Consider the following 54,876-nt stretch of genomic DNA (forward strand, 5'->3'; position numbering starts at 1 on the left):
GCCGTCGCCGCCATCGGCGCCTACGCGCTGGCGCTGACCGCGTGGATCTCCACGACCCAGGAGCTGTGGACCACGACCGTGGAGACGCGGCGGCTGCTGCTCATCACCGGCGTCACCGTGCTCTGCGTCGCCCTGGCGCGCAGCCGGCAGGTCGCGGAGCGGCAGGCGGCCAAGGAACGGGCGAGGCTGGAGGAGATCGTCCGGTCGTCCGGCGACGCGATCATCACCTGCTTCCTGGACGGCAGCATCACCGCATGGAATCCGGCCGCGGAACGCATCTACGGATACACGGCCCAGGAGGCGATCGGATCCAGCATCACGATCATCGGCGTCACGCAGGATGAAATCGCCGTGATGGCGCGGCTGGTTCACCAGCACAGGATCGAGGACTTCGAGGTCGAGCGGAGACGCAAGGACGGCAGCCCAGTGCCCGTGTCCGCCAGTGTCGCGGGCCTGCGCGACAGCGACAATGGCGTCTTCGAGGTCTGCGTCACCCATCGGGATCTCACCGCGCAGCGGTCCATGGAGGCCCGCGAACGGCTGATGAGTGAGCGCTCGGCCCAGGGTGAACGCCTCGAGAGCCTGGGCCGGCTCGCCGGTGGCGTGGCACACGACTTCAACAACCTGCTCGCGATCATCCTCAACTACACCGACTTCGCCATCGAACAGGGCGCCGGCGAGGGCAGCGCCCAGGACGACCTCAACCGGGTACGCGGCGCCGCCGACCGCGCCCGGATGCTCTGCCGCCAGCTGCTGATCTTCGCCCGGTGCGAGCCGACCGACGCCGAACCGATCGATCTGAACCGGATCCTCGCCGACTCCCGCGACCTGCTCGCCCCGATGCTCGGCGAACACATCGAGCTGACCGTGCACCGGGCGAAGGAGCCCCTGATGGTCGAGGCCGAACGGACCCAACTGGACCAGGTCCTGCTCAACCTCATCATCAACGCGCGCGACGCCATGCCGCACGGTGGCGCCATCGCCGCGCAGGCCGGCATCACCGAGGTCGACCAGGATCAGCCGGGCATTCACCCGGGAATACGACCCGGTTCCTACGTCGAGCTGCTGGTCCGCGACACCGGCGAGGGCATCGCGCCGGAGGTGGCCGCACACATCTTCGAGCCGTTCTTCACCACCAAACCAAAAGACCGCGGCACGGGCCTGGGCCTGGCCACGGTCTACGGCATCGTCACCGAGGCCGGCGGTGGCATCGGCGTCGACTCCGAACTCGGCGTGGGCACCACGTTCCGGCTCCTGTTCCCGGTCGCCGCCGAGTCCGCGACCCAGATCGACGCGCCGGTGCGGGCCCGCCCGCCCGTCGCACACGGCACGCACGTGCTCGTCGTCGAGGACCAGGAGGGCGTTCGGGACCTCGTCGTGCGCATTCTCAAGGAGCACGGCTACACCGTCACCGCGGCCGCCGACGGTTCGAGCGCACTGCAGGAGGTCGAGCACAAGCGCTTCGACCTCCTGCTCACCGACGTCGTCCTGCCCACCATGCCCGGCCCGACACTGGCCGAGCTCATCCAGGAGAGCCAACCCCGGCTACCCGCGCTCTTCATGTCCGGCTACGCTGCGGGCCTGCTGAGCGCCGAGCACGGCGTCGATCGCGAGATCGAGCTGATCCAGAAGCCGTTCACCGCCGACGAGCTGCTGGACCGGGTACACCACGTGCTGACCGCCGCCGCGCCCGAGACCGACCGCGCGCTGTCCGACCTCGACGGCGGCGCCATCCGCCGACGATGAGCGGATGCGGAGCTAACCGCTCTCGGGCAGCGGGCCGGTGGGCAGCAGCCGGCGCACCACCTTGCCGGTGGCGTTGCGCGGCAACTCGTCGAGGAAGACGACGTCGCGAGGCACCTTGTAGCGGGCCAGGTTCGCGCGTACGAAATCCTTGATCTCCTGCGGGTCTCGCGCCGCCTCGCCGGTCGGCACGACGAACGCGCGCAGGCGCGTCCCGAACTCGGCGTCGTCGACGCCGATGACGGCGGCCTCGACCACGTCGTCGCGCCCGGCGAGCAGGTTCTCCACCTCGAGCGGGTAGACGTTCTCGCCACCGGAGATGATCATGTCGTCGTCCCGGCCGTCGATGAAGAGCAGGCCCTCGGCGTCGAAGTGGCCGAGGTCGCCGGTGGCCATGAAGCCGTCGATGACCCGCTTGCGCTGGCCGTCGGTGTAGCCCTCGAACGGGATGCCGGTGCGCACGAACACCCGGCCGATCTCACCGGGCTTCGCGACGCGCCGGTCCGCGTCGTCGAAGAGCGCGACGTGGACGGTGACCGGGGGCCGGCCGACGGTACCGGGGGCCCGCCGCGACTCGTCGGGCCTCGCCACCGAGGCGACGGCGACCTCCGTCGAGCCGTACACGTTGTGCACTACGTCGCCGAAGATGTCCTGGAAGCGGGTGGTCAGCTCGGGTGCCAGCGGGGATCCGGCGACGAAGACGGTCTTCAGCGAGGTGGTGTCGTACCTGCCGATCACGTCCGGGCCCAGCGACAGGATCCGGGTGAGCATGGTGGGCACGGCGACAAGCATCTGTGCGCGGTGCTCGGCGATGAGCCGCAGGATGTGTTCGGCGTCGAAGCGGCGCATCAGCACGGCGTGGTTGGCCAGCGAGAGCCCGACGGTCCAGGCGCCGAACCCGGTGCTGTGGAACAAGGGCGACGCGATCACCGCGGCGCCCTGCCGGGGGAACGGGATCCGGTCCGCGATCAGCGCGCTGGCCAGCGGCGACACCTTGGTACGCGGAGCGCCCTTCGGAAGTCCCGTGGTGCCGCTGGTGAGGATGATGAACCCGCCGGGCTTCTCGGGCCGGGGCAGCGGTGTCGTGGGGTGCGCGGCGATCAGCTCGTCGATCGACGTGCCGGGAGAACCCCAGGTGAGGTACCGGGTGATGTCGGCCGGCAGCCCGTCGACGACGTCGGCGAACTCGCTGTCGTGCAGCACGACCCGGACCTTCTCTCGGGCGGCGACCTCGATCAGCTGCTGCTTGGCGAGTCCGGTGTTCATCAGCGCGAGGCGCAGCCGGGCCCGGGCGGTGGCACTGACGGCGAGCAGCAGGCCGCGGTGGTCGCGGGCCAGCACCCCGACGACCGAGCGTTCCGGCAGGCCGAGCCGGTCCAGGGCGTGTGCGAGGGCGTTGGACTGCTCGTCGAGCTGCCGGTACGTGAGGGTTCCGCGTTCGTCGGTGACGGCGGGGGAGTCCGGGTGCTCGGCAGCGGCCTTCATGATCAGCGCGGCGTGCGGGCCGAGCCGGGCGTTGTTCACGGCGGCCCGCAGCAGCCGGTCGGGACGCAGGAGGTTGACGATGCCGATCTGGTGCATGCGACCGACGGCGTGCAGGTGTTCGAGCGTGTTCCTGATCATGGTCGGCACCTTCGTTCGAGGGGGAGTCGCTAGCGGCCTTTCCATACGGGAGCGCGCTTCTCGGCGTACGCACGGACGCCCTCGGCGGCGTCCGCCGAGCCGATCACCTCGGCGGCGATGCCGGAGAGCCGGTCGAACGCCTCCGCGGTGCTCCAGTCGCGGTGCTCGTCGACGATGCGTTTGGACAGGAGCACGGCGAGCGGCGCGTTGGCGGCGATGCGGTGTGCCAGTTCGAGTGCGGTCGCCAAAGCCTCGCCGGGCGCGGTGATGCGGTTGACGAGCCCGAGTTCGTGCAGCCGGCGGGCCGGCATCGGCTCGCCGGTGAGCGCGAGTTCCAGGACGGTGGCGCGGGGCAGGCTCTGCGCGAGCCGCAGCACCCCGCCGGCCGCGGCGACCAGGCCGCGCCGGACCTCGGGAATGCCGAAGGCGGCGTCCTCGGCGGCCACGATCAGGTCGGCGGCGAGCGCGAGTTCGCAGCCACCGGCCAGGGCGGCGCCCTCGACGGCGGCGATCAGCGGTTTGCGGGGCGGCCGGGCGGTGAGGCCGAGCAGGCCGCGGCCCTCGGTGACCGGGTACTCGCCGCGCGCCGCGGCCTTGAGGTCCATGCCCGCACAGAACACGGGGCCGCTGCCGGTCAGCACGGCGACCAGGGCGTCCGGGTCGACCTCGAACGCGTCCACGGCGCGTTCCAGGGCTCGGGCGGTCGCCGCGTCGACGGCGTTGCGGACGGCGGGCCGGTTGAGCCGGATCACGGTGACCGGGCCCTGCCACTCGACCAGCACGGGTGGAACGCCGGCCGGTGGCAGCGGCGCGGGCGTGGTGTCGGCGACGGTGAACCCGTCCCCGGTGACGTCGATGCGCCAGCCGAGCGGATCCTCGGCGCGCAGCCGGTCGATCAGCGCGCGGTCGCGGGTGCGGCGGATCACCCGCTCGCCGTCCGGGGTGAGGGCGGTGACGACGCCCGCCTCGGGCTCGCCGTCACGGCCGTACGGCACGGTGCAGGCCTCGAGGACGGCCGTGCCGGTGCGGATCGGGCCGACCTTGCGGGCGGCGGGGCGGGGCAGTCGCAGGTCGGCGTCGATGTCGCGGTACCCGCGCCCCGGAGGGCGGGCGGAGAACACCCCGATCGCGTGTTTGGTCAGATACCACCCGACGGCGGTGACCAGGCCGTATCCGTCCGGGTCGGCGCGCAGCAGAGGCACAAGGTTCGCGACGGCGTGACTCGCATAGTTGTTGCCGGGACCGCCGGCGAAGGTGAGTCCCCCGGTGACGGTGAGCGGGCGGTCCGGGTCGTCGATCGGCAGCCCGAGTTCGGCGGCGGCGATCTGCACCGCCGAGGGAAAGCATGCATACAAGTCTATGTGCAGGATGTCGTCGATGGACAGTCCGGTGTGTTCGAGCACTGCCCGCCCCGCGGCGTCGATCGCGGGCGATGCGGCCAGGTCGGCGCGTTCGGTGACGTACCACTCCTCGGTGGCGTGCGCGCCGGCGTGCGCGAAGACCCACCGGTCCTGGCCGATGCCGGCGCGCTGCGCGGCCTCGGCGCTGCACACGATGATGCCGGAGGCCTGGTTGACCTGCAGGTGGGCGGTGAGCAGTTTCGGGTACGGACCGGAGATCGGGCGGTTGACGCCGTCCGGTGCGCCCAGTTCGGCGGCGGTGCGCCGGCCGGGCAGCCACGCGTACGGATTGGTCGCGGCCACGTCGGAGAACCGGGACCAGAGCCCGGTGATCCGGGCGCGGTGCTGGTCCCGGGACAATCCGAGGCGGCCGCGGATCGCGGACTCGATGAGCGCGTACAGGTGGACGGGCGCGACCAGGCCCGCCGCGGTCTCGGCATCGTTGTTCGGTGCGGCATCGACGCCGACGGTGCGTGTCGGCGCCGTACCCTCCGGCTGCCGGGGCCAGGCCAGTTCGCGGCCCGCGCGCTCGGCGGCGTCGGCGGTGGCGGCGGCCTCGGCGCCGCCGAGCAGCGCGATCGAGACGCGCCCGGCGGCGATCGCGGCGGCCACGTCGTTGAGCAGCCGCAGCGGGCCGTCCCCGCCGAGGAGGCCGGTCTGCACGGTCTCGGCCGGCCGGGCATCGACCGCCTCGGCGATCAGGGCGGCGCCGTCCGGGTACTGCCAGGAGACGCTGGCGACGTAGCCGACCGAGTCGGCGCCGGCCAGCAGTTCGGCTCCCGCGCCGGCGTCCTTCGCGGCCAGCCGCAACGCGCGCACGGCGAGCGACACCGGGTCTGCGCCCCGCGGTTCGGTGGAGCGTTCGGATACCTGCCCGACGCCGACGACGACCGGGGTCCACGGGTCGATGTCCCGGCCGGTGCGCTCGTGGCGAATCGGGGCGGGTCTGGTGCGTGGGGTCCGCTTCGCGGCGGCGGCTCTCGCGGTGTGGCGGTTCGCCGGCGGGGCCTGAACAGCGGCCGCGGCGGCTGTCGCGGTGGGGCGGTTCGCCGGCGGTGCCGGGACGGCGACCGCGGCGGCCAGCTTCTCCAGGGACTTCTGCACGGCTTCGGCGAGATTGCGGGCCAGCATCGAGCCGAGTGGTCCGTCCGCCGTGCCGCCCTCGACGCCGCCGTCGCAGCGCACCAGCGCGCCGCCCGCGGTGGGCGCGACGGACAGGTACAGGCCGACGGCGATGCCCATCGGGCCGGTGCCGTCCAGCCAGACCGTCCGCGGTGCCTCTATGCCGGTGACCGTCCAGCGCACGTCGCTGGGCACGCCCATCAGCCTGATCCGCTGCGCCAGGCGCGCGCCGGGTTCGAGTTCGGCCGGCGGTGGCGCAGGCCAGCCGGCGTGCGGCACCAGCCAGTCGCCCATCCGGGCGGGGTCGGCGAGGACCGCGAAGATCCGGTCCGGGTCCGCGGCGATCTCGGTCGAGGCGACATAGGGGTACGCGAAGACGCGTGGTTGCTCGACGGGGTACGGTGCGGGCATCGACGTCTCCCTAACAGTCTGGCGTGACGGTATGTTAGTGACCTGGCTCACGGCAACCGTTGGGAAACCTTGTTGTGGACCCAACTAACCGTCAAGGCGTACGGTATGTGGCGTGGCGGTGGAACCGAGTCGACGAACCCAGGCGCAGCGCCGTGAGACGACCCGGTCGAAGATCCTCGACGCCACGGTGCAGTCCCTGGTCGAGCGCGGATACGCGGAGACCACCACGGCGGAGGTCCTGGCCCTGGCCGACGTGCCCCGCGGCACGCTGCTGCACCACTTCCCCACGAAGGTCGACCTCCTCGTCGCGGCGGTGGAGCACCTCGCCCGGCGGCGGCTGGACATGCTGTCCGCCGAGATCGCCGCCGTCCGGACCGCCGCACCCGACGGCACCGACCGGTTCGACGCCCTGATCGACATCATGTGGCGGCACTTCTCCTCGCCGCTGTTCTGGGCCGCGCTCGAGCTGTGGACCGCCGCCCGCACCGACGCCGAGCTGCGCGCGGCACTGATGCCGGTGGAGAAGGAGGTGTTCGGGGTGCTGCACGAGCGCGCCCGGCAACTGCTCGAGGGCCCCCCGCCCGGCGACCCGCGGCTGGCGACCGTGGTGCAGCTCAGCTTCGAGGTGCTGACCGGCCTGGCCATGACCGGCATCGTCAGCGGCGACCTGGCACACCGCGAGGTGCTCATCCGGCGCTGGAAACGCGCCGGCGCCATCCTGCTCGGCCTGCGCGACCCGGACACCCTCGTCGAACGCGGCGCAAAGGAGATCTGACCATGTACGACGATCCTTTCGAGACGACCGAGCGGACGGCGCTGCGCCAGGCGACCGCACAGTTCGTACGCCGTGAGATCACCCCGCACCTCGACGACTGGGAACGGGCCGGCGAGATCCCGCGCGACCTGCATCGCCGCACCGCCAAGGCCGGGCTGTACGGCGTCGGCTTCGCCGAGGAGCACGGCGGCGACGGCGGCGACACCGTCGACACGGTCGTCACCACCGAGGCCTTCCTGGAGGCGGGCGGATCTTCCGGCTGTCACGCCGCGCTGTTCACGCACGGCATCGCACTGCCGCACATCATCGCGGCCGGCGACACCACGCTGATCGACCGGTTCGCCCGGCCCGCCCTGGCCGGCGACGTGGTGTGCTCGCTCGGCATCACCGAGCCCGACGCCGGTTCGGACGTCGCCGCACTGCGCACCACCGCGGTCCGCGACGGCGACGACTACATCGTCAACGGCGCCAAGATGTTCATCACCTCGGGTACCCGCGCCGACTTCGTCACCACCGCGGTGCGCACCGGCGGTCCCGGCGCGTCCGGCATCAGCCTGCTCGTCATCGAGAAGGACACACCCGGTTTCGCGGTGTCCCGCCGGCTCGACAAGATGGGCTGGCTCTGCTCGGACACCGCGGAACTGTCGTTCACCGACTGCCGGGTGCCGGCCCGCAACCTGATCGGCGCCGAGAACGGCGGATTCGCGCTGATCGCCCAGGTGTTCGTGCCCGAACGGATCATCGCGGCGGTGCACGCGTACTCGGTGGCGCAGCGGTGCCTGGACCTCACCCTGGCCCACGCGCGCGCCCGCGAGACGTTCGGAAGGCCGCTGATCGCCCGGCAGGTGGTGCGCCACAAGCTCGTACAGATGCGGCAGCGCATCGAACTGGCCCGCGCATACACCCGGCTGGTGGCGGCCCGGCACGCGGCCGGCGCCCCGGTCGCCGGCGAGGCGTGCCTGGCGAAGAACGCCGCGGTCGACGCCTGCAAGTACGTGGTCGACGAGGCGGTCCAGCTCCACGGTGGAATGGGGTACATGCGCGAGACGGAGGTGGAGCGGCACTACCGCGACACCCGGATCCTCGGCATCGGTGGCGGCGCCAGCGAGGTGATGACCGACCTGGCCGCGAAGATCTTCGGCTACGACCACTGACCCCCTGCGGCGGGGCACCGATCAGCGGGACACCTTCGGTTCGGCGGCGTCCGCGGCGAACGCGGTATCGGTGTCGGCGGCCCCTGCGGCGGCCGCGGAGACGGGCGTCCGGTCCTCACCGACCGTCGGTTCGGCCTTGAGGCCTCCGCGGTGGGTGTCCCAGATGTCGCGGGCGAGGATCTGCAGGATGCCGGCGACCGGGATCGCCATCAGCGCGCCGAGGATCCCCGCCAACTCCACCGCGATGAGGATCGCGACGAGCACGGTGAGCGGATTCAGCTTCACCGTGCGGGCGAAGATCAGCGGTTGGAGCAGGTGGTTCTCCAACTGCTGGTAGAGCACGAAGAAGACGAGGACCACGATGCCGGCGGTGGTCGACTCGAAGAACGCGGTACCGGTCGCGACGATCGCGCCGAGCGTGGCGCCGACCAGCGGGATGAGGTCGACGAGCCCGACGAAGAGCGCGATCAGGCCCGCGAACGGAACGTTCATCACCAGCAGCACCACGAACGTGAACGTCCCGCAGATGACGCTGATCAGGAGATTGCCGGTGATGTAGCCGGTGATCGTCCCGGTGCAGTCCTGGCCGACGCGCCGGATGTGCTCGGCGCGCCGCGGCGCGAACAGGCCGAGGAACCCGTCGACGATCTTCGGCGCCTCCAGGACCATCAGGTAGGAGAGCACGAAGATGGTCACGATCCCCGCGACGCCGGTGGCCACGGAGCCCAGGAACGCCAGCGTCGGTGCGCCAAGGCCGGACGCGTACTCACGGATCCGGCTCTCGTTGTTCTGCGCGTACTCCAGCAGGTTGAACCGTTCGATCAGGTGTCCGGCCGGCCCCCGGCCGTTGCGAAGATCCTCGACGAACCTCGGGAGGTCCGCGACCACCTGGCTGCCCTCGCGCACCAGCGGCACGACGAACAGCGTGACCAGCCCACCCAGCAGCGCGAACGTCGCCAGAAAGACCAGCAGCGTCGCCAGCCAGCGCCTGCAGAACGGCACCTTGCGGGTCATCCAGTTCACGGCCGGATGCAACGCCACCGCGAAGAAGCCCGCTATCGCGATCCAGGTCAGTACCCGGCGGGTCTCGTACCCGATGAACAGCACGGCGATCGTGGCGAGCAGCAGGCCGAGAACGACCAGCGTGCGGCGCGCGACCCTGCCGTTGTCGGATTCCCCCATGACGCTGGGTTACCCCCTGCGTGAGCAGGAAAACGTCGCGCCCGTGTCGGCACGCACCGGCGCCGAGAACCCCGTTCGGGTTCCGGCACCGGATGCGCGCGGTACTACTGAACGGTGTCGCCGGCTCCCGTCCGCCGCTGCGCCTCGTCGACGCCCTTGGCGACGTGTTCGTCGTACTTGCCGCCGGTCCGTGCATCGATCTGATCGCCGGCCTTCTCCAGGCCCTGGTCGACCTTGTCGTCGTGCTTGGCGGCCAGTTCCTTGGCCTTGTCGAGGAGACCCATGGTCAGCGCCTTTCGTCGGTTACCGCATTGCTGCCCGCCAAGTGCTGTGTCAAACCGGTGGTGACCATGCTTAGCGGCGTGGGCCGCGGGGCATTACAGGACCATGATTTTCTACTGGATCCGACGTTTCGTCCTGATGGCGGTCGCCCTACCCGTCGCGGTTGCCGGTGCCCGCAAGCTGAGCGACGTGGTCGAGGCCCGGCGCGGTCCGAGCCGCGGTACCCGCCTGCTGCGCCGGGGTGCGGACGCCGTGCAGCGACGCTTCGGCCGGCAGCCGAAGCGTCGCAGGTTCAGCCTCGGTCGGTGACGGCGGGAACACCCGGCTCAGACCTTTGTCGGCGGTGTTTGGGCAGGTCCGCTGCGGGAACGTCAGTGACATGGGTACTTCCGGGCGTGAACCTGCCGCGGGCGCCGGCCTCGAGCCGCTCGGCGACCCCGACGAGCAGGGCGGCGACTTCGCCGAGGAACACCAGCAGTTCGTCGTCGAGAAGGCTGACGACGAGGGCGACGGTAGCGAGGGGGAGCAGGAGAGCCCTGGCCGCTACGGCGGCGGCCTCGATCAAGAGGGCCCGCCGTAGGCGCATCAGGCAGGGCTGGGGCAGCGTCCGTTATCGGACGTTGCCCCATTTTGGGGTTTCGGGCGCTTGTGCCGGGGCACATTCCGATCATGACTAAGCGCGAGGCTCCCGGTGAGAAAGACGAAGGGAAGCGTGGCGCGACCGTCGTGTTCTACGAGAACGGCCCATTGCTGCTGCGCGGCGACTTCACGCTGCGCACGCCGGACGGCGCGGTGATCGATCCGGGCCGGGGCACGGTGGCGCTGTGCCGCTGCGGCAAATCGGCGCGCAAGCCGTTCTGCGACGGCACCCACAAGGCCGTCAACTTCCGGGCGAGCGCGGGCCGCGACGTGGCAGCGCCGCGCGACGCCGCCTGACCGGGCTACCTCAGACGAAGCCCAGCAGTGAGCTCTCGCCCCGGTCCCAGTGCGCGAGCACCGAGGTCGCCCACAGAGCGCCGACAGCGAGCGCACACCGCGCGCCGAACAGCACGTCCGCGGCAAGCTCCGGCTCGGCGACACAGAACGAGCCGCACATGTCGTACGCCGCGATCTGCTCGTGCACCGCGTCCGCCTCGACGTGCTCATCGTAGAAGCGGGTCGCACCGGCGTCCCCGCCGAGGCGGCGCAGCCCGTCGCCGTACGCCCGGTTGGGCGCCGTCGACGTCATCTCGTACGCGGCCAGGTGCCCGAGCAGGGCGCCCCGGCGGCGACGGTGCAGACCGAACAGGGACATCAGGTTGTTGGTGGCGAGCGTCAGCGCCGGAGCCGCCTCGACGTAGGCGCCGTAGGTGGTGTCCAGCCCGAGCGCCGTCATGGTGTGGCGGAACAGCTCCTGGTGCATGCGGTTCACCCGCCCGCCGCCGTACTCGTCGATCTGGATCTCGATGAGCGCGGCCTTCGGCCGCCCGCTCAGCCGGGGGATCGCGAAGGTGTGCGGATCCGCCTCGCGCAGGTGGTAGACGGACCGGTGGGCGGCGAACTCCCGGAACTGCTGCCAGGTGGCCCGGCGCCGCAGATGTTCGGACAGCGAGGGGCCGCCGTCCTCCCCGGTCATCGCGACCAGCCGGCGCGCGATCGAGGCGGCGCTCAGCTCTTCGAGCACGGTGTCCCGATGAGGCGCGGTCAGCACCCGTAGCGCCGCCTCGAAGCGGTCTTCGGCGGCGTTACGCAGCCGGATCAGTTCGGGCTGCCATTCCCAGCGGTCGTCCACGCCGTCCCAGCCCCGATAAGCCAGCTCGTAGAGGACGAACAGGGTCAGCTGCAGGTCGTCGTCCGTCAGCCCGGACGCGGCCGCCGTAGGAAGCTCCTCGACGCCGGCCGGGTCGAGTTCGTGTGGAGCGCGTCCGAGCGCGGAGATCAGCGCCGTCGAGACGGGCCCGCGGGGCGTCGGCAGCTTCATGACGCGGTGTCCTGTCGGTTGGAGGGGCCCGGAATGGATGCCCGAACCGTCGTCGATCAAACCCGCCGGCTGCGACAACGTCAGGCCACCCGGGCCGCGATTCGTTTATTTGTCATGGAGCAAAGATGTGTGGCTCGAATTGCCGGGGGTAATCCGAGAGCACCGATACCTCAACCTCCGGAGACTCATGATGAGTGACGTATCAGCCGGTGCCCGTGCACCGGATCTGCCCTACCAGCCGCCGGTGACGGCGCGGCCGCAGCCGAGTCGGGAGGACGACCAGTCGTCCGCCACGCAGGTGGCGAACGAGGGTGCGCAGGCCGCCGGACAGGCCGCGACCGAGGTCAAGGACACCGCCAAGGAGCAGGCGCTGCGCGTCGGCACGGAGGCGAAGACCCAGGTCCGCAACGTGGCCTCGGAGGTGCGCGACCGCGTATCGCAGCAGGCCCGTACCCAGAACGACAATCTCGTCGGCACCATCCGCCAGACCGCCGACCAGCTCGACGAGATGCGCGGCGACCGGGCCGGCTCGCCGGCCGCCACGGTGGTCTCGCGGGTCGCCGACGGCGGCCGTCAGCTCGCCGACTACCTGGATCGCAACGGCCCCGAGGGCGTGTTGCGGGAGGTGCAGGACTTCGCCCGCCGCAGGCCGGGTGCGTTTCTGGCCACCGCTCTGGCCGCGGGCTTCGTGGTCGGCCGGCTCGGCAAGGGTGTCGCGAACGCGAACCCCGAGCCCGGGCAGGGCAAGCCGAGCAGCGACTCGTTCGTGTCGACCACCCCGTGGGCCGATCGTCAGCCGGGCGCGCCGGTGACCACCGAGTACGCGGCGACCGGCACGGGCACCCCGTCGGTTGTCGAGGAATACCCCGGCGAGGAGTTCGCCCTTGACAATCCGGGCGGTCGTCGGTGACCGCGCCGCATCCCGCGCAGCGCGCGGAGGAGACGTCGATCGGCGAGTTGATCGGGAACATCAGCGACGATCTCTCACAGCTGTTCCGCCAGGAGGTGGAGCTGGCCAAGGCCGAGCTGAAAGAGGAGGCGGCCAAGGCCGGTAAGGCCGCGGGGATGCTCGGCGGCGCCGGCTTCGCCGGCTACCTGGCCGTGGTGCTGCTCAGCTTCGCCCTGGTGTTCGGGCTCAGCAACGTCATGGACGCCGGCTGGGCCGCGCTGATCGTGGCCGTGCTCTGGCTGATCATCGGCGCCGTTCTGTACACGACCGGCCGTAAGAAGCTCAAGACCGTCGACCCGATGCCGCGGCGCACCGTCGACACGATCAAGGAGGATGCGCAATGGCTGAAGCACCCGACCGGCTGAGGCACGACATCGAAGAGACCCGCACGTCACTCACCCGCGACGTGGACCGCCTCGCCGAGAAGACGAGCCCCAAACGGGTCGCACAACGACGCTGGAACTCGGTCAAGGAGAAGGTCATGGGCACCTCGGAGCACGCCGCGCAACACGCCGCATCGGCCGCCGACACCATGCAGGGCAAGGCATCGCAGCTCGGCGACGCCGCGAGCGAGAAGGCCCATGACGTCGCCGGCACCGTCAAGCATGCGCCGCGGGCCGTCGCACAGCAGACCCAGGGCAACCCCCTCGCCGCCGGCATCATCGCGTTCGGCGTCGGCATGCTCGCCGCCACCCTGATCCCGGTCACCGACGCGGAACGCCGGGCCGGTCAGCAGCTCAAGGACCACTCCGACGACCTCACCGACCGGGTGAAGGACGTGGCCGCCGAGATGAAGGACGATCTCTCCGGCAGTGTCCAGCACGCGGTCGAACAGGTGAAGGAGACGACCACCGACGCCGCACGGACCACCAGGGACCAGGCACAGACCTCGGCACAGGACGCCAAGGACCACACGAGGCAGGCAGCGCAGAACGCATCCTGACCGGCACCACCGCTGGGCCCGGCCGATGACGGCCGGGCCCACGGTCGGCATCGGTGACTTCGCCGTCAGGGCTTGAGGACGACCTTGATGCAGCCGTCCTGCTTCTTCTCGAAGATCTCGTAGCCGCGCGGGGCGTCCTCCAGCGGCATCCGGTGTGTGACCAGGTCGTCCACGCCGAGCGGGTCGTCGTCGCCGGTGAGCAGCGGCATGATGTCGTCGACCCAGCGCTTGACGTGTGCCTGGCCCATCCGCAGGGTGACGCCCTTGTCGAAGAGGTCCATCATCGGGAACGGGTCGGCGTTGCCGCCGTACACGCCGATGATGGAGACGGTGCCGGCGCGGCGGACGCCGGCGAACGCGGTGCGCAGGGCCGCCATCCGGTCGATGCCCATCGTCTCGGTGGCCTTGCGGGCCAGCGGATCGGGCAGCAGACCGGCGGCCTTGACGGCCGCGCCCTGCCATGGGGAGCCGTGTGCCTCCATGCCGACGGCCTCGATGACGCTGTCGGCGCCGCGGCCGGCGGTCATGTCGAGGATCGCGGCCGGTACGTCGTCGACCGCGCCGTCGTCGATCACCTCGATGCCGTTGCGGCGGGCCATCGCCAGGCGCTCGGGGACGCTGTCGACCGCGATCACCCGCTCCGCGCCGAGGTGGCGGGCGATCCGGGCGCTCATCTGGCCGATCGGGCCGAGGCCGGTCACCGCGACCGTGCTGCCGGGTGCGATGTCGGCGAACTTCGCCGCCTGCCAGGACGTGGTGAGCACGTCGGAGAGGAAGAGGTAGCGCTCATCGGGGTGGCCGTCCGGGACCTTGATCGGGCCGAATTGCGCCTGCGGGACCCGCAGATACTCGGCCTGGCCGCCGGGGACCTGGCCGTAGAGCTTGGTGAAGCCGAACAGGGACGCACCCTTGTGCTGGTCGGTGACCTGGGTGGTCTCGCACTGGGCGAAGTAGCCGCGGGTACACATCCAGCAGTGACCACAGGAGATGTTGAACGGGATCACCACCCGGTCGCCGGGTCTGATGTGGGTGACCTCGGCGCCGACCTCCTCGACGATGCCCATCGGCTCGTGCCCGAGCACGTCGCCCTTGTCGATGTACATGCCGAGCACGTTGTACAGGTGCAGGTCGGATCCGCAGATGGCGGTGGAGGTCATCCGTACGATGGCATCGGTCGGCTCTTGGATCTTGGGGTCTGGCACGGTCTCGACGGACACCTTCGCGGTGCCCTGCCAGGTGAGTGCTCGCATGGCCCTTGCCTCTCTTCGGCTACGGGTTGTCATTGCGAACAGTGCCCCGAGATCCTCCCGCTATCCCTGCGGTCCGGTATTCGGGCGCATTTGTGACAACGGAGGCGTCAGAGCAGTAACGGCATCTCTGGGTCGGCAGTTCGCCATGGACGCCGGCGACGAGCGGTTCGACGCAAGACGACGGTGCTCATCGAGAACGTCACGCACCACATCGACGAGGAGGACCTGGACTGGTTCCCGCAGGTGCGCGAGGGACTCGGCCGCAAGCAGCTGCAGGAGTTGGGTGCCCGGATGAACGACCTGCGGGAGAAGGCCCCGCGCAGCCCCGCCCAGCCGTCGGCGCTCAAGAAGGCCGTCGACGCGGTCGTCGCCTGACGGATGTACCTGGCATCGAAGTCACCAACGCCCCGGCCGGCTCGGCGGGGATGTGGATGACGAGTACGGCGGTGTCGTCGTCGAAACGGCCGCCGGTGAAGGCCGTCACGGCGTCGTCGATGGCGGCGGCGAGGTGTTCGGCGCCGGTGACCGGGGTGTCGGCGACGACCTGGCGCAGCCGTTCGGGGCCGAACAGCGCTCGGTCGCCGGCGCGGCGGCCCTCGGTGACACCGTCGGTGAACAGGACCAGGCTGTCGCCGGGGTGAAGGACCGTGCGCTGGTCGAGGAGCCTCGGTTCGGGCCGCCAGCCGAGCACCAGGCCGTGCCGGCCGAGTGGCCGGACCCGGCCGTCGGCGCGGCGGATCAGCGCGGGGTCGTGGCCGCCGCAGCTGACGCGCGCGCTGACCCCGTCCCGGTGGGGCCGCAGGGCGGCGTAGACGGCGGTGAGGAACCGCCGGTCGTCGGTGTACCAGCCGAGCAGCGCCGCGTTGAGGGTGGCGAGGTTGGCGCTGGGGGTGGCGCACCGGACGGCGGCGGCGCGCAGCGTGTACCGGGCCAGGGCGGTGACCTTCGCCGCCTGGGGGCCCTTACCGGCGACGTCGCCGACGACGACGGCCCAGGTGTCGCGCACGGAGGGGAACACGTCGTAGAAGTCGCCGTAGACGTCCGCCTCCCCGGCGGTGGCGCGGCGGTACCGCACGGCGACCTCGACGCCGGGTACCTCGGGCAGGTGCGGCGGGAGCAGGCTCTGTTGCAGGGTCTCGGCCAGTTGCTCGGCGCGGGCACCGGCGTGTTCGGCGGCCGCGGTGGCGACTTCGGCCTTGGTGGTCGCCGCCCGGGCGTCGTCGACGGCCTCGCGCAGGGCGATCTCTCCGGCGGCGGCCTCGGACAGGGTCGCCAGGATCTCGATGTCGTGCGGTGTCCATTGCCGGGTCGTGGTGTCGACGGCGCAGAAGGTGCCCAGCACGTGCCCCTCCGGCGAGCGGACCGGGAAGCCGGCCCAGGCGGCGACGCCCATGAGCTCGATCGACGGGTTGTCCGCGGTGCGCGGGTCGGCCCTGGCGTCCGGCACGATCAGCTCGGCGCCGGAGCCGATGACGTACCGGCAGAACGACTGTTCCACGGTGTTCTGCCGCTCCGCGAGGTCGGCGCTGTCCACGCCGATGCAGCTCTTCCAGAACGAGCGGGTGTCGTCGACGACCGTCATGAACGCGAACGGGGTGCCCAGCAGCGTCGCGGCGAGCCGGGTGAGCCGGTCGAAGGCCTCTTCCGGGCCGGTGTCGAGCAGGCCGGTGCGGCGTACCGATGCGAGTCGGGCCGGATCGAGGACCTGCGCGGGCACACTCGTCGAGACCGTACTCGGCATGCGGTCATTGTGACCATGATTCCGGGACCGTGGCCAATCGCCCACCCGATTCGTTGCTCAACTGCAAGCATCGGGTCACCGCGGCGGGTGCCACTGGAGCATGGCGGCCGTGGCGTCGTCGCGCAGCTCCCCGTCTTCGTAGCTGATGATGGTGTGAACGAGCTGGCGCATGATCTCGGCGGGCGACAGGAGCCGCGCCTCGGCCTCGGTGACGAAGTCGGAGAGCCGGTCCAGGCCGAACAGTTCGCCGTCGGCGGAGCGTGACTCGGTGATGCCGTCGGTGTAGAGCAGCAGGGTGTCGCCGGGCTGCAGCGTGTGCCGCGTGATCTCCGGTGGCCGGGTGCGCATGTGGGCCAGGCCGAGCGGCAGGGCGGTAGGCGCGGGCAGCAGCGGCAGGGGCGCGCCGTGGCGCAGGAGCAGTTCGGCCGGGTGTCCGGCGCTGATGCGCTGGTAGAGCCCGTTGTCGGTGTCGAGTTCGGCGAGAATGGCGGTGACGAAGGCGCCGGGGTGTTGGTTGCGTACCCATTTGTCGATGCTGCGGTAGGTGTCGGTCAGGCTCAGGCCGCATCGGCGGGCGTTGCGGTAGGTGTTGAGGGCCAGGGTGGTCAGGGCACTGGCGGTGATGCCGTGTCCGACGGTGTCGAACAGGGCGACGTGCAGGGTGGTGCCGTTCGCGGCGTAGTCGAAGGCGTCGCCGCCGACGTCGTAGGACGGCTCCAGGACGGCGGTGATGCTGGTGTCGTGTGCGGTGAAGCTCAGCGGGGGCAGCTGGTTCCAGATGATCTCCGCGGCCAGTTGCATGGGAAGCCTGCGCCTGGTGTGTTCCACGGCGTCGCCGTAGAACCGGCGGCCGCTGATCAACTCGGCGACCAGGGCGGCGATGACGGTCAACGCCTGGTACGGGCCGTCGGGTGCCGCCTCGAGCTTCACCCGCAGGACGCCGAGGCGTTCCGTACCGTGCAGCAGCGGCAGCCAGAGCACGACGTCCGCGGCGCCGTCGCACCGTACGGGGTGAGCCGAGGTGAACGCGCGGCCGGCCGCGGTGTCGTTGATCTGGATGGATTCGTTGGTCCGCGAGGCGGCACCGGTGAGGGGCCACAGTGCTATCTGCTCGTAGTCCACGAGCAGCACGGTGACCTCGACCGCGCCGAGCAGGGGTGCGGTGTCGTTCAACGCCGCCGGAAGCTCGTCGAGCAGACTCAGACGCCGCAGGTCCAGCAGACGCTGCACAGCCCGCATCGGATCGGCCATCACTCGCCTCCTCCCGGTTGTCAGCCTTCGACCGTGAACCATGCCCTGATCGCCGAGCTTTCATCCCTCGCGCAGGCCAGGCCGGCTCAAGGGCAGCTCAGCCCTCGCGCAAGACACGGTATGGACGGCTCAGGATCGCCCCCGCGCGTCCGATCCCAGGGAGAACTTCAAGCCGACGCCTCGGGAAGGGAGGGACCATGCCCCGCACCATGTCCCCCCGAGCCGTGCCGCGCGGAGCGGGCGGGCGCCCGACGACCTCCGCCGTGCCGTTCCTGCCCGGCCTGATCGTGCTCGTCGCGGTCGCCTTCGCGCTGCTCTGGTGGGGCCACCGGTACGGCGCCGTCCTTGGCTCGCCCTGGGTGCTCGCCGGTCTGGTCGGGCTCTTCGGCGCCGCCGGTCACGAACGATGGCAGCGCCTGCTGGGCGGCGGCGAGCTGCACAACCGGCCGGTGCTGCGGCTGGTGCTGGCGCTCGGCCTCGCCGCGACGATGGTGACGTACGCGGGCTGGAGCTTCATGCTGCCCGCCTCGGCCGTCATGATCGGCGTGGTGCACATCGGCTGGTCGGGCGGGAGCATCTGGCGTTCCGCCGCGGTGCTCACCGCGGCCACGACGGCCGCCGCGCAGGGTGCCCTGCAGGCCGGGCTCGTTTCCTCGGTCATGCCGACCGGTCATTCGCACTTCGCGGCGGTGTGGAGCCTGGCGCTGGCGGTCTTCGGCCTCAGCAACCTGGGCCTGTCCGCCATCCGCGGCGAGGGCGCCGCGGACGCCCTGAGCCACGCCGAGGGACGGTTCCGGGCGCTGGTGCAGAAGTCCTCCGACGTGGTCACCGTGCTCGACCCGGACGCCCGCCTCACCCACGTCAGCCCGGCGATGTTGCACATCACCGGCTGGGATCCCGACGAACTGCTGGGCACGGACCGGTTCCGGCTGCTGCATGCCGATGACGTTCCGCGGGCCCGGGCCACCCTCGCCGAGGTCGTGGCGGCCGGCGACGGCCACGAGCGGCGCTTGGAGGTCCGCTCACGGCAGCGCGACGGTTCCTGGCGGTGGCACGAGATCACCATGCGCAACCTGCTGGGTGACCCCGCCGTCCACGGCATCGTGTCCAATGAGCGCGACGTGAGCGACCGGCGCGAGCATCAGGACCAGCTGGTGCACGCGGCCACCCACGACGGTCTGACGGAGCTGCCCAACCGCGGCGAGGTGTTGCGCCGGCTCACCGGTGCGCTGCGTACGGCCCGTCCCGATCGCGCGGTGGCGGTGCTCTTCATCGACCTGGACGGCTTCAAGAACGTCAACGACACGTACGGGCATGCGACCGGCGACGCGCTGCTGCTCGCGGCGGCCGAAAGGCTGCAGCAGAGCCTGCGCGACACGGACGTGCTGGGCCGCCTCGGCGGTGACGAGTTCGCGGCCATCCTCTCGGACGTGTCCGATCCGGCCTCGGCGCAGGAGCGCGCAGACGAGCTGATGGCGGCCATGCGCGAGCCCTTCCACCTCGGGGACTACACCGTGCGGATCGGGGCGAGCATCGGCGCGGCGCTGGCCGAGGACCCCGGCACCGACCCGGCGGTGCTCATCGAGCGGGCCGACGCCGAGATGTACCGGGTCAAGCGGAGCCTGCCCGGCGCCGCCGGCAGCGGCACCGCCGCTGTCGCTACCCGCCGGTGAGCAGGGCGTGGAGGGGCGCCACCGCAACGATGCTCTCCGCCTTGGCCGCCAGAAGAGGATCTACCGTCACCAGGGCGTCGGCCTGCAACCGGGTCACCGCCAGGTACTCGGCGTCACGCAGCGTGTCCCAGTCCTCCTGGCGGGCGATCCGCCACGCCGTCGTGCGCGACACCCGGTCACCGAGGAGCCGCATCTTGAGCCCGGTGATCTGCTCGTGGACCTCCAGCGCCGCGTGATCCGTACGTCCGCCTCGGCGGACGTCGCGCAACAACAGCTGCAACGCCTCCGAACGGATGATGTTCGGCGCAACCAGCCGGTGACTGCGGTCGACGGTAAGGGCGTTGTCCACGAGATGTAGCAAGGTGGGTGCGTCGATCACGTAGCGGGCCATCCGGTCAGGGTAAGCGGTTCGTTGCCGATTCCTCTCAAGACCTGAGGTGGCGATCGAGCAGGTCGGCCAGGGGCAAATGAGACGCGCCCGGCTTGCATTCTCCTGCTGTTCGACACGACAAGTTCGTCGATCGAGGCACAGATGGCGGCCCAGGGTGGCCTGAAGGCTTGGCGCAAAACGCCCAAACCCCGACGGCTCGAAGCTACCGTGATCATGTGCCCACAGCGCTGGACGAGTCCGGGCGGTCGCACACCGGTTGATCTCCGCGACGACGAAAGGTCGACACGCGGGCGGGAAACGGTTGGGACAATAGGCCACCGCAGCGCAGATGCTGAATGGGGAGCGTTATGGACAGACCAATCTGTGAAATCAAGATGCTGCCGCCGGAGAGATGGGCGGCGGCAGCCCGGGATGCGTCGGGAATCAATCCCGCGAACGCCCCGTCTCTCGACATGTTGCGCCTCGGCGCAACCGACGTGGCGATCGCGCCGCTGCACGCTGCCCTACTGACCGCCAAGTACTGGGGTGCGCGTGGGGTCCAGCTCACCGTCGGTTTCATGGAGGACGCCGCAGCCGATCTCCGAGCACGCATCCTGTCCCACATGAACGCGTGGGGACAGTGGGCCAACGTGACCTTCGCCGAGACCGCGACGGACCCGCAGGTGCGGATCGCCATGCTGACCGGCGAGGACGGAGGCTACTGGTCGTATGTCGGAACCGACATTCTCGGGGTTGCCGCCGACGAGCCCACGATGAACTTGGAGGGCTTCACGATGGACACCCCGGAGTCGGAGTTCGTGCGCGTCGTACGCCACGAGGCCGGCCACACCCTCGGTTTTCCGCACGAACACATGCGCAAGGAGATCGTCGATCGAATCGATCCGGAGTCGGCCATCCGATATTTCATGGAAAGATACGGATGGAACCGGGAGAAGGTGATCAGCAATGTGCTCACGCCGCTGCCGATGTCGGCACTCCTGGCCACTGCGGAGGCGGATTCCCGTTCCATCATGTGCTATTGGTTGCCTGCCTCGATCATGAAAGACGCGATGGCGGTCGAGGGCGGCCTGGACGTCAGCCCACAGGACGCGCAATTCGTTGCGCAGTTGTACCCGATCGCGACTCCGTCCGCAGTTCTGTCTCCGGAGCGGCAAAGCTGAGGGTAGGCGCCCTTGAAGTCGTCCAGGTCGAGCAGCGCGACCTGGACCGGGCCGGCGGCCAGCGCCGCATGCAGCTCCTGCTCGAGGCGCCGCCGGTTGGCCAGGCCGGTCAGGGCGTCGGCCATGGCCAGGTCCTCGAGCTGGTCCGCCTGCCGCTGTACCTGGGACACGAAGCCCGCCATCCGGGCCACGACCAGCAGGAAGAGCAGCATGGCCGCGACCGCGATCGCCACCCGGTCGGTGCTGTCGTCGGCGATGCCGGGCGCGAGCAGCAGGGCGTCGGCGGCCGGATAGGCGACGCTGATGCTCCGTTCCAGGGCCGTGGCGGCCGAGTCCGCGGCGACGGGGTGCAGGACGAACACCCAGAACACCAGGCCCGGGCCGGTGCCCACGACGGCCGAATCCACCAGACCCGCGAAGTCCCGGCTCAGCTGGCTGCGGGTCAGCAGGATCAAACCGATGATCATCATCGGGTACGCGGCGAGGTAGAACACGTCGGCGACCGAGGGATACGGCTCCTCGTGCCGGACTAGCTGGTAGTACTGCCAGGTCACGTCGGCGACGACCCAGGTGACCTGCCCGGCCGCGAACCAGTACCACATCGCCGGGCGCTCCGGACGGTGCAGCCGCACGCCCACCAGCATGAGCAGAGCGGAGAGCAGGCCGATCACGTTGTACACGAGGGCGGCGGCCATGCCGCATCGGGCAGCAGGAGAGGTACCCGGCGCAGGACATCGTCTCCACCGCCAGCCAGGACCACCAGAGTCTGTTCTGCCGCACAGAAGGCCATAGGTACGCGCCGGGACGTCATAAGCTTTCCGCCGGCAGCGGACTATGACCCGTCCTGTGCCGAGTCCAGTGCCGCTTCGACTCCGGCGTTCAGCTCGGCCGGCGTGAACGGCTTGGTCACCACCTGATCGCCGTCGCGCAGGACCTCGGCCGCGGCGGCCGCGGGTACCGAACCGGAGGCCAGTACCGCCGGGATGTCGGCGGTGTCGGGATCCTCGTGCAGTGCCCGCACCGCCTCGAGCCCGGTCATGACCGGCATCTCGTTGTCGGTGACCACGGCGTCGGGGTGATGAGCACGGGCCTGCTCGACCAGGGCCGCGCCGTCGTCGTGCGTCGAGACGTCGTGGCCGGCCTTCGTGAGTACGCGTTTCACCATGTCTTGGACGTTGTCGTCGTCGTCGGCTGCAGCAATGTTGGCCATGATCGATATCCCCGTCTACCTGCCTGGTCAAGCTTAGGGGAATTCACGCCGTATCGTTGTCTTATGGCAAACATGTCCCGCGAACCGGGGTGGTGATCTTTGGTGGGTGCTGCCGTGCAGGTCCTGCTGGTCGACGATGATCAGGCGGACATCGCACTGATCATGGAGGCGTTCGACGCTCACCGGGTTCCGTCGCGGGTGCACGTCGCGCACGACGGGATCGAGGCCCTCGGCTTCCTGCGGGCGGGGGACGGGTCGCGGGGGTCCCGCCCGGACATGATCCTGCTCGATCTGAACATGCCGCGGATGGACGGCCGGGAGGTCCTCGCCGAGATCAAGCGGGACCCGGCGCTGGCGACCATCCCGGTCGTGGTGTTCACGACCTCCGATCAGCCGGAGGACATCGCGTGCAGCTACGCCCGGCACGCCAACGCGTACGTGACGAAGCCGCTCGACCTCGACGCGTTCGCCCGGGCGGTGGACAGCATCCACGACTTCTACGGCGACCTGGTGCAGCGCCCCGCGCCAAGACCCGCCTGACGCCGCCCGGACACTCGTCATCCTCGGGCGGTGCCGTACTTCACAGCAACGAAGCCGATCACTGCGGCTGCGCGGGGGATTCGGTGATCAACACGGGCGGGTCCTGCGGTTTCTTCACCGTGGTAGTTCCGATCGACCCCTCGTCCTTGCACTGCGCGTGCCCGTCGACGGCCACCCGGACCTTCATCTCGGCGACGTCGGACCGAACGGGTTCTCGTGCAGTCAACGCCTCCCCGGTCGAGCCGGCGACGATGGACCGGCGCCGCCCTCGTCGCCGTCGTCGCGATCCTCGGCACGGCCGCGTCCTGGGCCGCCCAGCGCGGCGACGAGCAGCGCGACGCCGCCCACCTCATGGACCGCTACACCGGTGACCTCAGCCGGGCGATCGGCACAGAGGTGCAACGGTACGGCGACATGCTCACCGACGTGGCCGTCGCCGTGGGGGCGCAGCCCGACCTGACCGCCGACGACTTCACCTGGCTCACCAACAAGGTCAGCAACCGCCACCTGCCCGGCGCCACCTCGCTCGAGCTGGTGGTGAACGTGCACGACACCGGTGTCGCCGCCCTGCAGTCCTACTGGCGGCAACGCGGCGCGACCGATCTACAGCTGAAACCGGGCGCCTCCGGCGGCCAGCACGCGTTCATCGTCTTCAGCCGCGCCTTCGACAACCGGCCCCGGGCCACCGGCGTGGACCTGTACGCCGCCCCCGAGGCCGCGGAGGCCCTGCATGACTCCCGGCTCAACGGTGGCTTCGCCGTCAGCCGCGGCTACGTACTGCTCAACGATCGCGCCCTGCCGGTCGAGCAGCAGCAGCTCTCGTTCCGGCTCGCGGTGCCGGTGTTCCGCACCGGCAACGTGTTCCGCGGCTGGCTCACGATGGGTGTGCACGGCAAGGACCTGCTGACCAAGACGATAGCGGCGCAGGCGCACGGCTCCGTCACCGCCGATCTCATCGAGCCGTCCGGCGGCGCCGAGCAGATGATCGCCGACGCGTCCGGCGACCGCGCGCACCGCCACCCCTCGTCGCTGGGCCGGACCGTGCACCTCACCGCCGACCTGCGCACCTGGATTCTCCGGACGTACCCCACCGGCAACCTGCTGCGCGAGACCCGGCATGGCGTCACCGGCACCACCTTCGTGGTGGCGATGACGATCACCGCGCTGCTCACCCTGGTCGTCGGGCTGCTCGCCGGCGCGCGCAACCGGGCGATGATCAAGGTCGACGCCGCGACCGCCGCCCTGCGCGGCGACATCGAGCGCCGCCGGCAGGTCGAGACCCGGCTACGCGAACGCGAGCTGGAACTCGAGCGGCTGGCCCTGCACGACCCGCTGACCGGCCTGGCCAACCGGGCCGGGCTGGACGCCATCCTCGCCGAACCGGCGGTCCGGGACACGGACCTCGCGCTGCTGCTCATCGACCTCGACGGCTTCAAGATGGTCAACGACGCCTACGGGCACGCGGCGGGCGACACGATGCTGGCCGAGTTCGCCCGGATCCTGCGCGCCAACGTGCGTGCCGGCGACGTGGCGGCCCGCCTCGGCGGCGACGAGTTCGTCGTGCTGATCACCGACATGCCCGACGAGGCGAACGCTGCCGACACCGCCCGGCGCATCCTGGCCGGCGCGGCCGCGGCCCCGGTGCGGCTGGGCGACGACACCGTTCCCGTACGGGCGAGCATCGGCGTCGCCACCGGCCGCGGGGGCAACAGCCCGAAGGAGCTGCTGCGCCGCGCCGACATCGCCATGTACCGGGCCAAGCACCTGGGCACACACGGCGTACAGGTGCACAACGCGTCCATGGGCGACCAGCGCACGGCGCGGGAGGCCGAGCCGGGTGTCCGGCAGGTGCCCGCCGAGCGGTGACCGGGCGCCGGCGGGCGGTTTATCCGTCCGCCCGGCGGGAAGCAGATGTCGATGCGGATCGGATACAAACTGATGGCCGAGGCGTTCGGCCCGAAGGGACTGATCGATCAGGCACTGCGGGCCGAGCGGGCCGGCTTCGACTTCGTCGAGATGAGCGACCACTACCATCCCTGGCTGGACGTCCAGGGGCACTCGCCGTTCGTGTGGGACGTGCTGAGCGCGATCGCCGCGCGTACCCGTGATCTGGGTTTGGCGACCGGTGTGACCTGTCCGAGCGTGCGTTATCACCCGGCGATCGTCGCCCAGGCCGCGGCCACGCTGGCGATCATCTCGGACGACCGCTTCACGCTCGGCGTCGGCTCGGGGGAGCGGCTCAACGAGCACGTGATCGGGCAGGGTTTCCCGAGCGTGCGGGGCCGGCACGAGCGCCTGCGCGAGGCGTTGGAGATCATCAACCTGCTGTGGCAGGGCGGCTATCAGTCGTACGAGGGCAAGCACCTGCAGCTCGAGGACGCCCGCGTCTTCGACCTGCCCGACCGGCTCCCGGTCATCGCCGTCGCCGCGGGCGGCAAGGAGGCGGCCAAGCTGGCCGCCAGCCACGGCACCGGCCTTTTCGCGACCGAGCCGCGCAAGGACCTGATCTCGGCCTACACCGGCGCGGGCGGCGCCGGTCCCCGGTACGCCGAGGTGGCGATGGCGTGGGCCGCCGACCCCGACGACGGGGTGCGGGCCGCGCTGAAGACCATGCCGTGGGCGGTGCTCGGCTGGAAGGTGATGAGTGAGCTGCCCAACCCGGCGAACTTCGCGGCGGCCGCCGCGCCGGTCACCGAGGACGACATCCGCGCGCAGTTCACACACGGCGCCGATCCGAAGTCCTATACAGACGCCGTGCGAACCTATGCGGACGCCGGATATGACCACGTCGTGCTGATGAACGCGGGCCCCGACCCGGACGGCTTCCTCGACTTCTACGCCAAGGAGCTGCGCGACGAGCTCAGCGCGATCTAGAGAAACTCGCGGCGGTACATGTCGATCAGGTCGGCGTAGTGCGGTCCGATGTTGGCCACGTACACCTCGTCGAAGCCGGCAGCCTCGTAGGCCTTGAGCTTCTCGGCGTGCTTGGCCGGGTCCGGCCCGCACGGCAGCGCCTCGCGGGTCATCTCCGGCGTGACCAACTGCGCGGCCTGCTCGAAGTGCTTCGGCGACGGCAACACCTGTGCCAGCTCCCCGGGCACGCCGGAGGTGCCCCACAGCCGGTGGGCGATCTCGACGCCCTCGTCCTCGGTCGGCGCGTAGCAACCCTTGAAGCCGCCCTGAGCGGGCTTGTCGCCGCCGCCGAGCTGTCTGAACTGCTGCACCAGGTCGGCGTCGGGGCTGGTGGAGATGTAGCCGTCGCCGATCCGGGCGGCGACCTCGATGGCCTTGGGCCCGAACGCCGACACGTACACCTTGGGCGGCGTGGCCGGCAGCGTGTAGACGCGGGCCTGATCGACGGTGAAGTAGCGGCCGTGGTGCGTGACGAAGTCGCCCTCCCACAACCGGCGCATGACCTCGACGGCCTCGGCGAGCATGTCGAGGCGTTCCTCGGCGAACGGCCAGCGTTCGCCGGTGATGTGCTCGTTGAGCGCCTCGCCGGTGCCGACGCCGAGCACGAACCGGCCGTCGTGCATGACGGCGCTGGTAGCCGCGGCCTGGGCGATCACCGCGGGGTGCGTCCGCATGATCGGGCAGGTGACGGCCGTGGTCACCGGGATGGTCACGGCCTGGCTGAGCGCGCCGATGATCGACCACACGAGCGGGCTCTGCCCCTGCGCGTCGTTCCACGGGTGGTAGTGGTCGGAGATCCACAGGCCCTTGAAGCCGGCCGCCTGCGCCAGGCGGGCCTGCTCGATCAACTGGGCCGGGGTGTACTCCTCGCAGGAAAGGAAGTATCCGATACGCATATGACCCGGGTACCCCGATCCCGGCTGTCAAAGCGTCGCCCCCGTTACGACTTCGCCCGCCCGCGATGCCTGTTTCCCGGCTCGGTGGCCGGGTATCAAAGGTCCGGCGCGGGTTCGCCCGCAGACCTGTTCCGCGGAAGGAGAACGCCATGCCCGCAGGATCGAGCCCGAAGCGGGAACGCCAGTACAAGCACATCAAGGCCAGCGCGAAGAAGCGCGGCGAGTCCACCGACCGCGCCGAGGAGATCGCCGCGCGCACGGTGAACAAGGAACGCGCCCGCTCCGGCGAGGCGAAGACCGTCAGCCGCTCCTCGATCAAGGACGTGTCCTCCGGATACCGCGGCGGCAAGCGCTCACACACCGGCGCACAGGGCCCCACCAAGGACCAGCTCTACAACGAGGCCAAGAAACGCAACATCACCGGCCGCTCCACCATGAGCAAGGACGAGCTCAAGAAGGCCCTGTCGCACTGAACCGCCGCCACCGGGCGGGGTGCGTTTGTCATGAGCCAGGTCGATGTGGATTTGCGGGCCGCTCCCCTCGGGGGCGACCCGCAAATCAGATCACTTTCTGCTACTTGTAACCACCGCCCCCGCCGCCGCCGTTCCAGTTGCCGTTGCCGCCGCCGTTGCCGCCGCCGTTGCCGTCGTCGTCGCCGCCGCCGTTGCCGCCGCCGTTGCCGCCGCCGTTGCCGCCGCCGTTCCAGCCGTCGCCGCCGCCGTTCCAGTTGCCGCCGCCGCCGTTCCAGTTGCCGCCGTCGCCGTTCCAGTTGCCGCCGCCGGGCCAGTGCGGGCGGTTCGACCAGCTACCCGGCCAGTGGCCCGGGCGCCAGCGGTCGTCCCAGCCGTTGTCCCAGTAGCGATCCTCGACGATCAGGGCCCAGTGGCCGCGGTGGTAGCCCCACCGCACGCGATCGCAGTCGTAGTCGTACCAGGCGCCGCGACGTTCGCCGAAGTGGCCGGCCCGCTCACACCTCCAGAAGCTGCGGTAGTAGCCGATAACCTCGTCGTGGTCGCGGTTCTGCTGTTGGTTGGCCGAGCTGCTCGTGGCGGACTGCCCAGTGGGAGGCGCAGCCTGAGCGGGTCCCATTCCGAGCGTCGCACCGGCGAGCAGGCCCACGCCAACCGCCGTCATTCGTGCTGCCGTGTTCATGTCACCCCTTTGCATCGGAGCGTTAAGTCCCGGATAGCGAACCACGAAACGCCGTACGCTGTCCGGCGTTTCAAAAGAATGTTTGTTTCCCAGCAAATATCGTATTCAGCAAGCCCTTTATCGGCTGCCCCAATGGGCACGGTAAGCCGGATCTGTCACTTCCGTAATGCTTATTCACCCGCGTTTTGTGGTCAGGCGGATGGCATCTGTCAAAGCTCGAGCCCGACGCCACCGAAGCGGCGTCGGGCTCGAGTTGCGTTGCCGGGCGAACGCTCAGCGACGCTTCTTGGGCAGGTCGAATTGATCCGCGGCGCGGCAGTCGGCATGGTTACCGATCGCACCCGGGCCGAGGTCGGCGAGTGCCTCCCGGGCCCGAGACCGGCCGAGGTTCCAGGCGTACCAGGGGTCGGGTTTCGCGAGATCGTCGGCGATCCAACTCAGGGTGCAGCGGCGTACCGGGTCCGGCAGCCGGGTGAGCGCCGGTGTCGCGTCGGCGGAGAGGGCTCGCAGGTACCAGGCGTCGATCTTGCCGGTGTGCTCGTAACGGACGGCGTTGCGGCTGGCCACGTAGCCCTCGGGGTCCAGGACCGCGAGGCCGAGCAGCATGAGGACGGCGAGACCGACGGTGGCCTGCGGGATCCACCGGCCCCGCCATCGGACGCCGGCCGCCGCGATCAGCACGAAGACGACGCCGAGCAGCAGCTCGGACGACATCACGAAGATCCGCTCACCGGTGAAGCTGTAGACCCGCTGGTACGCCCACATCCGCGACAGCGCCGACGCCACGATGACCACGCTCAGGCCGCAGAGAAGGCCGAGCAGGACGCGGAGCAGGATCCGCTCCACCGGCCGATCCCGCCGGGCCCAGCGGGCCAGGGCGGCGAGCAGGCCCAGCGACAGCAGCGTGACGGCGACCAGTTGCCAGAAGCCGCTGCGGGCGTACTCGGCGTAGCTGAGGCCCGACGTCTTCAGCACGTGCCGGCTGCCGCCGAACAGCACGGTGAACTGCACCGCGACGAAGCCCGCGAAGAGCAGCACCAGCGCGGAGCAGGCCGGCGCCCACTCGACCAGGCCGAACCGGCTCCTGCCCTCGGTGTCGAGGCTGGAGGTCGCCGGCGGCGCTGACAGCGTGTAGGTGCCGGCGACCGCGATCAGGCCACCGACCACGGCAAGGAAGATCCAGCGGAACACCGAGCCGCCGTGGAAGTCGGGCACGGCCCGGTCGAGCAACGTCGAGAACGCGACGTCGGCCGACGACAGCAGCGCGCCGAAGACGAACAGGACCAGAACCGTGAGACCGACGGAGAAGGCGACCCGGCGGACGATTCCCGGGTTGCGATTCGCCCGCAGGTGGTTGCGCACCCACGGCAGGCCGCGCAGCGCCGCGTACGGGGTAGCCACCAGGCCGAACAGGATCGACCGGACGCGCCGGCCGCCCACGATGGCCAACGTCGCACAGCCGAGCGCGCCGAGGACGCTGAAGGTCACCAGCCACCACGCGTTACGGAAGGCCGGTACCAGGAGCAGGGCGAGCGCCGCCGCGGCCCACCCGGACCGGATCCACCGCTCGTTGCGCGGCAGGTTCGCGGAACGCCGAACCGCGACCACGACGCCCGCCGTCAACGCGAGCCAGCCGAGGAACCAGCCGATGCCCGACCGGGTCAGCGGGACGAGGAACGCGAAGCCGAGCGCGCCGGCGAGCACGCCGGCCGGGACGGCCCGGCCCTCGGCCGCCGCCGGGCCGGGCCAGTGCTTCTCGCGGAACTTCTGCCACCAGGACGGTGGCGGCTGGTACGGGGCGAACTGCCGGACCGGCTCCATCGGCGGCGGAGGCATCGGAGTGCCCGGTGCGGGCCGATCTCGCGCCACCGTCACGGGTGGCACGGCCGGGATGCGCCGCTCTCTCGGGTCGGGGACCGCCGCGCCGGCGGGGCCGGAGTTCGCCGCGCCGCGTGCCGCGTCGGCCTTGCCCGCATCGACGCCGGCATCGACGAGGTCGGTACCCGACTCGGTGGGCCGTGGGTGACTGGCAGTGAGCGCCGACCCGGCGGTGTCCGGAACGGTTGCCGGTGCGGGAGCCTTGCTACCTGCGCCGTCAGGGGCCGGTGCCTGCACGGGGACCATGGGGATGAACAGCGCGTAACCGCGCGTGCCAGACGGAATCTGGACGGGGATCGCCCAGGCCGGCTCGCCGTCCGATCCCGGCCAGAGCATCGACGGGATCGCGTTGGTCGGCGGCATGACCAGCAGTTGAGGTGCGGGCGCGGGTGCCGCGGCGGCGTCGGCGTCGGTGCCGGCCGTAGCGGGTCGCGCCGGGTCCGTCGGATTTCGTTGCTCTGGTGACGGCTCGGTCACGGGCACTCTCCTCGGCTCTGGGTTCGCACACTGTAGGGCGTGCGCGCCCGAATCTCTACGTTGGGACGGGTCCGTACCGCCGCGACGACTGAGAGTGAAGGCCGGCGCCCCTGGGTCCGCGTGCGCTGAAGCGACGGTGTGGCGTCCTGGCGTGGCGGCCGCTCCCGGCCCGATGATCGGGCGATGACCGATGCCGAGCGTGCCACCAAGATCCTGCTGTCCGAATCGGAGATGCCGCGCCGCTGGTACAACATCGTGCCGGACCTGCCCTCGCCGCCACCGCCGGTGCTGCACCCCGGCACGCTACAACCGGTCGGGCCGGACGACCTCGCGCCGCTGTTCCCGATGGCCCTCATCGAGCAGGAGGTGACCTCGGCGCGCTACGTGGACATTCCGGAGGAGGTGCTCGACGTCTATCGCCTCTGGCGGCCGTCGCCGCTCTTCCGGGCGCGCCGGCTCGAGAAGGCGCTCGGCACCCCCGCGAAGATCTATTACAAGTACGAGGGTGTCTCGCCGGCCGGGTCGCACAAGCCCAACACCGCGGTGCCGCAGGCGTTCTACAACGCGGCCGCCGGGATCCGTCGGCTCACCACCGAGACCGGCGCGGGCCAGTGGGGCACGGCGCTGGCGTTCGCCGCCGCACAGTTCGGCCTCGAGTGCGAGATCTGGCAGGTGCGCGCGTCGTACGACCAGAAGCCGTACCGGAAAATCATGATCGAGACCTTCGGGGCGACCATCCATCCGTCGCCGTCCGAGCTCACCGAGGCCGGGCGCCGGATCCTGGCGGCCGACCCGGGCTCGCCCGGCTCGCTCGGCATCGCGATCAGCGAGGCCGTCGAGGTGGCCGCGCAGCACCCGGACACCAACTACGCGCTGGGCAGCGTGCTCAACCACGTGCTGCTGCACCAGACCGTCATCGGCGAGGAGGCGCTGCTCCAGCTGGCCAAGGTCGGCGCCGAGCCCGACGTGATCGTCGGCTGTACCGGCGGCGGCTCGAACTTCGCCGGCCTCGCGTTCCCGTTCCTGCGCGAGAAGCTCGCCGGGCGGATGTCCCCGACGATCCGCGCGGTGGAGCCGGCCTCCTGCCCGTCCCTGACAAAGGGCACCTACGCCTACGACTTCGGTGACACCGCCGGGATGACGCCCCTGATGAAGATGCACACGCTGGGCCACGAGTTCATCCCCGACCCGATCCACGCCGGCGGACTGCGCTACCACGGAATGTCGCCGCTGATCTCACACGTCTACGAGCTCGGCCTGATCGAGGCCGTTGCCAAGACGCAGCGGGAGTGCTTCGAGGCGGGCGTGCGGTTCGCCCGCAGCGAGGGCATCATCCCCGCCCCCGAGCCCACACACGCGCTCGCCGCCTGTGTCGAGGAGGCGCTGCGCTGCAAGGAGACCGGTGAGGAGAAGGTGATCCTCACCGCGCTCTGCGGGCACGGCCACCTCGACCTGCCCGCGTACGGCCACTTCCTGGCCGGCGACATGGTCGACCACGAGCTCTCCGACCAGGCCGTCCAGGCCGCACTGGCGGGTCTGCCTTCCGTGCCGGCCTGAAGGAGCAGGTGCCAGGACCTCCGGATTGGACCATGATTTCGCCCGCCCGCGATGCCTAGCGTGTGCTCATGGATCCTCTACTCGCCGCCGACCTCGCCGCGCTACCGGAGCTGCTGGAGTCCACCCAGAGGTACGCCGCCGGCGTCCTCGACGGCCTCGACGGGCGTCCGGCGGCCCACCCGCCCGCGCCGCGTACCGCCGGGCCGCTGCCCGCGGAGGGCGCGGGGCTGGCCGGGGCGTTGACCCTGTTCGCGCAGCGCTGGGCGCCCGGGCTCTCCGGCAGCGCCGGACCCCGGTACCTGGGCTTCGTCACCGGCGGTGCGACCCCGGCGGCCCTCGCCGGCGACTGGCTGACCGGCGTCTTCGACCAGAACGCCAGCTCGGAGGTCGGCTCCGCGGCGGGCGAGCTGGAGCGCGAGACGCTCGGCTGGCTGCGGGAGCTGTTCGGCCTGGACGCCGGCCATTCCGGGGCGTTCGTCAGCGGCGCGACCATGTCGAATTTCGTGGGCCTGGCGATCGGCCGCGAATGGCTCGGCGAGCGGCTCGGCGTGGACGTGGGGCAGCTTGGCGTGCACGCGCTGGGACCGGTGGAGGTGCTGTCCGGCGCGCCGCACTCCAGCATCTACAAGGCGCTGTCCATGTTGGGCCTCGGCCGGCAGGCGGTGCGGCAGCTGCCGGTCCTGCCCGGCCGCGAGGCGGTCGACGTGTCGGCGCTGCGCGCGGTCCTTGCCGCCCGCGGGGGCCGGCCGGCCATCGTGGTCGCCAACGCCGGTACGGTCAACACCGTCGACTACGACGACCTGCGGGCGATCGTGGCGCTGCGCGAGGAGTTCCCGTTCTGGCTGCACGTGGATGCGGCGTTCGGCGCCTTCGCCGCGCTCAGCCCCGCGTACGCGCCGCTGCTCGACGGGCTGGCCGAGGCCGACTCCGTCTGCGTCGACCTGCACAAGTGGCTGAACGTGCCGTACGACTCGGCGGTGCAGTACACCCGCCGGCCGGACCTGCAGTCCAGGGTCTTCGGCAACGCGGCCGCCTATCTCGGCCCGCTCACCGAACGGCCGGACTTCCTGCACCTGACCCCGGAGAACTCCCGGCGGCTGCGGGCGCTGGCCGCCTGGTTCTCGCTCGCGGCCTACGGCAGGGCGGGGCACCGGGACATCGTCGAGCGCAACGTCGCCTCGGCGCGGCGGGTCGGCGCGCGCCTGGCGGAGCTGCCCGGGGCGCGGCTGCTCGCCCCGGTCCGGCTCAATGTCGTCTGCCTGGCGGTCCCGGGCGATCCGGCCGAGGTGGCCCGGGCGCTCGCCGAGACCGGCGAGGCGTTCGTGACGCCGACCGTGTACGCCGGAACGCCCGCGCTGCGGCTGGCCTTCAGCAACTGGCGTACCGCCGGAGCCGACGAGGAGCGGATCGTCGCGGCGGTACGCAAGGTGCTGTTGTGACCGCCGCCCAACAGGCCGGCAGAGAATCGACGACGGCGACGCCGGTCACATCGCATCACATGCAACACGGGCGGCCCGATAGGCATCAGCGATATCTCTACCCGTCGGTAACCTGATTGTCGAGGAGACGCCGCCATGTCGCATGCGGAAGACGCCTACGGGTTCGCCCGCCCCACCGTCAACGACGCGCACAGCTCGCTGACCAGGGTCCTCGGCAAGGCGGACGACGTCTGGACCGGCCTGCTGCAGCGCTGCGGACTCACGGGTGCGGAGACCGACACAGCCTCGGTCAAAGCGATCATCGCCGCGATGTTCGCCGCCGGCGACGGCGCCGACATGTGCGCCCGCTCACTGCAGATCCGTCTGGCCGCACACACCCACCTGGCCGCCGTGCGGCAACTGGTCACCGCCGCCGCGTGACCCCCTAACGGCGGGGGAGGCGGGCGGCGGGTGCGCCGGGCTCCACGACGATCGTGTCCTTGTACTGCTCCCGCAGGGCCTGAACTGCTTCGGCCGGGATGTCGCCGGTCACCTTGACCGCGCACAGCGCCGGGTCGACCGCGATTCCGAAGCCCTGTCCGGCCTTCAGGTCCTCGCGCCGGGTCACCTCGGTGACGATGCGGGACAGGTCGGCCCAGGGCGCCGTGCAGCGGCGTACCTCGTGCTTTCGCCCGGCCAGAGCCGGACGGACCTGATCCAGTGCCGCCTGCTCGTCCGCGTCCGGGCCGATCGCGATGATGGTCGTGCCGTCCTTGTCGATGCCGACGCCGACGAAGGTCCTGCGGTCGGCGGCCACGATCTCGTCCACCGTCCCGCCTGCCGGGCCGGCCACCACGACGGTCACCGTGCTGCCCCGCGCCACCGCCGTTCCGGGCGCCGGCTCGACCCGGACGACGGTACCCGGCTTGTGCTGCCCCGGGGCCTCGCGCTCCACGACCGCCACCACCCCGGCGCTCGCGGCCACCTTGTCCACGACGGCCGCATCGTTGCCGACCAGTTCGGGAACCGTCGTGGTGTCGCCGGCCGGCGCGGCGCCCGTGGCGGCGCACCCGGCCAGGACCACCGCGCCGACCACACCGGAGATCATCACTGCCCAGCGGTTCGCCATCGCCTACCTCCACCCCGCGCCGGAATTGCCATGGCTGAGACGAGGGGATTCTCCGCCCGGTTCCGCCGGGCGGAGAATCCCCTCGCCGAAAGTGGTCAGGAGGTCAGGATCGTGACGCCGAGGTGGCTCTCGATGCTGCTCAGCTTCTCACCGACCAGGTTGCTGCCGCCGCTGGTCGTGCCGACGTTCAGTCCGACCGCGACCGCGTTGCTGCTGCCGCTCCTGATGTAGATCGGTCCGCCCGAATCACCGCCGCGGATCACCGTGTCGGTGCCCCGGTGCGCGTCCAGCAGGCCGCTGGTGCACCCGTCGGCGTCGCACAGCTGCGCGAACAGGTTGGTGATGACCAGGCCGCAGATCGCGCGGGTGATCATGCCGCTCTGGCACACGGAGTCGTTGACCGCCGGCGCCTTGCGGCTGGTCACGTTCCGCGTGGTCGGGCAGCACGGGTCGACGTGGATGGTGTTGTCGTAGGTCTGGCTCGTGGCCGAGATGCCGATCATGTCGAAGGCCGGGTAGTTCGCCCGCCCCCAGCCGTTGCCCCAGAACTTCGTGGACGACCAGATCGACTGGTCGTTGTTGAAGCAGTGGCCCGCGCTGATCCCGCCGCGCTGTCCGTTCGAGTTGCGGCGCACGGTGAACGCCGTCGTGCAGATGTTGGAGTTCAGCGACCCGGAGCCGACCCGCACGCCGGCGCCGCCGAAGTGCGGCGTCCCGTCGTCGAGCCGGCCGGTCCGCGCGGCACCGTCGAGCGTGACCACCGCGAGGTCACCGAGCGCCTTCTGCGCCGCCTCGGCCGCAGCCTTGTCCTTCGGTGCGAAGGACGCGTGGATGCGCGAGTCGGCGGCGTCGATGCCGAAGCCGAACGTTGCCTTCGCCGCGTCCGGGTGCCAGGCCCGGCCGGTCAGCAGGTCGGCGCCGGCCGCGAGCTCGGCGCCGCTGTTGCAGCCGACGATCACCGCGGTCGAGACACCGACCGGAAGCGCGGGTGTCGCCGCGGCGACCTTGCCGCGGAACGTCGCGGCCTTGGCGGCGTACTCCGGCGTGACGACCGTGACCAGCGTCTGTGTGTTGTGGTCGACCGCCGTGCCGAGGTATCCGGTGCGGACGACCGCGGCCGCGGTCGCCTTCTGGTCGGTGAGGCCGAACTGCGTCTCGACCGCCTTCTGGATGGCGAGGTTCGCCGCGACGACGCCCTCCTGCTCGAGCCATTGCGTGTGGTGCAGGGTGCCGTCGGCCGCGCGCGTCATGCCGACCTTGGCCGGGTTCGTGGCGTCCACTGTGCACTTGCCGGCCGGCGCGGTGGCCGCGGCAGCCGGTTCGACGACGGCGACCATCCCGAGTAGAAGGACGGGTACGCCGATGGAGACAGCCATTCGCATTGAGATCCCCCGATCGCTTGTTGGCTGTCCAGACACTATGGACAGTCGACGCTGCGTGACAGTCGGATCTACGACTTGTTAAGAACGCTGACAAAATCTTGTAACGGTCGATACGCCTCGTAGTGGTGGTTAGCGGCGCTCCGGCTGCCGGTGCTCGGACCTCCACTCGAAGGGAAAGACCAGACCGATCGGGCGGCGATCCGGCGGGGAACCACGGACCGATACCATCGCTGCGGAACGCAAGCGATCGGATACGCGGAGGTCAAGTGGCACGGGATGACATCTCGCGCGGTGAAGCGGAACGACTTCGCCGGCTGGACGAGGCGGCGCGGGTGTCCCGGACATTCGAGATCATCGCCGACAAGGGTGCGCTGTGGGTCTGGGGCGACGAGGACGAGATCCTGTTCACCGAGGACGCGAAGCGGCGAACGCTGCTGCCGATCTGGCCCCATGCGACCGTGGCCCGGCTGGAGAACGAGGGCGAGGTCGCCGGCGAGCACGCCATCGAGATCCCGGCCGAGGTGTTCCTGAAGGAATGGCTGCCGCAACTGAGAGAGGACCACGCCGACATCGCGGTCTTCCCGGTCGAGGAGCGCAACGCGGCGATCCTCACGCTGGCCGAGTTCCGCTCGAGGATGACGGTCGCGCTCCGCCTGAATTAGGAAGCGGGCGGTACAGCCAGCACGCCCGCTTCGGGGGAGAGGCTCCACGCGGGCGGGAACCCGTACGGCTGCGGGGTGCCAACGGGCAGGACCAGGCGGATCCGGTGCAGTTCGTCCGCGGGCAGCGCGTCGAGCAGGCTCCGCACCGCCGGCCACACCTGCGCCGGCGGCGGGGCCGACGGCGAACCGACCACCAGCAGCAGCCGATCGGGGTCGGCGGGAACCCGGCACACGGCGTCGTCGGCCTCGTGGTCGCGGCGAACCCACAGGCCGCACCGCACCACCTCGACCTGCCAGCCCTCGGCGAGCCGCTGCACGCCGATCGCCACCGTCGGCCGGTGCGGCAGCGGCACCCGCCACTCCAGCAGGCGCGGGGCGTCCCCGGGTCGGTAACGCAGCCGCTGCGCCGGGGGTCGCCAGGCCGGACGGCCCGCGCCGTCCACCACGGTGCGTACCTTGGTCCCGTCCGCCTGGAGACCGGGCATGCCCGCATCGACGTGGACCGCCGAGACGGCATCGCCGGGCAGGCGCGCGGCGAGATCGTCGACGACCCGCCCGGCCGGCCCGTACGGGATGAGCGTGATCTCGTCGACGCCGGGCCCGAGCTGACGGATGTAGCGGGCCAGGGCATGAGCGTCGAGGTCGCCGTCCCCGGGCCGGCCGATCACCAGGGTCACCATCGCCGGGTCGGCCGGTACCGCGAAGGCCGGGTCGTCGGGCGCGACGGCCTCGTCCCCGGCGTGCAGCCAGAGGCCGGCCGGGATGGGCGTCACCCGCAGCGCCGGTTCGGCCGGCAGCGGCCGGGCCAAGGCGCGCTGCCACGCGGGGGCGGGCTGCCGCGGCCCTTCGTCGTGGGGCGCCGCACCGGGACGGAAAGTCCACCAGGTTCCGCCCACCACGAACAGCATGTCCGGCAGGGCGATCACCGGCCCGTCCGGGGCGATCACGGTCAGGCCCAGCGACTTGGCGAGGTGCCGGGCGGGGCACCAGCCGTCCGGGCCGGGCGCGCCCGCCCCGGGCTGCACGAGCCGCACGGCGCCGCACCCGGGCGCCAGCGCCCGGTTGAGCAGCGCACGCAGCACCGGGATCTCCGGTGGCGGCGCGGTGTTCACCACCACGGTGGTCACCTGCGGGTCGCTCGGGAACTGCGGCAGGTCCGGCAGGTCCGTCCCGGCGTCGCTGTCGACGACCAGGAGCATCGACCCGCGCGGGCGGATCATCGGGGCGGGTGTGCGCTCGTACACAGGTTGCCTCTCCACCTGTCGTCAGCCGGCCTGGCAGTTGACCCGCAGCGCGGATACGCCCAGGTGGTCGCCGTCGCGGCCGCTGCCCCAGTCGATGCCCCGGGTCACCAGCTGGACGGACAACTCGCCGGTGGTCGTGCCGTACGACCCGGCGTCGACCCAACGTCCCTGGTTCGCCGACTGGTTGACGTCGAACTGCCCGATCACTGCGCCGTCGATGTCGGCGGTGGAACGCACCAGGTAGTGCGCCGGCTTTCCCGCCGCGTCCTTCGGGTTGCCGGTGCCGGGGACGTAGACGCCGACCGAGCAGCTGCCGGCCCGGACGGCTCCCGTACGGAACCACCACACGATGACGTTGTCCGAATCGTCCTTGGTGGCCGAGCCGCTCATCGGCACCGCCACGACCTTCCCGCCGCAGCCGTCCGAGCGCCACCCGCCGCTGGACCGGGTGTACCAGTCGCTGTGCCAACCGCTCAGGCGGTACCCCCGGTCGCTGCTCTGTGGGCAGCTCTCGCCGGAGACCGCCGCGAACGTGGCGCCGCGCGGCGGCGGCGACGCCGTCCGGGTGGGGGCGTGGCGCACCGGCGTCGAGACCGGCAGCGGAGTCGGCCCGCCGCCGACGGGTACGGCCGGCGGTGTGCCCAGGTCGCTGGACCGCGCCGGTGTCGCGCCCACCGGGAAGGACACGGCGGCGCTGGGGTCCGCGAGCGCCGGGTACATCGCGGTGCCGGGCAGCGGGTCACCGCCGGCGCGCTCCGCCGTACGGTCGCTGTCGGGGCCGAAGACCACGAGGCCCAGACCGGCGACGACCGCGACCGCGATGGCGGCCACGACCGCAACCCGGCGCCGGACACGGTCGCCTCCGCGACGGTTGCGGCCGCTCGCGGCCCGGCCGGGCGCCACCGGAGCCGGCACGCCCTGATCGCCTCCACCGCCGGGGACGGGCCCGGCCGTTCCGACCAGCCCGGCCCACCCGGCCCGGGGCGGCCGGGTGGGGTCGGCCGGCCTGGCCGCCGCCTCGGGCGTCAGCACGAACAACGGACGCAGCAGCGTGACCTCGGTCGATGGCTGTTCCGGCCCACCTCCGGTGTTGCTGTGCGTCACGCCGGCGAACCACCATTCGACCTGTTGATCACGACCCCGCATGCTACGTGCGCGGCACCGACCCCGCCAGACTCCGGCGTACGCGGGGTGCTGCTGCTGCGGGGCGAACCGCCCGTCATGAGGCGGTGAGTTACGCAGTGTGATCATCTGGGTGATTTCGGCATCGTCCTCCCGGCAGATGAACCTCTCGCCGAAATTCCGGTGGCGAAGCTGCCGCTGGGAGCGCTCTCCCGCTAGCGTGCGAGCCGACCCGGCCGGACGAGTCGAATGCGTGAGGACCCATGGAAAGCATCACCAAGAACCGGCAGTCACCCGAGACGCTGCGCGCGATGATCGCCCGCGCCTACGGCGCCGACCAGCTCCCCGACGCCGAGAGCCAGGACTGGGTCAGCGAGCTCGGGCACGGATGGTTCAACGTGGCCTACCGCATCCGGCTCCGCGACGGCCGCCAGGTCGTCCTCAAGATCGCGCCCCCGCCGCACGTCGAGGTGATGACCTACGAGCGCGGCGCCATGGCCGTCGAACTCGCCGCGCTCGACCTCATCGGCAAACACACAAGCGTGCCCGTGCCCGCCGTCGACTTCGCCGACCGCAGCCATGACCTGTGCGACGCCGACTACTTCTTCATGCCCTACATCGACGCGGGCAACCTCGGCATCATCAAGGACACCCTTGCGCCGCAGGAGCTCGACGCCTGCAACAAGGCCCTCGGCGCGGCCACCCGCGAACTCAACGGCATCCGCGGCCGGGCGTTCGGCCCTCTCGCCGGCCCCGGCGACCCCAGCTGGCGTGCCTGCTTCCTGCGCATGATCGGCGACGTCCTGCGCGACGGCGAGCGCCGCGCGGTCGATCTCGGCTACGACTACGACCTCGTCCGCGACGTCGTCGCCACCCATGCCGACAGTCTCGACGAGGTCACCGAACCCCGTTTCGTCGAGTGGGATCTGTGGGACAGCAACGTCATGGTCCGAGACGGCCGCATCGTGTGCATCATCGACCACGAACGCGCCTTCTACGGCGACCCGCTCATCGAAGCGGGCTTCACCGCCACCGACCTGGCCGCCTTCGGAGACTCGACGGCATTCCTGCGCGGCTACGGACACCCCGAGCTCACGCACACCGAGCGGCGACGTCGCAGGCTGTACACCCTCTACCTGATCCTCATCATGATCATCGAGACGGACTACCGCGGTCACACCGACACCCAGCAGTACGACTGGGCCCGCGAACGCCTGCACGAGATCATGGCCCTGTACGGCAAGGATCGCCGCTGAACCGGCCGCCCGCTCGATGAGCGGTTTTCAACCCGGCCTCGGGCCGGAGGTATCCGAGCCGTCGACCGCCGCCGGGAGTCGCCGCCCCGGCCACGTCGAGAAAGGCTCAATCGACGGCGCCGCCGCGCTCGGCAGCCGCCCGATCGGCCGGCTGCTGTGGCACACCTGCTCACAGACGACGATGTCAGTGGGCGTCTACGGCATCTATGCCCTCACCAACGCCTGGTTCGTCGCCCGCGGCGTCGGCACCGACGCCATGGCGGCCGTCAACCTCGCCGCCCCCGTACTGCTGATTCTCGGCGCCGTGTCGAGCACCGTCGGCGCCGGTGCAGCCTCCCTCGTCTCGCGCCGCCTCGGCGCGGGGGACCCCGCCGGTGCGGCACGCGCCGCCGGTAACGCCTTCGCTCTGTTCTGGGCGACCGCCGCCACCGTCACCGTCACCGGGCTGCTCGCCCTCGAACCGCTGCTCACCGTGCTCGGCGCCGAACCCGCCACCCGCGGCCTGACCCGCGACTACACGATCGTGCTGCTGTGCGGGGCGCTGGTATCGACCGGCTTCTCCAGCCTCATCCGCGCCGAGGGCCGCCTGCGGTACGCCACCATGATCTGGCTGGTCCCGGTGCTGGTCCAGATCACCCTCGACCCGCTGCTCATCTTCGGCCTCGACCTGGGCGTGCGCGGAGCCGCGCTCGGCACCGTCGGCGGCCAGGCTGTCTCCGCCGCCATGAGCCTGTGGTTCTTCTTCGCCCAGCGCGAGCGTCCGTACCGCATCACCGTCCACGATCTACGACCGCACGGCCCCACCGTACGAGCCCAGGTCGGCATCGGCGCCCCCTCGTTTCTCGCGGGCCTCGGCGCGACACTGCTCGCCGTCCTCGTGAACAACGTCCTCGCTGCCACCGCCGCCGGTGTGACCGCCCTGGCCGCCTACGCCGTCTGCGCCCGCATCCAGACCTTCGTCACCATGCCCCAGCTCGGCATCAGCCAGGGACTGCAGCCCATCGTCGGCTACAACGCCGGCCGCGGGGTCGCCGATCGCGTGGATCGAGCCCGTACGCTCGCGCTGCGCGCCACCATCGGCTACGGCACGCTCGCGGCCCTCGCCGTCATCCTGACCGCAGGGCCGGTCGTCGCCGTCTTCACCGACGACGACGCCGTCGCCCCGGCGGCAGAGCAGGCGCTGCGCATCATCGCTGCCGGCATAGCCGCTGCCGGCGTCACGCCGCTCGTATCCGCCTACTTCCAATCGCTGGGCCGGGCGACCCCCTCCTACCTGATCTCGGCCGGCACCTTGCTGGCCATCAAGGTCCCGCTGATCCTGGCGGCCGGCACCACCGGCACCACCGGGATCTGGATCGGCATCGCCGCCGGCGAGATCCTCTCGGCACTCGTGGCGCTAGTCCTCCTGCGCCTTCCTTGGCGCGCCTGAGGAGCGGGTGTCTGTGACGACAACGGTTGATCGCGCAATGAGACAGCTGTGGTGGCTGGGCCGGTATCGGTTTGGGTGTGGCCGGCGAATTGCCCTCTTGTCGATCGGCCGATCAGAAGGAAACGATGATGCCGATCATCGGTGGACGGCGCAGCCGCAGCAGGCGGGCGAACCAGTTCCCGGCCCGCGACATGACGTACCGACCGGCCAGCAGCTTCCGGGCCTGCGCCGTCCCGTCGTCATCCAGCAATCGGGCCGTTCCCGTCACGTGCGGCGCATCTGACGCCACCGTCCCGCGCAGGGAGCACGGCGCCACGCGCACCCGCGGATTGTTCCGGATCCGCTTGACCTTGCCCGAGCCCGCTTCCGTCACGAGCCAGAGTTCTGCACCGTGCGGTACGTGCCAGACCGGCGTGGCCACCGGTGTGCCGTTCTTGCGATAGGTGGTCAGGCTGACGTATCGGCTACGGATGATCTCATCGGCCAAGGTCACCTCATAAGCGTAGCGAACCGCCATGTCCACCTCGGGCGATCAGCCGATGAACCTTTGTCAACCTGGCATCGAGCCCGTCGGCGCCGGCCGCTGCCGGCCTCGCCACGTTGAAGGGTTCGATGATCAGGTCGTCGGCTCACCGCTCTTGCCGTGGCGGAACCCGCGGCCGAGGTGGCGGTCGGTCACACGGACGAGGTTGTGCCGGTACCGGCCTGCGAGGATGGCATCGTGGCGGACGGCTTTCAGGCGCAGCCTCGGCGATGGTGGCTCGTAGTTGCGTGCGGGGGAATCGGCCTCGCTGCCCTTTTGCTGTTCTTCGGGTTCGGGCCGGAAGGCCGGTTGGACAAATTCGACCAGCTGGGGAGCGTCGGCGGGCTTGCGGTAGCGGTCGCGTCGTTGGCGTTGAGCTGCTGGTCCGTAGCGCGAGCATTGCGGCCACTCCCGCCGGAACCGGCCACCGTGCTGGTGCGCGCCGTCGAGGACCTGGCCGACCACGTCGCTCGACAGTGGCAGATCGAGGCCGGCGTTCGCGGCTTGCGACATCTGGACCCGATTCGCCTACGGTGGTCCACCACCTCCAGGCCGGTCGGACCGCCGGCGGCTGACATCGTCGGCGAAGATCGCCTGCCGTCGCCGCCCGCCCGGTCGACCCGCCTGCGGTTGGCGGGTGGCGTCGATGACATGGCACGGATGCTGACGATGCTGCCGGCTCGACAGGTCGTGGTGATGGGTTCGCCAGGAGCGGGAAAGTCGACGCTGGCGGTACTACTGACCTTGAGGCTGCTCGCTCGACGACACGACGGCGACCCGGTGCCGGTCCTGCTGACGCTGAGTTCCTGGGATCCTCAGCGAGAACACTTCGACCACTTTCTGGTACGCAGCCTGGGCGATGCGTATCCGGCGTTGAGTTCGGGCGGCGTTTACGGACCCGACGTGGCGTTGCGATTGATTGCCCGAGGTGTAGTCGTTCCGATCCTGGACGGCTTGGATGAGATGGCCGCGTCGACGCACGGGTCGGCCATCGCGGCGTTGACACGTGCGGTTGGCCGGGACCGGCCTTTGGCGCTGATGAGTCGTTCCGATGAGTACGAGCGCGCGGTGTCGGACGCCGGCGGTCCGCTCGCGCGAGCCCTCGTGGTCGAGATCGAGCCGATTGCCGCCGTCGACGCAGCCGCATACCTGGTCGGCGGGCGGCTGGACGGCGTCGCCCGGTGGGAGCCTGTCGTGGCCCATGTGACGGCCCACCCGGACGGCGTCCTCGCGCAGGTGTTTCGAACACCGTTGATGCTGTATCTCGCCCAATCCGCATATCGGTCATCCGGCAGCGACCCCGCCGAACTGCTGACGTACACCGAGCCGGACGGCGTCGAGTTGCACCTCCTGAACGCCTATGTTCCCGCCATTTACACCTCGCGGCCCCGGCTTGCGGGCCGGGACGACGACCCGGCTGGAGATCCGGTTGCATATGCTCCGGAACAAGCAGAGAGGTGGCTGGCGTTCCTCGCCGATCACCTCGCCCGCGAAGGTACCGCGGATCTTGCCTGGTGGCGGCTGCGCCGGGACGCGCCCCGATTTCAGGTCTTGTACGGGTTTGCGGGTGGGCTCGTGGGTGGACTCATGGGCGGGTTCGTCGGATGGGTCGTCGGCGGGTTCGCGGGTGGGTTCGCGGCCGGTTTCCTGCGTGGCGAGCCGCAACAAGGACGGATCGGTACCAGGCGCTTCGTGGCACCCGTGCTCGCGGCCGGGATCGCGATTACGCTCGCGGCCGGTCTCCGGCAGACGATCGACTTCTCGGAGGGACCCGCTTCTGATTCTCCAGACCAGCAACTACTCATGCTCGCTGCCAAGCCTCTGGTGGCATGTGCGGTCGGCGGCGCGGCAGGGATCGTCGGCGGACTCGTGAACAGGCTCGTTCGCTGGAGGGCGAGCGAACCGCCGCAGGACATGCCGACCGACAAGAATCGAATCATCTTCACAATGACGGTCGGAGCCCTGTTCGGTCTCGCGGTCGGGTTCGCGCACGGGTTCGTCAACGGCCTCGTCTACGGGCTGGCGTTCGGCGTCGTGTACGGCCTTATCGGCGGCCTTGTCGGCGGCCTCGTCGGCAGGCTGGCAAGCTGGCGCGCAGGCGGCGCACCTCAACAAGTGGCGGCCGATCCGAGACGAATCGCGCTCGGCATAGCGGCGGGACTCGCGCTTGGACTTGTTTTCGGACTCGCATACGGACTCCTGGGCGGGCCCGCCTACGGCCTCGGCTACGGGCTCGCGTTCGGGCTGGTGCTGGGCATGGTTGGATCGGTCCTGTTCGGCGCCAGCGCACCGGCGGTGCTGACCGAGGCCGTCACCCCCATGTCGGCGTTGGCGAACGACCGGAGGGCCAGCCTCGTCGTCGGCATCACCACCGGACTCGCCTATGGAATCCCCAGTGGGATCGCCGGCGTCCGCGCAGGCGGAATCGCCGACGGGCTCCTGGCCGGAGTCGGCGGCGTCCTCGGCGGCCTCGTCGCGGGCGCGGCGTTCGCGATGGCGACAGGATCGTGGTTGATGTTCGTCGTCACCCGGCTCCTGCTCGCGGCACGGCGGCGCCTGCCGCTCAACCTGATGCAGTTCCTGCAGGATGCCCATGATCGAGGCGTCCTCCGGCAGGCCGGCGCCGTCTACCAGTTCCGCCACGTCCGGCTGCAGCAGCGCCTGCTCACCCTGCACAGATCCGGTCACGATTCACGACCAGGCCGGTGACCATGGCGTACCCGGTGCCACGCCGACGATTGCCCGCGGGTAGAACGTGTTCTACTCTCGGAGGCGTTCCGGGTACTCGGCACGGGAGGCAGAACGATGACGCCGGTGACGTTGACCGTCCGCGACCTTGCCCGACGTTCCCAGGCGGCGGCCGGCGCGAAGGACCGCGAGGCGTGGCTCGGGTTGTTCAGCGAGGACGCGGTCGTGGAGGATCCGGTCGGGCCGTCCCCGCTCGACCCGGCCGGTCGCGGGCATCGCGGCGCCGCGGCCATCGCCGGCTTCTACGACAACGTGATCGAACGGGTCGACCGGATGCGCTTCGAGATAGAGCGGTCCTACCTGTGCGGTGACGAAGTCGCCGACGTCGGCACCATCCACCTCACCCTGCCGGGCGGCCACTCCACGCGGGTACGCGGCGTCTTCACCTACCGCAGCAACGGCGCCGACAAGATCGCGGCGCTGCGGGCGTACTGGGAGTTCGGCAACCCCGATCCGCGGTCCTGAGCAAGAGGAGTCACCGGTGAGCGACCCGATCAACACCAGGATGAAGAACATGCCGACCACCGTGATCTCGACCAGCCTGCGCGGACCCCTCGACTGGCCGAACGCGACCCTGGCAAGCGGCGACGCCGTCGACATCGTCGCCCGGCTCAAGGAGGAGTCCACGGTGCCGCTGCGCTCGCACGGAAGCCTGTCGCTGAACCGGGCACTGATGGCCGCCGGCCTGGTCGACCGCGTCCAGCTGACGATCTTCCCGGTGATCAGCGGCCGGACCGGAACGGACCCGATCTTCCAAGGAGCGGCCGACTTCGACCTCGAACTGCTCGAAAGCCGAACGCTCGACGGCCGCACCCAGGAACTGATCTACCGACCCGCCCTGCACGTCTGAACCGTTCATTCGGCAGCTGCTCAGATCGCGGTCCGGTGGTCGGGGGTGTCGGTCGAGGTTGCGGGCGTGCTTAGGCTTGGGCGTGCTCGAAGCAGGCAGCCGGCAGCGAAATCAGCCGCCACCACCCCACGTCGTCTTCGAGGCGCTGGCCGAGCCCGACCGGGATCCTGCCCGGCCATGGCTGTTGCTGTTGGACAATGAGCAGCCACCGCAACTGATCGACGCTGAGAAGCCGGATTTCATCGTCTGGTCTTCTCTGTGGAGGAAGCGGCCCGACGCCCGCGTCCGGTTCGACCTGACCTCCGAAGGCGCAGCGGGGACCCAGCTGCGGTGGACCCTGCTCGTCGAGGAGCCGATGCCCGATCCGTCGCTGCTCGGACACCTGCGCAAGCGGATCAACGAGCTGATCAACGCGAACCTGCGGCACACGTTCGGGCAGTAGCCGCAAGCATCGTCGTCGATGGCCTCGTATTTCGTCGGCTGGTCAGACGTAGGTGCGTGCCCCGGGGAGCCCGTCCCTAGAGTGGGGCGTCATGGGCATGTACGCGTCGGCTCGCGGCTGGCTAGAGATCAACTTCAAGCAGTGGGGCACCGCTCAACAGATTATCCAGCGGTACCATCACGATCTCTACTCGGGCGGCTGGGCCTTCCCGGCCAAGCCGTTCAACTGGACGCTGTACCTCTTCTACGGCGGTGACATCCGGGAACAAGAGCTGGATTGGCTCCGCGAGACAATCGCAGAACTGGCGGCGATGCCGCCGATCGATGATGACGGTGACCGCCCGGTCGGTTTGTTCCTGATCACCGACGAACGCGGACGGGCGCTCCTGTGGCAGGTTCGGGATGGCTCCCTGGACGAACAGCCGGCGCCGTCCCTGGCCTGGTTCGGCGATTAGAGCGCAGCCGGTAAGGCCGCGGCGGCCCGCTCCCGCCTCCAGGACGGTCAGCTGCTTCGGCGTCGTTGCCGCGTAGACCCCGGCGTTCTCGACCTGGTGAACCTGCGGCGTATCGACAGAGCCCGTCGCCGGAGGGTGCCTAGCGTGAGCCGACAGGTCAGTCCGATGCAGTAGGAGGCCGGTATGCCGGAGGCCGTTCGTCCGTACCACCTGAAGGCTGACGAGGGTGAGGCGACGCACTTCCTCGGCAGCCTCGCCCTGCGTAAGTGCGGCGGCCGGCAGAGCGATGGGCAGCTCGCCGTGGTCGAGTTCGTCCACCCGCCGGGCTTCGCTCCGCCGCTGCACCGGCACACCCGCGAGGACGAGGCGTTCTACGTCATCGACGGCGACATCGAGGGTCGCTGCGAGGACGAGACGTTCCAGGCCCGCGCGGGTGACTTCATCTGGCTGCCGCGCGGGCTCGCGCACACCTTCATCGTCGGATCCGGCGGCGCGCGCGTGCTGACCCTGGCCACCCCGGCGGGGTTCGAGGACTTCGTCGCGGAGGTCGGACACCCGGCGACCAGCCGAAGCCTGCCGCCGGCCACTGAGCCGGACCTCGCTGTTCTGGGCCACGCGGCGCAACTGCACGGCATCGAGTTGCTGGACCCACCGCCGGCAGGGAGGCAGCCGAGCACCGATCCTTCATGATCGAGAGCTCTCTCATCGGCACGAGATCGCATCAGCGCGAAATTGTGGCTGCGAGAATTTAGGTTCGGCCTGCCCGGCGCTTGGATAGCTTCAGCGGATGTCGTCAATCCGCCCCATCGCCCTTGCCGTGCCACGTCGTGGTGAGGATCTGCTCGTCTTCGAGTACCACGACCCCACGAAGGGCCAGACCTTCTACCGACCTTTGGGCGGAGGTATTGATTTCGGCGAGACGGCCGAGTCGGCCGTGCGTCGTGAGCTGCGCGAGGAGCTCGCCGCCGAGCTTCTTGACCTACGCCGCCTGGGCGTGCTGGAGAATCTCTTTCACGGATTCGGCCGACCCGGGCACGAGATCGCATTCATCTTCGGCTGCCGGCTCGCCGACCAGACCTTCTACGAACGGGACGTCGTCGGCCAGATCCTCGACGACGCCGGCACGACGGTCATGTGGCGAGCGTTGAGCAGCTTCGACGCAGGTAACCCGCTGTACCCGCACGGCCTCGCTGAGCTGCTCCGTGAGGGCTAGCTTGCGGCTAACTGCGGCATTCAATCGGACTCTGCGGCTGCTCGGTGCCTCGGTTCGCTGGGTGGCGTTCACCGATCGCGGCGCGGAGCGCGGACCGGCCCGGCTGGATCATGCCGATCTCGATGCGGAACATCGCAACACCCCGGCGGTATCGAATCGCCGGCAGGTCGCGGCTGGGTAGCGCGCTTCTGACCGCGTACAGGTCCGCCGGGGTGACCTCTAGGACCGCGAAGATCCACCGGCGGCGTACCTGGACCGCCATGATCTGCGGCCAGGCGATGAACACCGGGTCGCCGCGCTGCGCCAGCTCGATGCCGAGCTCGGAGACCCGGATCCACGTGGGGCGACCACGTTGCTGCCACGCCGCCCCGCCGCAACCGATCATCGCGCCGATCAGCGGTGCCTGGAGGGAGCCGAGGTCGTCCCAGCCCATGTCGTACCCGGTCAGCGCCGACAACAGCAGCCTCACGAGCACCCAGGCAGCCACGATCGTGCCCACGACGATGAACAGTGCCCGCAGCACCGAGTGCCGGAACAGCACCGCATTCGGGGTCGGCGCGGCCACATCCCAGGGTCCGAGCGATCTGTTCCGCGTCACCCGATCACGGTAGGGGTGCATCCGACGGCTGTGAGCTGGCCTTTCGGCCAGGTGTGCGCTCAGCGCCGAACGCGACCGCGCGACCCGCGACGGTGACCGGTACCGCCGGATGCGCCGTGACGGCCGGCGGCCCGTAAAGCGATGGCCGGCCGGGACCCGCGCACCTAGAGTGGCCGTGGCCGCGAGGCTCTTTGTCGAAAGCTGTGAAAGGTTCTACATGCCCGTGCCCAAGCGGCCAGACCGGCGCCTGGTGCGTACCGACGACTCGTGGCTCACGCTGCCCAATCCGGCCGGCGTGCCGGTGGAGATCTGCGCCGGTCCCGAGGTTCCGATCGAATCGGCGGCTGTCGACGAGCTTCTCGTCGTGCTGGAGACGGCCCGTACGCTCAGCGATCTTGCCGGTGCGACCCCGGGCCTGGAATTCGAGCCGCGTATCGACAGGGTGGTGTGCACCCCGGACTTCCACAAGGGAGCCGGCATCCCGATCGGCACGGTGCTGCGTACCGTCGGCGCCCTGGTGCCGCAGGCCGTCGGAAATGACATCAACTGCGGGATGCGGGTGGAGGTCACCTCGCTGAGCGTGGATCGGCTGCGCCCGCATCTGGATGCCTTGGAGCGGCGCCTGCGGCACCTGTTCTTCGAGGGTGGCCGCCGCATCGGTCTTACCCCCGCGCATCGGGAGGGGCTGCTCCGCTTCGGGCTGCCCGGGTTGGTCGCCGAAGGCGTCCCGGCCGGCGCCGAAGGGGCGTGGCTTCAGGTCGGGCCCGACGACACCACCGATATCAGCGGACGGCTGCACGCCGCGGGCTACCCGGTCGGGTCCGCGGACGCGTTCCGGGACTGGATCAACAGCGGCGGTGGGACGAGCTACGACAGCATCATCGGCAGCGTCGGCGGCGGCAACCACTTTGCCGAGTTGCAGTACGTCTCGGCCGTCCACGACGGTCCTGCCGCTTATGCGTGGGGTCTCACCCCCGGCCGGGTGGTGCTGATGGTGCACAGCGGCTCGCTCTCGCTGGGCCACCAGGCCAACGCAACGGGCCACGACCAGGCCCGCGCCGCTTGGCCGCGTACGGTGCCGATGCCGGCGAACCGGATCCTGCCGATGCTGCTCGACGAGCGCGGCGCGGCGGGGCGGGAACGCTATCTGACCGCCTTCGCGAACGCGGCGAACTTCGCCGTCGGCAACCGGTTCTTCCTGGCGATGATGCTGCGTGCCGGCCTGGCCGGCGTCGCCGGTGACCTCGCATCCCGGCTGATCTACGACGCCCCGCACAACCTGCTGTGGCCGGGCGCGGACGGCACGGTGGTGCACCGCAAGGGCGCCACCCCCGCCGGCGGCGTCACCGATCACGAGCACCGGACCCCGGACATGTTCGGGGAGCCGGTCATCGTGCCCGGCTCCATGGGCGCGCCCAGCTATCTGTTGCGCGGGCTCGGCAACGCCCGCGCGCTGGGCAGTGCCTGCCACGGCGCGGGCCGCAGCATCCCCCGGGGCGCCGCGGCCCGGGGCAGCGACGCGGAGCTGGACGCCTTTCTCCGTGAGTTCCGGGTCGTCACTCCGCTCAACCACCGCGACCCGGCGGTGGCCGGGCGGCGCGAGGTCATCGAGGCGTGGCGGCGCGACCTCAAGCAGGAAGCGCCCTGGGCGTACAAGGAGGTCGGCCCGGTCGTCGACAGCCTTCGCGGTGCCGGGGTCGCCCAACCGGTCGCGGAGCTGCAACCGATCCTGACCGTGAAAGGCTGATCGCCCGGCGTGGTCAGACCCCGGCCGCGTCGTCGTACCGGCGGCGCAGGTCGGCGATCTCCGAGTCGGCCAGCGCCTCCTTGAGCGCAAGCTCGGCGTACCGGTCCGGGAACGTCTCCCGCAGCCGGTCGACGAACATGACGTCGGCGGTCGCCTCGACCACCTGGATGCCCGGAGGCCGGGTGGACAGGTCCAGGATCACCGGGCCGGCCAGCTTGACCGCGACGTCCCAGGGGCGCTTGGGCTCGGCGACCCCGCAGAGGTGAAAGCCGTAGACCTTGCGCACCTCGGCGAGCGCGGTGACCTCGGCCGGCTCGTAGCCGTAGACGCGGACCCCGCAGATCACCGCCGGCCTCGCCTCCTCCCCGGTGGCCGCCTGCTGGGGAGTGTGTCCGGCGTGGTTGTGCCGCCCCGGGTCCGACTGTTCGAGCGTGGTACGCATCCGGGTCATGATCTGCCCCCGCAGATCCGCCGGCTCCGCGTCCGGGCCGGCGGCGTTGACCAGTGCGACCGCGCCGGCCGACACCGCCAGCAGGATCACCTCCAACCACACGAAGCGGTTCGTGTACCACCCCGCGAAGCCTGTTCGGGAAATCATGATCGCCTCTCACCTCGTCGCGGTTCTGGTCCGGCGTGCCGCGGGGTCGCCGGCCCAGGACGTCAGCCGCTGTCCTGGGCCGGTGTCGTGCGGATCAGGCGAAATTCACGTCGCTGCACCACATGTAGGCCTGGTCGAGGTGCGAGGCCTGCCAGATGACGAAGAGGATGTGGTGCCCGGTGTATCCGGAGGTCGAGATGTTGAACGAGATGTTCTGCGCCGGTGCGTACCTGCCGGTCTGCGTGATGAAGTCGAGGTTCCCCCAGCCGAGGCGCTGGGTGGTCGGGTTGTACCCCTGCTTGCTCACGTAGACCCGGAAGTAGTCCGCACCGTGGCTGGCCTGGTCGTACAGCTGGACGGTGAAGTTGCGGCCGACATTTGTCGTCTTCCAGGCTCCGGGCGTGTTCAGGCTGTCGTTCCTGGCGAGAGCGTTGCTGCACAGCTGCCCGTCGGGGGTGCGGGCCTGGAACTGACCGCCGAGGCCGTCCCGCAGCGCGCTCATCCAGTTCCACATGGTGTCCGGGTTGGCCTGGAACGCCCGCCAGCACATGGGGTCCTGCTGCTGCATGGCCGGGTTCGTGTGGTTGTTGCCCCAGGTCTTCCAGCACTGGTAGGCGCGGGATGCCGGGTTGATGATGGTGCCGTGTGCCTGGGCCGCGCCGGCCCAGGGCAGCATGCTGACCAGCATGGCGAGCAGCACGACTAGCACCCGGACGGGGTGGCGGACGGCTGAGCGGGCCTGCCGGCCGGATCGATCGGACGCGTGTGGACGCACGGTACGTCCTCCGTTCTTCGGTGTCGGGGGATGGGAGCGCTCCCATCAAGGATTGCACCGATGTGAACGGATATCAACGGACGTCAATTGATTGAACTGTGCCGAGTTGGCCGGCGGTGGTCAGCGGGGCCGCTCCGGCAGCCGCTCCAGCCGGGTCCAACCGTCCCAGCCACGCTCGCGCATCAGGGCTATCAGCCGCTCCGCCCGCGGGTCGTACTCGACGGAGAGCGCGTCCAGAAGGTCGAACGACAGATCGTCGTGCGCCGCCTCGCCGAGTTCGATCTCGCCGGAGGCATATGCCAGCTCGGCCAGGCCGGCCATGATGTCGGCGGCCTCCACCATCCGGTCCGACGCCCCGATCTCCCGGAGCCGATCCAGATAGGCGACCACCTCCGGCGGAAGCGCCATCCTGTCCCCGACAGCGAGCTGTGCGATCTGCTTTCGGCTGCTCTCCAGCCGCTCGATCTCGTCGCGCAGGTGGTTGTCGATCCTCTCGACCGCCTCGGCGAAGGCCGACGTGTCCGCCTCGAGTAGCTCAGCGACCTGGGACAGCGGCACGCCGGCGTCGGCCAGGGTGCGGATCTTGATGAGGGACACGACCGCCGTCGCGCTGTACCGCCGGTAACCCGAGGCGTCCCGCTGCGGCTCCGGCAACAGCCCGATCTGGTGATAATGCCGTACGGCCCGCAACGTGACGCCGGTGTACGCCGCCAGTTGACCGATCGTCAGCATGCTCCGATCCTGCCCCGGCTCAGGAGATCCTGCGACGGTAGGTGAGGTTGGCGGCCAGGTACGCCACCACCAGGATTCCGGTGCACCAGGCGAGGGCGGTCCAGATGCCGGCACCGACCGGCTGCCGGGTGAACAGGTCCCGGATCGCGTCGACGATGGAGGTCACCGGCTGGTGCTCGGCGAAGGCGCGTACCGGGCCGGGCATCGACTCGGTGGGCACGAAGGCCGAGCTGATGAACGGCAGGAGGATCAGCGGGTACGAGAACGCGCTCGCGCCGTCAACGGTCCTCGCGGTGAGGCCCGGGATCACGGCTATCCAGGTCAGCGCCAGGGTGAACAGGACCAGAATGCCGGCGACCGCGAGCCACCCCAGCACGCTCGCCCCCGTGCGGAAGCCCATCAGGAGGGCGAGAAGCGCCTCGGCAGGTCATCCGCGATCGCGCCCGGGTTCTCGAGATGGCGCAGCCGGGCGACCAGGACGAGGTTCTCCCTCCCGCTGAGGATCTCGTCGACCGCCGCGAACTGTCCGGTGAGGCTGATGGACTCGCGCACGTCGGCGGCCTGCGTCATGACGTCGAAGCCGTTGACCCGGGCAGTCCCGGCATCCGCCCTGAGCAGCGTGGAGAGGATCTTCACCACCGTGGTCTTGCCGGCGCCGTTCGAGCCGAGCAGCGCGAAGATGCTGCCCCGCGCCACGTCGATGTCGACGCCACGCAGCACGTGCAGCTCCTTGTACGACTTCTCCAGGCCGTACACGTGGATCGCGGGTCCGGTTTGCCGGAAGAGTGCCCATGACGGTCAGCATGAGGGGTTGACGTAGCGTCATAGTCAAGTCCGCAGGCAGTCCGATTCCAAGATCACCGCCGCAGGGCTTCGCGTGAAAGGGACCCTATGCAGACATCGTCACTCTTCGCCTTGGCCGACGAGCACCTCGCCGCCGCGGGAGGCGCATCCAGCGGCCGTAGCGCTCACACCGTGTACGGCGGACACGATCGGACACTTCGGCAGACGCTCATCGCCCTCGCCGCCGGCCGGCGGCTCGACGAACACGAGAACCCGGGCGAAGCCACGTTGTACGTCCTGAACGGCAGCGTCCGAATGGCCACGGACAGCGAAACCTGCGACGGCGCTGCCGGCGACCTCATCATCGTGCCGGACGCCCGCCACACCCTCGAGGCGCTCGAGGATGCCGTGGTTCTCCTGACCGTCGCCAAGACCCTCTGAACGGAGACGCCAGGGGGCGACTCGCGATCGGCACCTAGAGGTCCGGATCCGCCTCACCCGGCCCAGGCCGGGCGAGGTGGCGTGCTCTGGAGGATCGCGCGTGACCGGCGATGGCGCAAGCAGCGGTCACGACGGCGTCCGCCGCAGGCCCACGGGTGGCGAGGGACGCCGTCTGAGTAGCCCGGAGAGTTCCACCTCGACGCCCTGCGCCCACGATGCGCCGGGTAGGCCCGTTCCGGGCGAGCTGGGGTCCGCCGCGGACGGTGCGGCCGACCGGCTGCCCGCGATGCGCCGCCGGAGGATCTCGTCGATCCACACCATGACATCGGTGTCCGGATCGACATGGCATCCGGCGAGCCACCACACTTCGACGAAGGTGCCGGCGAGAACGCCCGCGACCCGGTGCCGGTCCGGCACCTGACGGTGCAGGCGGCGTGACACCGGGTCCGAGCACCGGTCGAACAGTTCGGCGAACGCACCATGGTCGTCGTCGGCGATCCGGCGGATCAGCCATCGCAGTCGCTCGGGGCTACCGGGCGGGCCCGGTGACGCGGATTCGCGCAGGCGGTGGGCCCGGCAGAAAGTGACGTGATGGGTCAGCTCTGACATTGATACTCCCCGGGGGCGACGTGAATTCGTGCGCCGCCGGGGACTGGAGCGACAGGTCGCGAGCATGGGACTCACGCCACCAGAAACGCTACGACATCGCCTATCTGCGCGGTAGGGGCGCCACGAACGAGTGGAGAGCGCCCGCCTTCGCCCCTACGCCTGTCCGCGGCGCGGCCGGCGACACCGGGCGCGCGAAATGCGCGTACGGTGGGGCTGTCGCTCGAGACCCCGGTGGCTGTCTGCCCGCCGCCGTCGATCTAGCCGCTCTGCGGGGATGACGCTTCCGAGCTGACCAGACAGTTCAATCGGCGCGCCGCACCGGACTGCTTCGTCCGTGGAGTCGCTCGACGCGCCACGGAACATGCGTCCCGAACAAATGCGAAGGAACGTGAGCGCGATGGTCAACATCGCCAACGGTCACGAAACCCCTGCCCCCACCACGTCCATCGACCAGACGGAGCGGGACACCGCGGCCCACCGGCTCGACACCGCCCGGCACGCCACCGCCGGGCCGGACACCGTACTGTCCGGGACCGGGTCGGCGGCCACTGCGGCGCGTTACCTGCTGGCCGGCATCCGGCTCGCCCTCGGCTGGATCTTCCTGTGGGCGTTCCTCGACAAGCTGTTCGGCTTGGGCCACAGCACCGTCGCCGCGAAGTCGTGGCTGAACGGCGGCAGCCCCACCGCCGGGTTCCTCGGCAAGTCCGCCACCGGCCCGTTCACCGGCTTCTACCACTCGATCGCCGGCAGCGTCGTCGCCGACGCGTTGTTCATGGCGGCCCTGCTGGGCATCGGTGTCGCACTGCTGCTCGGCATCGGCATGCGGATCGCCGCGGGCGCCGGCGCGCTGCTGACCGTGCTGATGTGGACCGCCGTCCTGCCCCCGTCCAGCAACCCGTTCATGGACGACCACCTGATCTACGCCGCCGTCCTCGTGGTCCTGGCTCTGCTGGGCGCCGGCAACACCCTCGGCCTCGGCCGCTGGTGGGCGGGCACCCCGCTGGTACGACGCAACACCTGGCTCACCTAGGCCCGGAGTGGGCGGCCCGGGCGCTCTGGCCCGGGCGCCCTCGTACCGGCGCTGACGG

At 70.5% G+C, this 54,876-nt stretch carries 56 protein-coding genes and 2 pseudogenes (1 of these 58 cut by a window edge); 32 read left to right on the forward strand and 26 right to left on the reverse strand.

The window, feature by feature from the left end; all coding sequences use genetic code 11:
• Positions 1-1,746 carry the 3' portion of a response regulator gene (locus AB0B58_RS11170; RefSeq protein ID WP_360221248.1) on the forward strand. Its footprint begins 180 nt before the window's first position, so only the last 1,746 of its 1,926 coding nucleotides appear in the window; the start codon falls outside the window, past its left edge; its stop codon occupies positions 1,744-1,746.
• A gap of 12 nt (positions 1,747-1,758) precedes the next feature.
• On the opposite strand, the gene AB0B58_RS11175 is transcribed toward AB0B58_RS11170, so the two are convergent.
• Both AB0B58_RS11175 and AB0B58_RS11180 read right to left on the reverse strand, forming a co-directional pair.
• Positions 1,759-3,366 (reverse strand): acyl-CoA synthetase, encoded by a 1,608-nt coding sequence (locus AB0B58_RS11175; RefSeq protein ID WP_360221251.1) that lies wholly within the window; start codon positions 3,364-3,366, stop codon positions 1,759-1,761.
• A 29-nt stretch (positions 3,367-3,395) separates the two neighbouring features.
• On the reverse strand, positions 3,396-6,299 hold the full coding sequence (locus AB0B58_RS11180; protein WP_360221254.1) for a crotonase/enoyl-CoA hydratase family protein: 2,904 nt from the start codon (positions 6,297-6,299) through the stop codon (positions 3,396-3,398).
• 112 nt (positions 6,300-6,411) lie between these two features.
• Here AB0B58_RS11180 and AB0B58_RS11185 point away from each other — a divergent pair, with 112 nt between their 5' ends.
• Together AB0B58_RS11185 and AB0B58_RS11190 are read left to right on the forward strand one after the other, a co-directional pair.
• Complete coding sequence (locus AB0B58_RS11185; protein WP_360221257.1) at positions 6,412-7,074, forward strand: TetR/AcrR family transcriptional regulator; 663 nt, start codon at positions 6,412-6,414, stop codon at positions 7,072-7,074.
• Between the two features lie 2 nt (positions 7,075-7,076).
• Positions 7,077-8,228 carry an acyl-CoA dehydrogenase family protein gene (locus AB0B58_RS11190; RefSeq protein WP_360221260.1) on the forward strand — a complete coding sequence of 384 codons (1,152 nt, stop codon included), beginning with the start codon at positions 7,077-7,079 and terminating at the stop codon, positions 8,226-8,228.
• 21 nt (positions 8,229-8,249) lie between these two features.
• Here the strand turns inward: AB0B58_RS11190 and AB0B58_RS11195 are convergent, their stop codons facing one another.
• Both AB0B58_RS11195 and AB0B58_RS11200 read right to left on the reverse strand, forming a co-directional pair.
• On the reverse strand, positions 8,250-9,410 hold the full coding sequence (locus tag AB0B58_RS11195; RefSeq protein WP_360221263.1) for an AI-2E family transporter: 1,161 nt from the start codon (positions 9,408-9,410) through the stop codon (positions 8,250-8,252).
• A gap of 104 nt (positions 9,411-9,514) precedes the next feature.
• Positions 9,515-9,694, reverse strand: a complete 180-nt coding sequence (locus tag AB0B58_RS11200; RefSeq protein ID WP_360221266.1) for an antitoxin — start codon at positions 9,692-9,694, stop codon at positions 9,515-9,517.
• A 103-nt stretch (positions 9,695-9,797) separates the two neighbouring features.
• Here AB0B58_RS11200 and AB0B58_RS11205 point away from each other — a divergent pair, with 103 nt between their 5' ends.
• The 3 genes from AB0B58_RS11205 (at position 9,798) to AB0B58_RS11215 (ending at position 10,628) form a co-directional block, all read left to right on the forward strand.
• Complete coding sequence (locus AB0B58_RS11205) at positions 9,798-10,001, forward strand: hypothetical protein (protein WP_360221269.1); 204 nt, start codon at positions 9,798-9,800, stop codon at positions 9,999-10,001.
• Between the two features lie 70 nt (positions 10,002-10,071).
• Positions 10,072-10,272 carry a hypothetical protein gene (locus tag AB0B58_RS11210; RefSeq protein ID WP_360221272.1) on the forward strand — a complete coding sequence of 67 codons (201 nt, stop codon included), beginning with the start codon at positions 10,072-10,074 and terminating at the stop codon, positions 10,270-10,272.
• An 89-nt stretch (positions 10,273-10,361) separates the two neighbouring features.
• A complete protein-coding gene (locus tag AB0B58_RS11215; RefSeq protein WP_360221275.1) occupies positions 10,362-10,628 on the forward strand; it encodes a CDGSH iron-sulfur domain-containing protein in 267 nt (88 codons plus the stop codon).
• Between the two features lie 10 nt (positions 10,629-10,638).
• On the opposite strand, the gene AB0B58_RS11220 is transcribed toward AB0B58_RS11215, so the two are convergent.
• On the reverse strand, positions 10,639-11,652 hold the full coding sequence (locus AB0B58_RS11220; protein ID WP_360221278.1) for an iron-containing redox enzyme family protein: 1,014 nt from the start codon (positions 11,650-11,652) through the stop codon (positions 10,639-10,641).
• A 190-nt stretch (positions 11,653-11,842) separates the two neighbouring features.
• On the opposite strand from AB0B58_RS11220, the gene AB0B58_RS11225 reads away from it, so the two are divergent.
• Genes AB0B58_RS11225 through AB0B58_RS11235 form a run of 3 tightly spaced genes read left to right on the forward strand, consistent with a single transcriptional unit; the run spans position 11,843 to position 13,544 of the window.
• Positions 11,843-12,562 (forward strand): hypothetical protein, encoded by a 720-nt coding sequence (locus AB0B58_RS11225; protein ID WP_360221281.1) that lies wholly within the window; start codon positions 11,843-11,845, stop codon positions 12,560-12,562.
• The gene (locus AB0B58_RS11230) at positions 12,559-12,966 is read left to right on the forward strand and encodes a phage holin family protein (protein ID WP_360221284.1); all 408 of its coding nucleotides are present in this window, start codon (positions 12,559-12,561) and stop codon (positions 12,964-12,966) included. The genes AB0B58_RS11225 and AB0B58_RS11230 overlap by 4 nt, the downstream gene beginning before the upstream one ends.
• A complete protein-coding gene (locus AB0B58_RS11235) occupies positions 12,942-13,544 on the forward strand; it encodes a DUF3618 domain-containing protein (protein WP_360221287.1) in 603 nt (200 codons plus the stop codon). Before AB0B58_RS11230 ends, AB0B58_RS11235 begins: the two co-directional genes overlap by 25 nt.
• 65 nt (positions 13,545-13,609) lie before the next feature.
• Here the strand turns inward: AB0B58_RS11235 and AB0B58_RS11240 are convergent, their stop codons facing one another.
• Complete coding sequence (locus AB0B58_RS11240) at positions 13,610-14,794, reverse strand: zinc-dependent alcohol dehydrogenase (RefSeq protein WP_360221290.1); 1,185 nt, start codon at positions 14,792-14,794, stop codon at positions 13,610-13,612.
• A gap of 183 nt (positions 14,795-14,977) precedes the next feature.
• Here AB0B58_RS11240 and AB0B58_RS11245 point away from each other — a divergent pair, with 183 nt between their 5' ends.
• The gene (locus tag AB0B58_RS11245) at positions 14,978-15,169 is read left to right on the forward strand and encodes a hypothetical protein (RefSeq protein ID WP_360221293.1); all 192 of its coding nucleotides are present in this window, start codon (positions 14,978-14,980) and stop codon (positions 15,167-15,169) included.
• On the opposite strand, the gene AB0B58_RS11250 is transcribed toward AB0B58_RS11245, so the two are convergent.
• Entirely contained in the window at positions 15,138-16,535 is a 1,398-nt protein-coding gene (locus AB0B58_RS11250; RefSeq protein WP_360221296.1) for a GAF domain-containing SpoIIE family protein phosphatase, read from the reverse strand. The genes AB0B58_RS11245 and AB0B58_RS11250 overlap by 32 nt on opposite strands.
• Before the next feature lie 75 nt (positions 16,536-16,610).
• On the reverse strand, positions 16,611-17,786 hold the full coding sequence (locus tag AB0B58_RS11255) for a PP2C family protein-serine/threonine phosphatase (RefSeq protein ID WP_360221299.1): 1,176 nt from the start codon (positions 17,784-17,786) through the stop codon (positions 16,611-16,613).
• 197 nt (positions 17,787-17,983) lie between these two features.
• On the opposite strand from AB0B58_RS11255, the gene AB0B58_RS11260 reads away from it, so the two are divergent.
• Positions 17,984-19,459: a sensor domain-containing diguanylate cyclase gene (locus AB0B58_RS11260; protein ID WP_360221302.1), complete on the forward strand. Its 1,476-nt coding sequence runs from the start codon at positions 17,984-17,986 to the stop codon at positions 19,457-19,459.
• On the opposite strand, the gene AB0B58_RS11265 is transcribed toward AB0B58_RS11260, so the two are convergent.
• Entirely contained in the window at positions 19,446-19,850 is a 405-nt protein-coding gene (locus AB0B58_RS11265; RefSeq protein ID WP_360221305.1) for a hypothetical protein, read from the reverse strand. The two genes, AB0B58_RS11260 and AB0B58_RS11265, sit on opposite strands and share 14 nt — an antisense overlap.
• Positions 19,851-20,197: 347 nt before the next feature.
• Between AB0B58_RS11265 and AB0B58_RS11270 the strand changes: the two genes are divergently transcribed.
• Positions 20,198-21,010, forward strand: a complete 813-nt coding sequence (locus tag AB0B58_RS11270) for a M12 family metallopeptidase (RefSeq protein WP_360221308.1) — start codon at positions 20,198-20,200, stop codon at positions 21,008-21,010.
• 832 nt (positions 21,011-21,842) lie between these two features.
• Here AB0B58_RS11270 and AB0B58_RS11275 read toward each other — a convergent pair.
• Complete coding sequence (locus AB0B58_RS11275) at positions 21,843-22,220, reverse strand: response regulator (RefSeq protein WP_360221311.1); 378 nt, start codon at positions 22,218-22,220, stop codon at positions 21,843-21,845.
• A gap of 102 nt (positions 22,221-22,322) precedes the next feature.
• Here AB0B58_RS11275 and AB0B58_RS11280 point away from each other — a divergent pair, with 102 nt between their 5' ends.
• The 3 genes from AB0B58_RS11280 (at position 22,323) to AB0B58_RS11290 (ending at position 25,634) form a co-directional block, all read left to right on the forward strand.
• Positions 22,323-22,760: a response regulator gene (locus AB0B58_RS11280; RefSeq protein WP_360221314.1), complete on the forward strand. Its 438-nt coding sequence runs from the start codon at positions 22,323-22,325 to the stop codon at positions 22,758-22,760.
• 216 nt (positions 22,761-22,976) lie between these two features.
• Positions 22,977-24,626, forward strand: a complete 1,650-nt coding sequence (locus tag AB0B58_RS11285; RefSeq protein WP_360221317.1) for a sensor domain-containing diguanylate cyclase — start codon at positions 22,977-22,979, stop codon at positions 24,624-24,626.
• A 51-nt stretch (positions 24,627-24,677) separates the two neighbouring features.
• Positions 24,678-25,634 (forward strand): TIGR03557 family F420-dependent LLM class oxidoreductase, encoded by a 957-nt coding sequence (locus AB0B58_RS11290; RefSeq protein WP_360221320.1) that lies wholly within the window; start codon positions 24,678-24,680, stop codon positions 25,632-25,634.
• On the opposite strand, the gene AB0B58_RS11295 is transcribed toward AB0B58_RS11290, so the two are convergent.
• Positions 25,631-26,569 (reverse strand): TIGR03557 family F420-dependent LLM class oxidoreductase, encoded by a 939-nt coding sequence (locus AB0B58_RS11295; RefSeq protein ID WP_360221323.1) that lies wholly within the window; start codon positions 26,567-26,569, stop codon positions 25,631-25,633. The two genes, AB0B58_RS11290 and AB0B58_RS11295, sit on opposite strands and share 4 nt — an antisense overlap.
• A gap of 149 nt (positions 26,570-26,718) precedes the next feature.
• Here AB0B58_RS11295 and AB0B58_RS11300 point away from each other — a divergent pair, with 149 nt between their 5' ends.
• The gene (locus tag AB0B58_RS11300) at positions 26,719-27,042 is read left to right on the forward strand and encodes a plasmid stabilization protein (protein ID WP_360221326.1); all 324 of its coding nucleotides are present in this window, start codon (positions 26,719-26,721) and stop codon (positions 27,040-27,042) included.
• A gap of 100 nt (positions 27,043-27,142) precedes the next feature.
• Here the strand turns inward: AB0B58_RS11300 and AB0B58_RS11305 are convergent, their stop codons facing one another.
• Positions 27,143-27,703 (reverse strand): hypothetical protein, encoded by a 561-nt coding sequence (locus tag AB0B58_RS11305; RefSeq protein WP_360221329.1) that lies wholly within the window; start codon positions 27,701-27,703, stop codon positions 27,143-27,145.
• A gap of 291 nt (positions 27,704-27,994) precedes the next feature.
• Positions 27,995-30,076, reverse strand: a complete 2,082-nt coding sequence (locus AB0B58_RS11310; RefSeq protein WP_360221332.1) for a DUF4153 domain-containing protein — start codon at positions 30,074-30,076, stop codon at positions 27,995-27,997.
• Between the two features lie 183 nt (positions 30,077-30,259).
• On the opposite strand from AB0B58_RS11310, the gene AB0B58_RS11315 reads away from it, so the two are divergent.
• From AB0B58_RS11315 to AB0B58_RS11325, 3 genes are all read left to right on the forward strand, one after another.
• Positions 30,260-31,633 carry a TrpB-like pyridoxal phosphate-dependent enzyme gene (locus AB0B58_RS11315; protein WP_360221335.1) on the forward strand — a complete coding sequence of 458 codons (1,374 nt, stop codon included), beginning with the start codon at positions 30,260-30,262 and terminating at the stop codon, positions 31,631-31,633.
• 68 nt (positions 31,634-31,701) lie between these two features.
• Positions 31,702-33,072, forward strand: coding sequence for a pyridoxal-dependent decarboxylase (locus AB0B58_RS11320; RefSeq protein ID WP_360221338.1), 1,371 nt, complete (start codon positions 31,702-31,704; stop codon positions 33,070-33,072).
• A gap of 135 nt (positions 33,073-33,207) precedes the next feature.
• Positions 33,208-33,492 carry a hypothetical protein gene (locus tag AB0B58_RS11325; protein ID WP_360221341.1) on the forward strand — a complete coding sequence of 95 codons (285 nt, stop codon included), beginning with the start codon at positions 33,208-33,210 and terminating at the stop codon, positions 33,490-33,492.
• 4 nt (positions 33,493-33,496) lie between these two features.
• On the opposite strand, the gene AB0B58_RS11330 is transcribed toward AB0B58_RS11325, so the two are convergent.
• Positions 33,497-34,180, reverse strand: coding sequence for a PASTA domain-containing protein (locus tag AB0B58_RS11330; protein WP_360221344.1), 684 nt, complete (start codon positions 34,178-34,180; stop codon positions 33,497-33,499).
• 95 nt (positions 34,181-34,275) lie between these two features.
• Positions 34,276-35,556: a hypothetical protein gene (locus tag AB0B58_RS11335; RefSeq protein ID WP_360221347.1), complete on the reverse strand. Its 1,281-nt coding sequence runs from the start codon at positions 35,554-35,556 to the stop codon at positions 34,276-34,278.
• Between the two features lie 272 nt (positions 35,557-35,828).
• Between AB0B58_RS11335 and AB0B58_RS11340 the strand changes: the two genes are divergently transcribed.
• On the forward strand, positions 35,829-36,224 hold the full coding sequence (locus tag AB0B58_RS11340) for a DUF2750 domain-containing protein (protein ID WP_360221350.1): 396 nt from the start codon (positions 35,829-35,831) through the stop codon (positions 36,222-36,224).
• Here AB0B58_RS11340 and AB0B58_RS11345 read toward each other — a convergent pair.
• On the reverse strand, positions 36,221-37,444 hold the full coding sequence (locus AB0B58_RS11345) for a hypothetical protein (RefSeq protein ID WP_360221353.1): 1,224 nt from the start codon (positions 37,442-37,444) through the stop codon (positions 36,221-36,223). The two genes, AB0B58_RS11340 and AB0B58_RS11345, sit on opposite strands and share 4 nt — an antisense overlap.
• A 45-nt stretch (positions 37,445-37,489) precedes the next feature.
• Positions 37,490-38,572 carry a hypothetical protein gene (locus tag AB0B58_RS11350; RefSeq protein WP_360221356.1) on the reverse strand — a complete coding sequence of 361 codons (1,083 nt, stop codon included), beginning with the start codon at positions 38,570-38,572 and terminating at the stop codon, positions 37,490-37,492.
• Positions 38,573-38,853: 281 nt separating this feature from the next.
• Between AB0B58_RS11350 and AB0B58_RS11355 the strand changes: the two genes are divergently transcribed.
• Both AB0B58_RS11355 and AB0B58_RS11360 read left to right on the forward strand, forming a co-directional pair.
• Positions 38,854-39,846: an aminoglycoside phosphotransferase family protein gene (locus tag AB0B58_RS11355; RefSeq protein WP_360221359.1), complete on the forward strand. Its 993-nt coding sequence runs from the start codon at positions 38,854-38,856 to the stop codon at positions 39,844-39,846.
• A 16-nt stretch (positions 39,847-39,862) separates the two neighbouring features.
• Complete coding sequence (locus AB0B58_RS11360) at positions 39,863-41,275, forward strand: MATE family efflux transporter (protein WP_360221362.1); 1,413 nt, start codon at positions 39,863-39,865, stop codon at positions 41,273-41,275.
• Positions 41,276-41,387: 112 nt separating this feature from the next.
• Here AB0B58_RS11360 and AB0B58_RS11365 read toward each other — a convergent pair whose 3' ends face one another.
• On the reverse strand, positions 41,388-41,792 hold the full coding sequence (locus AB0B58_RS11365; RefSeq protein WP_360221365.1) for a PPOX class F420-dependent oxidoreductase: 405 nt from the start codon (positions 41,790-41,792) through the stop codon (positions 41,388-41,390).
• Between the two features lie 99 nt (positions 41,793-41,891).
• Positions 41,892-42,311 carry a hypothetical protein gene (locus tag AB0B58_RS11370; protein WP_360221368.1) on the reverse strand — a complete coding sequence of 140 codons (420 nt, stop codon included), beginning with the start codon at positions 42,309-42,311 and terminating at the stop codon, positions 41,892-41,894.
• A 147-nt stretch (positions 42,312-42,458) separates the two neighbouring features.
• Between AB0B58_RS11370 and AB0B58_RS11375 the strand changes: the two genes are divergently transcribed.
• From AB0B58_RS11375 to AB0B58_RS11405, 7 genes are all read left to right on the forward strand, one after another.
• A complete protein-coding gene (locus AB0B58_RS11375; protein ID WP_360221371.1) occupies positions 42,459-44,507 on the forward strand; it encodes a hypothetical protein in 2,049 nt (682 codons plus the stop codon).
• A gap of 105 nt (positions 44,508-44,612) precedes the next feature.
• Positions 44,613-45,011, forward strand: a complete 399-nt coding sequence (locus tag AB0B58_RS11380) for a nuclear transport factor 2 family protein (RefSeq protein WP_360221374.1) — start codon at positions 44,613-44,615, stop codon at positions 45,009-45,011.
• A 16-nt stretch (positions 45,012-45,027) separates the two neighbouring features.
• Positions 45,028-45,396 carry a dihydrofolate reductase family protein gene (locus tag AB0B58_RS11385; RefSeq protein ID WP_360221377.1) on the forward strand — a complete coding sequence of 123 codons (369 nt, stop codon included), beginning with the start codon at positions 45,028-45,030 and terminating at the stop codon, positions 45,394-45,396.
• A gap of 82 nt (positions 45,397-45,478) precedes the next feature.
• Positions 45,479-45,838, forward strand: coding sequence for a hypothetical protein (locus AB0B58_RS11390; protein ID WP_360221818.1), 360 nt, complete (start codon positions 45,479-45,481; stop codon positions 45,836-45,838).
• A 91-nt stretch (positions 45,839-45,929) separates the two neighbouring features.
• A complete protein-coding gene (locus tag AB0B58_RS11395) occupies positions 45,930-46,292 on the forward strand; it encodes a hypothetical protein (protein WP_360221380.1) in 363 nt (120 codons plus the stop codon).
• A 183-nt stretch (positions 46,293-46,475) separates the two neighbouring features.
• The gene (locus AB0B58_RS11400) at positions 46,476-46,982 is read left to right on the forward strand and encodes a cupin domain-containing protein (RefSeq protein ID WP_360221383.1); all 507 of its coding nucleotides are present in this window, start codon (positions 46,476-46,478) and stop codon (positions 46,980-46,982) included.
• Positions 46,983-47,079: 97 nt separating this feature from the next.
• Entirely contained in the window at positions 47,080-47,505 is a 426-nt protein-coding gene (locus AB0B58_RS11405; RefSeq protein WP_360221386.1) for an NUDIX domain-containing protein, read from the forward strand.
• A 7-nt stretch (positions 47,506-47,512) separates the two neighbouring features.
• On the opposite strand, the gene AB0B58_RS11410 is transcribed toward AB0B58_RS11405, so the two are convergent.
• Positions 47,513-48,103 (reverse strand): hypothetical protein, encoded by a 591-nt coding sequence (locus AB0B58_RS11410; RefSeq protein WP_360221389.1) that lies wholly within the window; start codon positions 48,101-48,103, stop codon positions 47,513-47,515.
• 223 nt (positions 48,104-48,326) lie between these two features.
• Here AB0B58_RS11410 and AB0B58_RS11415 point away from each other — a divergent pair, with 223 nt between their 5' ends.
• Positions 48,327-49,850, forward strand: a complete 1,524-nt coding sequence (locus AB0B58_RS11415; RefSeq protein ID WP_360221392.1) for an RtcB family protein — start codon at positions 48,327-48,329, stop codon at positions 49,848-49,850.
• 13 nt (positions 49,851-49,863) lie between these two features.
• Here AB0B58_RS11415 and AB0B58_RS11420 read toward each other — a convergent pair whose 3' ends face one another.
• From AB0B58_RS11420 to AB0B58_RS11440, 5 genes and pseudogenes are all read right to left on the reverse strand, one after another.
• Positions 49,864-50,448, reverse strand: a complete 585-nt coding sequence (locus tag AB0B58_RS11420; RefSeq protein ID WP_360221395.1) for a hypothetical protein — start codon at positions 50,446-50,448, stop codon at positions 49,864-49,866.
• A gap of 94 nt (positions 50,449-50,542) precedes the next feature.
• Positions 50,543-51,223 (reverse strand): lytic polysaccharide monooxygenase, encoded by a 681-nt coding sequence (locus tag AB0B58_RS11425; protein ID WP_360221398.1) that lies wholly within the window; start codon positions 51,221-51,223, stop codon positions 50,543-50,545.
• A 120-nt stretch (positions 51,224-51,343) separates the two neighbouring features.
• Positions 51,344-51,955 carry a MerR family transcriptional regulator gene (locus AB0B58_RS11430; protein WP_360221401.1) on the reverse strand — a complete coding sequence of 204 codons (612 nt, stop codon included), beginning with the start codon at positions 51,953-51,955 and terminating at the stop codon, positions 51,344-51,346.
• Between the two features lie 19 nt (positions 51,956-51,974).
• Positions 51,975-52,370 (reverse strand): annotated as a pseudogene (locus AB0B58_RS11435) (ABC transporter permease); the annotation flags it as partial.
• A pseudogene (locus tag AB0B58_RS11440) lies at positions 52,358-52,711 on the reverse strand (ATP-binding cassette domain-containing protein); the annotation flags it as partial. The pseudogenes AB0B58_RS11435 and AB0B58_RS11440, both read right to left, overlap by 13 nt.
• Before the next feature lie 135 nt (positions 52,712-52,846).
• Here AB0B58_RS11440 and AB0B58_RS11445 point away from each other — a divergent pair.
• On the forward strand, positions 52,847-53,179 hold the full coding sequence (locus AB0B58_RS11445; protein ID WP_360221404.1) for a cupin domain-containing protein: 333 nt from the start codon (positions 52,847-52,849) through the stop codon (positions 53,177-53,179).
• A gap of 126 nt (positions 53,180-53,305) precedes the next feature.
• On the opposite strand, the gene AB0B58_RS11450 is transcribed toward AB0B58_RS11445, so the two are convergent.
• Positions 53,306-53,788, reverse strand: a complete 483-nt coding sequence (locus AB0B58_RS11450; RefSeq protein ID WP_360221407.1) for a hypothetical protein — start codon at positions 53,786-53,788, stop codon at positions 53,306-53,308.
• A 376-nt stretch (positions 53,789-54,164) separates the two neighbouring features.
• Between AB0B58_RS11450 and AB0B58_RS11455 the strand changes: the two genes are divergently transcribed.
• On the forward strand, positions 54,165-54,818 hold the full coding sequence (locus tag AB0B58_RS11455) for a hypothetical protein (RefSeq protein ID WP_360221410.1): 654 nt from the start codon (positions 54,165-54,167) through the stop codon (positions 54,816-54,818).
• Positions 54,819-54,876 lie beyond the last annotated feature (58 nt).

Origin of the sequence: Actinoplanes sp. NPDC049118 (assembly GCF_040648555.1) — a bacterium.
GTDB lineage: Bacteria > Actinomycetota > Actinomycetes > Mycobacteriales > Micromonosporaceae > Actinoplanes.

Excerpts from the sequence above, each read along its gene's own strand:
- AB0B58_RS11330 (WP_360221344.1), bottom strand. The coding sequence starts at position 34,180 with ATGGCGAACCGCTGGGCAGTGATGATCTCCGGTGTGGTCGGCGCGGTG.
- AB0B58_RS11225 (WP_360221281.1), top strand. The coding sequence starts at position 11,843 with ATGAGTGACGTATCAGCCGGTGCCCGTGCACCGGATCTGCCCTACCAG.
- AB0B58_RS11200 (WP_360221266.1), bottom strand. The coding sequence starts at position 9,694 with ATGGGTCTCCTCGACAAGGCCAAGGAACTGGCCGCCAAGCACGACGAC.
- AB0B58_RS11345 (WP_360221353.1), bottom strand. The coding sequence starts at position 37,444 with ATGATCCGCCCGCGCGGGTCGATGCTCCTGGTCGTCGACAGCGACGCC.
- AB0B58_RS11275 (WP_360221311.1), bottom strand. The coding sequence starts at position 22,220 with ATGGCCAACATTGCTGCAGCCGACGACGACGACAACGTCCAAGACATG.
- AB0B58_RS11175 (WP_360221251.1), bottom strand. The coding sequence starts at position 3,366 with ATGATCAGGAACACGCTCGAACACCTGCACGCCGTCGGTCGCATGCAC.
- AB0B58_RS11420 (WP_360221395.1), bottom strand. The coding sequence starts at position 50,448 with ATGATTTCCCGAACAGGCTTCGCGGGGTGGTACACGAACCGCTTCGTG.
- AB0B58_RS11305 (WP_360221329.1), bottom strand. The coding sequence starts at position 27,703 with ATGACGGCGGTTGGCGTGGGCCTGCTCGCCGGTGCGACGCTCGGAATG.
- AB0B58_RS11240 (WP_360221290.1), bottom strand. The coding sequence starts at position 14,794 with ATGCGAGCACTCACCTGGCAGGGCACCGCGAAGGTGTCCGTCGAGACC.
- AB0B58_RS11365 (WP_360221365.1), bottom strand. The coding sequence starts at position 41,792 with ATGGCGGTTCGCTACGCTTATGAGGTGACCTTGGCCGATGAGATCATC.
- AB0B58_RS11210 (WP_360221272.1), top strand. The coding sequence starts at position 10,072 with ATGGGTACTTCCGGGCGTGAACCTGCCGCGGGCGCCGGCCTCGAGCCG.
- AB0B58_RS11235 (WP_360221287.1), top strand. The coding sequence starts at position 12,942 with ATGGCTGAAGCACCCGACCGGCTGAGGCACGACATCGAAGAGACCCGC.
- AB0B58_RS11190 (WP_360221260.1), top strand. The coding sequence starts at position 7,077 with ATGTACGACGATCCTTTCGAGACGACCGAGCGGACGGCGCTGCGCCAG.
- AB0B58_RS11290 (WP_360221320.1), top strand. The coding sequence starts at position 24,678 with ATGCGGATCGGATACAAACTGATGGCCGAGGCGTTCGGCCCGAAGGGA.
- AB0B58_RS11220 (WP_360221278.1), bottom strand. The coding sequence starts at position 11,652 with ATGAAGCTGCCGACGCCCCGCGGGCCCGTCTCGACGGCGCTGATCTCC.
- AB0B58_RS11360 (WP_360221362.1), top strand. The coding sequence starts at position 39,863 with ATGAGCGGTTTTCAACCCGGCCTCGGGCCGGAGGTATCCGAGCCGTCG.
- AB0B58_RS11450 (WP_360221407.1), bottom strand. The coding sequence starts at position 53,788 with ATGTCAGAGCTGACCCATCACGTCACTTTCTGCCGGGCCCACCGCCTG.
- AB0B58_RS11395 (WP_360221380.1), top strand. The coding sequence starts at position 45,930 with ATGGGCATGTACGCGTCGGCTCGCGGCTGGCTAGAGATCAACTTCAAG.
- AB0B58_RS11455 (WP_360221410.1), top strand. The coding sequence starts at position 54,165 with ATGCGAAGGAACGTGAGCGCGATGGTCAACATCGCCAACGGTCACGAA.
- AB0B58_RS11400 (WP_360221383.1), top strand. The coding sequence starts at position 46,476 with ATGCCGGAGGCCGTTCGTCCGTACCACCTGAAGGCTGACGAGGGTGAG.
- AB0B58_RS11215 (WP_360221275.1), top strand. The coding sequence starts at position 10,362 with ATGACTAAGCGCGAGGCTCCCGGTGAGAAAGACGAAGGGAAGCGTGGC.
- AB0B58_RS11250 (WP_360221296.1), bottom strand. The coding sequence starts at position 16,535 with ATGCCGAGTACGGTCTCGACGAGTGTGCCCGCGCAGGTCCTCGATCCG.
- AB0B58_RS11320 (WP_360221338.1), top strand. The coding sequence starts at position 31,702 with ATGGATCCTCTACTCGCCGCCGACCTCGCCGCGCTACCGGAGCTGCTG.
- AB0B58_RS11335 (WP_360221347.1), bottom strand. The coding sequence starts at position 35,556 with ATGGCTGTCTCCATCGGCGTACCCGTCCTTCTACTCGGGATGGTCGCC.
- AB0B58_RS11430 (WP_360221401.1), bottom strand. The coding sequence starts at position 51,955 with ATGCTGACGATCGGTCAACTGGCGGCGTACACCGGCGTCACGTTGCGG.
- AB0B58_RS11260 (WP_360221302.1), top strand. The coding sequence starts at position 17,984 with ATGCCCCGCACCATGTCCCCCCGAGCCGTGCCGCGCGGAGCGGGCGGG.
- AB0B58_RS11180 (WP_360221254.1), bottom strand. The coding sequence starts at position 6,299 with ATGCCCGCACCGTACCCCGTCGAGCAACCACGCGTCTTCGCGTACCCC.
- AB0B58_RS11405 (WP_360221386.1), top strand. The coding sequence starts at position 47,080 with ATGTCGTCAATCCGCCCCATCGCCCTTGCCGTGCCACGTCGTGGTGAG.
- AB0B58_RS11325 (WP_360221341.1), top strand. The coding sequence starts at position 33,208 with ATGTCGCATGCGGAAGACGCCTACGGGTTCGCCCGCCCCACCGTCAAC.
- AB0B58_RS11375 (WP_360221371.1), top strand. The coding sequence starts at position 42,459 with ATGCTGACGATGCTGCCGGCTCGACAGGTCGTGGTGATGGGTTCGCCA.
- AB0B58_RS11295 (WP_360221323.1), bottom strand. The coding sequence starts at position 26,569 with ATGCGTATCGGATACTTCCTTTCCTGCGAGGAGTACACCCCGGCCCAG.
- AB0B58_RS11445 (WP_360221404.1), top strand. The coding sequence starts at position 52,847 with ATGCAGACATCGTCACTCTTCGCCTTGGCCGACGAGCACCTCGCCGCC.
- AB0B58_RS11205 (WP_360221269.1), top strand. The coding sequence starts at position 9,798 with ATGATTTTCTACTGGATCCGACGTTTCGTCCTGATGGCGGTCGCCCTA.
- AB0B58_RS11265 (WP_360221305.1), bottom strand. The coding sequence starts at position 19,850 with ATGGCCCGCTACGTGATCGACGCACCCACCTTGCTACATCTCGTGGAC.
- AB0B58_RS11300 (WP_360221326.1), top strand. The coding sequence starts at position 26,719 with ATGCCCGCAGGATCGAGCCCGAAGCGGGAACGCCAGTACAAGCACATC.
- AB0B58_RS11370 (WP_360221368.1), bottom strand. The coding sequence starts at position 42,311 with ATGTCGCAAGCCGCGAACGCCGGCCTCGATCTGCCACTGTCGAGCGAC.
- AB0B58_RS11315 (WP_360221335.1), top strand. The coding sequence starts at position 30,260 with ATGACCGATGCCGAGCGTGCCACCAAGATCCTGCTGTCCGAATCGGAG.
- AB0B58_RS11255 (WP_360221299.1), bottom strand. The coding sequence starts at position 17,786 with ATGGCCGATCCGATGCGGGCTGTGCAGCGTCTGCTGGACCTGCGGCGT.
- AB0B58_RS11195 (WP_360221263.1), bottom strand. The coding sequence starts at position 9,410 with ATGGGGGAATCCGACAACGGCAGGGTCGCGCGCCGCACGCTGGTCGTT.
- AB0B58_RS11270 (WP_360221308.1), top strand. The coding sequence starts at position 20,198 with ATGGACAGACCAATCTGTGAAATCAAGATGCTGCCGCCGGAGAGATGG.
- AB0B58_RS11355 (WP_360221359.1), top strand. The coding sequence starts at position 38,854 with ATGGAAAGCATCACCAAGAACCGGCAGTCACCCGAGACGCTGCGCGCG.